This window comes from Crenobacter sp. CS_VA4, from assembly GCF_055597485.1.
In genome coordinates, this window is record NZ_JBVMAE010000006.1 from 111,632 (window position 1) to 165,669 (window position 54,038).

At 66.3% G+C, this 54,038-nt stretch carries 56 protein-coding genes and 1 pseudogene (2 of these 57 running past the window's edge); 26 read left to right on the forward strand and 31 right to left on the reverse strand.

The genetic code is table 11. The annotated features are described in order from the left end of the window. The 4 genes from bcsS to ACZ2IA_RS07695 form a co-directional block, all read right to left on the reverse strand. Positions 1–249, reverse strand: the start of a protein-coding gene (bcsS, locus tag ACZ2IA_RS07680; protein WP_470291982.1) for a cellulose biosynthesis protein BcsS. 477 nt of this gene lie to the left of the window's left edge; only the first 249 of its 726 coding nucleotides appear in the window; the start codon lies at positions 247–249; the stop codon falls past the left edge of the window. Positions 250–785: 536 nt separating this feature from the next. Further along, positions 786–1,505: a GntR family transcriptional regulator gene (locus ACZ2IA_RS07685; protein ID WP_470291983.1), complete on the reverse strand. Its 720-nt coding sequence runs from the start codon at positions 1,503–1,505 to the stop codon at positions 786–788. A gap of 81 nt (positions 1,506–1,586) precedes the next feature. Then, the gene (locus tag ACZ2IA_RS07690) at positions 1,587–1,931 is read right to left on the reverse strand and encodes an antibiotic biosynthesis monooxygenase family protein (protein ID WP_470291984.1); all 345 of its coding nucleotides are present in this window, start codon (positions 1,929–1,931) and stop codon (positions 1,587–1,589) included. After that, positions 1,928–3,079 carry a cytochrome P450 gene (locus tag ACZ2IA_RS07695; protein WP_470291985.1) on the reverse strand — a complete coding sequence of 384 codons (1,152 nt, stop codon included), beginning with the start codon at positions 3,077–3,079 and terminating at the stop codon, positions 1,928–1,930. Before ACZ2IA_RS07695 ends, ACZ2IA_RS07690 begins: the two co-directional genes overlap by 4 nt. Positions 3,080–3,166: 87 nt before the next feature. On the opposite strand from ACZ2IA_RS07695, the gene ACZ2IA_RS07700 reads away from it, so the two are divergent. Further along, a complete protein-coding gene (locus ACZ2IA_RS07700) occupies positions 3,167–3,844 on the forward strand; it encodes an ArsR/SmtB family transcription factor (RefSeq protein WP_470291986.1) in 678 nt (225 codons plus the stop codon). A gap of 63 nt (positions 3,845–3,907) precedes the next feature. On the opposite strand, the gene ACZ2IA_RS07705 is transcribed toward ACZ2IA_RS07700, so the two are convergent. Both ACZ2IA_RS07705 and ACZ2IA_RS07710 read right to left on the reverse strand, forming a co-directional pair. Continuing rightward, positions 3,908–4,474, reverse strand: coding sequence for a DUF2939 domain-containing protein (locus ACZ2IA_RS07705; RefSeq protein ID WP_470291987.1), 567 nt, complete (start codon positions 4,472–4,474; stop codon positions 3,908–3,910). 92 nt (positions 4,475–4,566) lie between these two features. After that, the gene (locus ACZ2IA_RS07710) at positions 4,567–6,945 is read right to left on the reverse strand and encodes a penicillin-binding protein 1A (RefSeq protein ID WP_470291988.1); all 2,379 of its coding nucleotides are present in this window, start codon (positions 6,943–6,945) and stop codon (positions 4,567–4,569) included. 110 nt (positions 6,946–7,055) lie between these two features. On the opposite strand from ACZ2IA_RS07710, the gene ACZ2IA_RS07715 reads away from it, so the two are divergent. The 8 genes from ACZ2IA_RS07715 (at position 7,056) to ACZ2IA_RS07750 (ending at position 14,252) form a co-directional block, all read left to right on the forward strand. After that, the gene (locus ACZ2IA_RS07715) at positions 7,056–8,171 is read left to right on the forward strand and encodes a pilus assembly protein PilM (RefSeq protein WP_470291989.1); all 1,116 of its coding nucleotides are present in this window, start codon (positions 7,056–7,058) and stop codon (positions 8,169–8,171) included. Further along, on the forward strand, positions 8,168–8,758 hold the full coding sequence (locus tag ACZ2IA_RS07720) for a PilN domain-containing protein (RefSeq protein WP_470291990.1): 591 nt from the start codon (positions 8,168–8,170) through the stop codon (positions 8,756–8,758). Before ACZ2IA_RS07715 ends, ACZ2IA_RS07720 begins: the two co-directional genes overlap by 4 nt. After that, a complete protein-coding gene (locus tag ACZ2IA_RS07725; RefSeq protein ID WP_470291991.1) occupies positions 8,755–9,381 on the forward strand; it encodes a type IV pilus inner membrane component PilO in 627 nt (208 codons plus the stop codon). The genes ACZ2IA_RS07720 and ACZ2IA_RS07725 overlap by 4 nt, the downstream gene beginning before the upstream one ends. After that, positions 9,378–9,899, forward strand: a complete 522-nt coding sequence (locus ACZ2IA_RS07730) for a pilus assembly protein PilP (RefSeq protein WP_470291992.1) — start codon at positions 9,378–9,380, stop codon at positions 9,897–9,899. The genes ACZ2IA_RS07725 and ACZ2IA_RS07730 overlap by 4 nt, the downstream gene beginning before the upstream one ends. A 3-nt stretch (positions 9,900–9,902) precedes the next feature. Further along, positions 9,903–12,089, forward strand: coding sequence for a type IV pilus secretin PilQ (locus ACZ2IA_RS07735; RefSeq protein WP_470291993.1), 2,187 nt, complete (start codon positions 9,903–9,905; stop codon positions 12,087–12,089). 38 nt (positions 12,090–12,127) lie between these two features. Beyond that, the gene (locus tag ACZ2IA_RS07740) at positions 12,128–12,685 is read left to right on the forward strand and encodes a shikimate kinase (RefSeq protein WP_470291994.1); all 558 of its coding nucleotides are present in this window, start codon (positions 12,128–12,130) and stop codon (positions 12,683–12,685) included. Then, complete coding sequence (gene aroB / locus ACZ2IA_RS07745) at positions 12,682–13,773, forward strand: 3-dehydroquinate synthase (protein WP_470291995.1); 1,092 nt, start codon at positions 12,682–12,684, stop codon at positions 13,771–13,773. Before ACZ2IA_RS07740 ends, aroB begins: the two co-directional genes overlap by 4 nt. Positions 13,774–13,868: 95 nt before the next feature. After that, complete coding sequence (locus ACZ2IA_RS07750) at positions 13,869–14,252, forward strand: type IV pilus assembly protein FimV (protein ID WP_470291996.1); 384 nt, start codon at positions 13,869–13,871, stop codon at positions 14,250–14,252. Positions 14,253–14,321: 69 nt separating this feature from the next. Here the strand turns inward: ACZ2IA_RS07750 and ACZ2IA_RS07755 are convergent, their stop codons facing one another. The 8 genes from ACZ2IA_RS07755 to cysG all read right to left on the reverse strand — a co-directional run bounded on the left by ACZ2IA_RS07755 (position 14,322) and on the right by cysG (position 23,621). Further along, positions 14,322–15,461: a glycosyltransferase gene (locus ACZ2IA_RS07755; protein ID WP_470291997.1), complete on the reverse strand. Its 1,140-nt coding sequence runs from the start codon at positions 15,459–15,461 to the stop codon at positions 14,322–14,324. After that, positions 15,445–16,746, reverse strand: coding sequence for an O-antigen ligase family protein (locus ACZ2IA_RS07760; RefSeq protein WP_470291998.1), 1,302 nt, complete (start codon positions 16,744–16,746; stop codon positions 15,445–15,447). The genes ACZ2IA_RS07755 and ACZ2IA_RS07760 overlap by 17 nt, the downstream gene beginning before the upstream one ends. Positions 16,747–16,758: 12 nt before the next feature. Continuing rightward, positions 16,759–18,519 (reverse strand): lipid A export permease/ATP-binding protein MsbA, encoded by a 1,761-nt coding sequence (gene msbA / locus ACZ2IA_RS07765; RefSeq protein WP_470291999.1) that lies wholly within the window; start codon positions 18,517–18,519, stop codon positions 16,759–16,761. A gap of 84 nt (positions 18,520–18,603) precedes the next feature. Then, the gene (gene rfaQ, locus ACZ2IA_RS07770; protein ID WP_470292000.1) at positions 18,604–19,701 is read right to left on the reverse strand and encodes a putative lipopolysaccharide heptosyltransferase III; all 1,098 of its coding nucleotides are present in this window, start codon (positions 19,699–19,701) and stop codon (positions 18,604–18,606) included. A 14-nt stretch (positions 19,702–19,715) separates the two neighbouring features. Beyond that, entirely contained in the window at positions 19,716–21,455 is a 1,740-nt protein-coding gene (gene ptsP, locus ACZ2IA_RS07775) for a phosphoenolpyruvate--protein phosphotransferase (protein ID WP_470292001.1), read from the reverse strand. Between the two features lie 70 nt (positions 21,456–21,525). After that, positions 21,526–21,795, reverse strand: coding sequence for an HPr family phosphocarrier protein (locus tag ACZ2IA_RS07780; protein ID WP_470292002.1), 270 nt, complete (start codon positions 21,793–21,795; stop codon positions 21,526–21,528). After that, positions 21,792–22,193 (reverse strand): PTS sugar transporter subunit IIA, encoded by a 402-nt coding sequence (locus ACZ2IA_RS07785; RefSeq protein WP_470292003.1) that lies wholly within the window; start codon positions 22,191–22,193, stop codon positions 21,792–21,794. Before ACZ2IA_RS07785 ends, ACZ2IA_RS07780 begins: the two co-directional genes overlap by 4 nt. Before the next feature lie 27 nt (positions 22,194–22,220). Then, the gene (cysG, locus tag ACZ2IA_RS07790; RefSeq protein WP_470292004.1) at positions 22,221–23,621 is read right to left on the reverse strand and encodes a siroheme synthase CysG; all 1,401 of its coding nucleotides are present in this window, start codon (positions 23,619–23,621) and stop codon (positions 22,221–22,223) included. Between the two features lie 156 nt (positions 23,622–23,777). On the opposite strand from cysG, the gene ACZ2IA_RS07795 reads away from it, so the two are divergent. Both ACZ2IA_RS07795 and ACZ2IA_RS07800 read left to right on the forward strand, forming a co-directional pair. Continuing rightward, the gene (locus tag ACZ2IA_RS07795; RefSeq protein WP_470292005.1) at positions 23,778–26,018 is read left to right on the forward strand and encodes a sensor domain-containing diguanylate cyclase; all 2,241 of its coding nucleotides are present in this window, start codon (positions 23,778–23,780) and stop codon (positions 26,016–26,018) included. A gap of 121 nt (positions 26,019–26,139) precedes the next feature. Next, positions 26,140–27,006 carry a DUF3025 domain-containing protein gene (locus ACZ2IA_RS07800; protein ID WP_470292006.1) on the forward strand — a complete coding sequence of 289 codons (867 nt, stop codon included), beginning with the start codon at positions 26,140–26,142 and terminating at the stop codon, positions 27,004–27,006. Here the strand turns inward: ACZ2IA_RS07800 and ACZ2IA_RS07805 are convergent. Next, on the reverse strand, positions 26,901–28,112 hold the full coding sequence (locus ACZ2IA_RS07805) for a YihY family inner membrane protein (RefSeq protein WP_470292007.1): 1,212 nt from the start codon (positions 28,110–28,112) through the stop codon (positions 26,901–26,903). The two genes, ACZ2IA_RS07800 and ACZ2IA_RS07805, sit on opposite strands and share 106 nt — an antisense overlap. A 74-nt stretch (positions 28,113–28,186) precedes the next feature. Between ACZ2IA_RS07805 and wrbA the strand changes: the two genes are divergently transcribed. Continuing rightward, complete coding sequence (gene wrbA / locus ACZ2IA_RS07810) at positions 28,187–28,792, forward strand: NAD(P)H:quinone oxidoreductase (protein WP_470292008.1); 606 nt, start codon at positions 28,187–28,189, stop codon at positions 28,790–28,792. After that, a complete protein-coding gene (locus ACZ2IA_RS07815; protein ID WP_470292009.1) occupies positions 28,789–29,277 on the forward strand; it encodes a GNAT family N-acetyltransferase in 489 nt (162 codons plus the stop codon). The genes wrbA and ACZ2IA_RS07815 overlap by 4 nt, the downstream gene beginning before the upstream one ends. A gap of 108 nt (positions 29,278–29,385) precedes the next feature. On the opposite strand, the pseudogene ACZ2IA_RS07820 reads toward ACZ2IA_RS07815, so the two are convergent. From ACZ2IA_RS07820 to ACZ2IA_RS07830, 3 genes and pseudogenes are all read right to left on the reverse strand, one after another. Next, positions 29,386–29,454: pseudogene (locus tag ACZ2IA_RS07820) on the reverse strand (hypothetical protein); the annotation flags it as partial. Next, positions 29,424–29,642, reverse strand: coding sequence for a hypothetical protein (locus ACZ2IA_RS07825; RefSeq protein WP_470292010.1), 219 nt, complete (start codon positions 29,640–29,642; stop codon positions 29,424–29,426). The pseudogene ACZ2IA_RS07820 and the gene ACZ2IA_RS07825, both read right to left, overlap by 31 nt. After that, on the reverse strand, positions 29,639–30,910 hold the full coding sequence (locus ACZ2IA_RS07830) for an AmpG family muropeptide MFS transporter (protein WP_470292097.1): 1,272 nt from the start codon (positions 30,908–30,910) through the stop codon (positions 29,639–29,641). The genes ACZ2IA_RS07825 and ACZ2IA_RS07830 overlap by 4 nt, the downstream gene beginning before the upstream one ends. A gap of 636 nt (positions 30,911–31,546) precedes the next feature. Between ACZ2IA_RS07830 and ACZ2IA_RS07835 the strand changes: the two genes are divergently transcribed. The 3 genes from ACZ2IA_RS07835 to ACZ2IA_RS07845 all read left to right on the forward strand — a co-directional run bounded on the left by ACZ2IA_RS07835 (position 31,547) and on the right by ACZ2IA_RS07845 (position 34,482). Continuing rightward, positions 31,547–32,818 carry an HAAAP family serine/threonine permease gene (locus ACZ2IA_RS07835; protein ID WP_470292011.1) on the forward strand — a complete coding sequence of 424 codons (1,272 nt, stop codon included), beginning with the start codon at positions 31,547–31,549 and terminating at the stop codon, positions 32,816–32,818. A 116-nt stretch (positions 32,819–32,934) separates the two neighbouring features. Continuing rightward, positions 32,935–33,585, forward strand: coding sequence for a DUF1345 domain-containing protein (locus ACZ2IA_RS07840; RefSeq protein WP_470292012.1), 651 nt, complete (start codon positions 32,935–32,937; stop codon positions 33,583–33,585). A 366-nt stretch (positions 33,586–33,951) separates the two neighbouring features. Beyond that, positions 33,952–34,482: an FRG domain-containing protein gene (locus ACZ2IA_RS07845; protein WP_470292098.1), complete on the forward strand. Its 531-nt coding sequence runs from the start codon at positions 33,952–33,954 to the stop codon at positions 34,480–34,482. 937 nt (positions 34,483–35,419) lie between these two features. Here ACZ2IA_RS07845 and metW read toward each other — a convergent pair. Next, positions 35,420–36,004: a methionine biosynthesis protein MetW gene (metW, locus tag ACZ2IA_RS07850; RefSeq protein WP_470292013.1), complete on the reverse strand. Its 585-nt coding sequence runs from the start codon at positions 36,002–36,004 to the stop codon at positions 35,420–35,422. After that, a complete protein-coding gene (gene metX / locus ACZ2IA_RS07855; RefSeq protein WP_470292014.1) occupies positions 36,001–37,143 on the reverse strand; it encodes a homoserine O-succinyltransferase MetX in 1,143 nt (380 codons plus the stop codon). Before metX ends, metW begins: the two co-directional genes overlap by 4 nt. 153 nt (positions 37,144–37,296) lie before the next feature. On the opposite strand from metX, the gene ACZ2IA_RS07860 reads away from it, so the two are divergent. From ACZ2IA_RS07860 to ACZ2IA_RS07895, 8 genes are all read left to right on the forward strand, one after another. Continuing rightward, on the forward strand, positions 37,297–37,476 hold the full coding sequence (locus tag ACZ2IA_RS07860) for a protein MIGRI (RefSeq protein ID WP_470292015.1): 180 nt from the start codon (positions 37,297–37,299) through the stop codon (positions 37,474–37,476). 119 nt (positions 37,477–37,595) lie between these two features. After that, positions 37,596–38,510: a protein-methionine-sulfoxide reductase catalytic subunit MsrP gene (gene msrP / locus ACZ2IA_RS07865; RefSeq protein WP_470292016.1), complete on the forward strand. Its 915-nt coding sequence runs from the start codon at positions 37,596–37,598 to the stop codon at positions 38,508–38,510. A 7-nt stretch (positions 38,511–38,517) separates the two neighbouring features. Further along, positions 38,518–39,171, forward strand: a complete 654-nt coding sequence (gene msrQ / locus ACZ2IA_RS07870) for a protein-methionine-sulfoxide reductase heme-binding subunit MsrQ (RefSeq protein WP_470292017.1) — start codon at positions 38,518–38,520, stop codon at positions 39,169–39,171. Between the two features lie 60 nt (positions 39,172–39,231). After that, entirely contained in the window at positions 39,232–39,717 is a 486-nt protein-coding gene (gene ybaK / locus ACZ2IA_RS07875) for a Cys-tRNA(Pro) deacylase (RefSeq protein WP_470292018.1), read from the forward strand. 130 nt (positions 39,718–39,847) lie between these two features. Beyond that, on the forward strand, positions 39,848–40,234 hold the full coding sequence (gene gloA2, locus ACZ2IA_RS07880; protein WP_470292019.1) for an SMU1112c/YaeR family gloxylase I-like metalloprotein: 387 nt from the start codon (positions 39,848–39,850) through the stop codon (positions 40,232–40,234). 43 nt (positions 40,235–40,277) lie between these two features. Continuing rightward, a complete protein-coding gene (locus tag ACZ2IA_RS07885) occupies positions 40,278–40,679 on the forward strand; it encodes an NUDIX domain-containing protein (protein ID WP_470292020.1) in 402 nt (133 codons plus the stop codon). A gap of 77 nt (positions 40,680–40,756) precedes the next feature. After that, entirely contained in the window at positions 40,757–41,173 is a 417-nt protein-coding gene (locus ACZ2IA_RS07890; protein WP_470292021.1) for a YybH family protein, read from the forward strand. Further along, a complete protein-coding gene (locus ACZ2IA_RS07895) occupies positions 41,170–41,577 on the forward strand; it encodes an SRPBCC family protein (RefSeq protein ID WP_470292022.1) in 408 nt (135 codons plus the stop codon). The genes ACZ2IA_RS07890 and ACZ2IA_RS07895 overlap by 4 nt, the downstream gene beginning before the upstream one ends. Positions 41,578–42,451: 874 nt before the next feature. Here ACZ2IA_RS07895 and ACZ2IA_RS07900 read toward each other — a convergent pair. From ACZ2IA_RS07900 to polA, 11 genes are all read right to left on the reverse strand, one after another. Beyond that, positions 42,452–43,816, reverse strand: a complete 1,365-nt coding sequence (locus ACZ2IA_RS07900) for a 4Fe-4S binding protein (RefSeq protein ID WP_470292023.1) — start codon at positions 43,814–43,816, stop codon at positions 42,452–42,454. Continuing rightward, the gene (locus tag ACZ2IA_RS07905) at positions 43,813–44,646 is read right to left on the reverse strand and encodes an FTR1 family iron permease (protein ID WP_470292024.1); all 834 of its coding nucleotides are present in this window, start codon (positions 44,644–44,646) and stop codon (positions 43,813–43,815) included. The genes ACZ2IA_RS07900 and ACZ2IA_RS07905 overlap by 4 nt, the downstream gene beginning before the upstream one ends. Positions 44,647–44,655: 9 nt before the next feature. Continuing rightward, complete coding sequence (locus tag ACZ2IA_RS07910; RefSeq protein WP_470292025.1) at positions 44,656–44,979, reverse strand: cupredoxin domain-containing protein; 324 nt, start codon at positions 44,977–44,979, stop codon at positions 44,656–44,658. 309 nt (positions 44,980–45,288) lie between these two features. Further along, positions 45,289–45,834 carry an iron transporter gene (locus ACZ2IA_RS07915; RefSeq protein ID WP_470292026.1) on the reverse strand — a complete coding sequence of 182 codons (546 nt, stop codon included), beginning with the start codon at positions 45,832–45,834 and terminating at the stop codon, positions 45,289–45,291. Between the two features lie 172 nt (positions 45,835–46,006). Further along, positions 46,007–47,212 (reverse strand): multidrug effflux MFS transporter, encoded by a 1,206-nt coding sequence (locus ACZ2IA_RS07920; protein WP_470292027.1) that lies wholly within the window; start codon positions 47,210–47,212, stop codon positions 46,007–46,009. Positions 47,213–47,281: 69 nt separating this feature from the next. Next, entirely contained in the window at positions 47,282–47,692 is a 411-nt protein-coding gene (locus ACZ2IA_RS07925; protein WP_470292028.1) for a type IV pilin protein, read from the reverse strand. Positions 47,693–47,706: 14 nt separating this feature from the next. Continuing rightward, positions 47,707–48,465, reverse strand: coding sequence for a pilus assembly PilX family protein (locus tag ACZ2IA_RS07930; RefSeq protein WP_470292029.1), 759 nt, complete (start codon positions 48,463–48,465; stop codon positions 47,707–47,709). Next, complete coding sequence (locus ACZ2IA_RS07935) at positions 48,453–49,322, reverse strand: prepilin-type N-terminal cleavage/methylation domain-containing protein (RefSeq protein WP_470292030.1); 870 nt, start codon at positions 49,320–49,322, stop codon at positions 48,453–48,455. The genes ACZ2IA_RS07930 and ACZ2IA_RS07935 overlap by 13 nt, the downstream gene beginning before the upstream one ends. Next, on the reverse strand, positions 49,319–49,732 hold the full coding sequence (locus ACZ2IA_RS07940; protein WP_470292031.1) for a hypothetical protein: 414 nt from the start codon (positions 49,730–49,732) through the stop codon (positions 49,319–49,321). The genes ACZ2IA_RS07935 and ACZ2IA_RS07940 overlap by 4 nt, the downstream gene beginning before the upstream one ends. Then, on the reverse strand, positions 49,722–50,276 hold the full coding sequence (locus ACZ2IA_RS07945) for a GspH/FimT family pseudopilin (protein WP_470292032.1): 555 nt from the start codon (positions 50,274–50,276) through the stop codon (positions 49,722–49,724). The genes ACZ2IA_RS07940 and ACZ2IA_RS07945 overlap by 11 nt, the downstream gene beginning before the upstream one ends. Positions 50,277–50,415: 139 nt before the next feature. Further along, entirely contained in the window at positions 50,416–53,205 is a 2,790-nt protein-coding gene (gene polA / locus ACZ2IA_RS07950; RefSeq protein WP_470292033.1) for a DNA polymerase I, read from the reverse strand. A gap of 19 nt (positions 53,206–53,224) precedes the next feature. Between polA and ACZ2IA_RS07955 the strand changes: the two genes are divergently transcribed. After that, positions 53,225–53,953: an LOG family protein gene (locus ACZ2IA_RS07955; protein ID WP_470292034.1), complete on the forward strand. Its 729-nt coding sequence runs from the start codon at positions 53,225–53,227 to the stop codon at positions 53,951–53,953. A gap of 19 nt (positions 53,954–53,972) precedes the next feature. Continuing rightward, positions 53,973–54,038, forward strand: partial view of a DUF2782 domain-containing protein gene (locus ACZ2IA_RS07960; protein WP_470292035.1) — the start only. Its footprint extends 276 nt past the window's final position; the window shows 66 of its 342 coding nt (coding positions 1–66); it begins with the start codon at positions 53,973–53,975; the stop codon falls past the right edge of the window.

Here is a 54,038-nt window from a genome sequence, read left to right on the forward strand (position 1 = left end):
ATTCAAACCGTAGCGATAGTAGTAGTCGCTGACCATGTAGCGCTGGGTCAAGTACGGACTCGCGAGCAAGGGGGTCGTCACGCCCAGATACTCGTAGCGCCCGCCCTGTCCCGTGAACGAGGCACCCGTGTACAGCCAGGTCTGTTCCGCCGTGGCAATCGGGCTGTAGCCGAGTACGCCCGACGCGAGGGCGAGGGCCAGCGCCCAGCCGCAAGCGCGCACCCGATCCGGCGCCGTGATTCTCTTCATGCTCCCCCCCTGTCTCAAGGTCGCGGTCTTGGGCGATGCGCTGCGCTCCACCGCGGTTTCCCGCTCGTTTACCTGACCCGGTAGCGGCGGACTGCCCGCATCGCTTCTTGGCTCGACACCGTGGCGGCGACGGTTTCGGCAAGCGGAGCCGATTGCCGCTCGCGCGCCGGACAAAACCGATGCCCGACGATGAATGCCAAAGTACTTGCCAATTGATTCTATAAACTTTGATTAAATCACCGCTTACACTGTGTCAAGGCGAGCGGTATCGGAGACTATCTTGACACTTACGCCGGCGCGACGCCATTACACCAGCAAGGAGCCTGTCGAACAGTACGACAACGCCTCTTCCCGCTGCGCCTGTTCCGGGGGCCGGTCTAAAGCGCCGCGGGGTTTGGCACCGGGGGGTGAACCCAGGGCACGACATCGCCGTCACGCGGCTCGCGAACGGGGTGGGCGAGCCGTCGGAATGGACACGGAGCGCCGGGGCCGAAGAGCCAGAACGCGGCTTCTGGCGTTATGGCCAGCAGGCTTACCTACCAGCTCTCGCCGCGCCGTCCCGCCACCGGCTGTTCGCCCCACGCCTGCTCGACCCCCTGCAGCGCACTCAGCACCAGCGAGCGGTTCAGCGCCGAGGCGAGCGTGGCGTCGCGGTCGCGGTAGGCCTGGCACAGCCGCTCGTGGTCGGCGCAGGAGCGCTGCAGGCGGCCCGGCAGCGAGGCGCTGAGGTGACGCAGCCGGTGGGTGCGCAGCCGCAGCGAGTCGAGCACCTGCTTGATCACCGCGTTGTCGCTGAGCTGCAGTTCCTTGTCGCGGAACGCGACGTTGGCCCAGAAGTAGCGGTCGACGTCGCCGGCATCGGCGGCCTGTGCCAGTTCGGCCTGCACCTGCCACAGTTCGTCGAGCTGCGCCTCGCTGGCCTGTTCGACGATCGCCATCGCCACCATCGAAAACAGCGTGGCGCGCAGCTGGTAGAGCTCGCGCACCTCCTTCAGCGTCAGCGCCGACACGCGCGGGCGGCGCCGCGGCGACCATTCGACCAGCCCTTCGCGGCTGAGGATCAGCAGCGCCTCGCGCACCGGGGTGCGGCTGGTATGGAAGCGCCGCGCCAGCTCGACCGAGTTGAGGTCGGCGCCGGGCGCGAGGTGGCCCTCGATGATCGCCTTGGCGACCCACTGGACGATTTCGTCGACCAGCAGGGAGCCGACGTCTTCGCTCTGCGGCTGGGGCTTGGTTTCACTGATGTCGCTGTTCATCTGTCACGCGGTACCGGCCGCGGCCGGGGTGAAGGAAAGCGTCCATTCTACCCACAGCGACGCGGTTTGGGCGCCGGCCGCTCAGCCGTGGCGGGCGCGGCTGTCCGGCGGCGCCTCGGCGCGCTCGGCGAGGCCGTAGTCGCGTAACACCGCGGCGACCCGCAGCCGGTAGTCGCGAAACACCCCGGCGCGACCCATCGTCTGCGCCTGGCGGTGCTCTTCGGTCTGGCGCCAGGCGGCCACCGCCTGCTCGTCGCGCCAGAACGACAGCGACAACAGCTTGCCCGGTTCGGAGAGGCTGGCGAAGCGTTCGATCGAGATGAAGCCGTCGATTTCGGCCAACGTTGGCCGAAGCTCGGCGGCCAGGTCGAGGTAGTTATCGCGCTGGCCGTCGGCCGGCCAGACTTCGAAAATCACGGCGATCATGCGTGGACTCCTTGGGTGGCAAACAGCGGCAGTCGGGCGTTCGGCGACGGCCGGTACGCCGTCGGGCGCGAGGGATCGAGCCCGGCGCGCCGCAGCGCGGTCAGCCCCGCCTCGGCGATCGCCAAGGCCAGCGGCTCGCCCGGACAGGCGTGCGCGCCGTGGCTGAAGCTGAAGTAGCGCGGCTCGGCGCGCAGCGGGTCGAACGCCTCCGGCCGCGGATTCAGCGCCGGGTCGCGGTTGGCGGCGGCCAGCAACAGCAGGATGGCGTCGCCGGCCTTGAGCGCCTGGCCGGCGATCAGGCCGTCGGCGGCGACGAAACGGCGGGTGTTCTGGATCGGTGCATCGAAGCGCAGCACCTCGCGCAGGAATGCCCGCCACAGCACCGGCTCGACGGCCAGCCGGGCTCGCCAGGCCGGATGCTCTGCCAACGCGCCAAGCGCATTGCCGATCAGCGCGGCGCCGGCGTCGAAGGCCTGCCAACAGCAGCCGATCGCGTTGGCGAGCGCGTGATCCCCGAGGCGCTGCTGCAAGCCGGCCAACAGCCCGCCCGGCGGAGCGCTCGCCTGCAGCGTGCGAAACTGCTGCGTAAGCGCAACGATCGCGACGTTGCCCTGCTGGCGTTCGTCGGCGCTCGCCTGCGGCGCCAGCGCGCGGGCCACGGCGGCAAGATGGCTTGCGTGCGCCGGGAGCGCCGCGTCCGGCACGCCGAGTAGGCTCGCGATGCTGTCCGCCGGCAGGCGGACGATGAAGCGGTCGAGCGCCGCCGGGTCAGCGTGCAGCGGCGCCTCGGCGAGCAGCCGCTCGGCACAGCGCGTCGCCGCGTCGGCCAGGCCGGCTACCGACGGGCCGGCGAGCGCGCCGGACACGGCCGGCTTCAGCCGCTGGTGCGTTGCCCCATCGTTCATCCGTACCAGTTGGCCGAACCAGTCGCCGAGCGGCGTGCCGGCCAGCGCCGTCGGCACCGGCTCGTGCGGTGGCCGCACCCGGCAAGCCGGGTGTTCCAGCACCGCGCCGACGCCGGCGGCGCTGCTCGCCACCCACAGGCCGAGCGCCGCGTCGTGGTACAGCGGCGTCGATCGCAGTTGGGCGTAGTAGCGATACGGATCGGGGTGGACGACCGCCTGCAGCGGGTCGCGGGGTGGGGTCATGACGGCTCTCCTCGGCGGCGTCGATGAGGCATTGTCGGCCATGCCCCCGGTCTTGTCGTGGCCAAACAGTTTGCCTACGATCTAACGATGACTGCACAACCCGAACTGCGCCGACTGGCGCAAACCATCGGCGACGCCAGCCGCATCGGCATGCTGACCTTGCTGATGGAAGGCCGCGCGCTGACCGCGAAGGAACTGGCCTACGGCGCCGCCGTCGAGCCGGCCACCGCCAGCGCCCATCTGCGCCGCCTCGAACAGGACGGCCTGGTCAGCGTCTGCCGGCAGGGCCGCCACAAGTACTTCCGGCTCGCCTCGCCGCAGGTGGCGCAGCTGGTCGAGTCGCTGATGGTGCTGGCGCCGGCCAAGTCGCAGGCCGACACCATCACCGAACCGATCCGGCGCGCGCGGTTCTGCTACGACCACCTGGCCGGCCGGCTCGGCGTGATGCTGACCGAGGCGCTGGTCGAGCGCGGCCTGCTGAGCGTCGCCGAGCGGGAATTCGTCCCGACCGCCGCCGGCGAAGCGTGGTTCACCGAGTTCGACCTGGATCTCGCCGCGCTGCGCCGCAGTCGCCGGCTGTTCGCCGCGCGCTGCATCGACTGGAGCGAACGGCGCGACCACCTGGCCGGCTCGCTCGGTGCGGCACTGGCCGAACGGCTGCAGGCCGACGGCTGGATCGCCCGCCAGAAACACAGCCGGGTGGTGACGCTGACCGAGGCGGGTCGGGCCGGCCTGGCCGAACGGCTCGACCTGCACCTGGGCTGAATCCGCCCGCTCGAAACGACAACGCCCCGCGATCGCGGGGCGTTTTAACTTGTCTGATCAAGATCAGTTTTCGCTGACCTCCAGCGCCTTCAGCTGCCAGCCGAACAGGCCCTGGCGCTGGAACACCAGTGCCAGCGGGCCGATGCGGCTGTCGGCCTGAACGCTGAACTCGCGCCAGTTGCGATAGCCGGCACCGACGTTGTGCAACGACCGGTCGCCGTCGGCGTGCGGCGTCGGCGCGTTGCCGTCGGCTGAGCCATCGTCACCGTCCGATGCTCGGTTGTCGCCCGCTTGATGCGCGGTCTGCTGCAGCAACTGGCGCATGCCGTCCGGCGTAACCAGCGCCTCGGTCAGCGGCGCACTGACCGCGCCGGCGATCGCCACGCCGAAGCGCGCGAACGGGTTGTTCTGCACCGCCGCGGCGCCGCCGAGCTTGCGCGTCATCGCCGCCTTCATCGACGCCTGCAGGCTGTCGCGCACCGCCGGGTAGTCGATGTGGGCATTCACGTAGTCGGCGTCGCCGGCACGTGCCGCATCGCGCAGTTGGGTCAGCGTGTAGTACGGCGAGTACCAGCCCCAGCCGAACACGGCCAGCAACACCAGCACTACCACAATCAACAGTTTGCGCATCGTTTCCTCCTTGATCCTATCTCCGTGCCGGTCCAGCCAGCAAAAACCCCGTCCGCGAGGACGGGGTTGGCCGAACGCGGCGGCGCTGGCGTTTAGAACAGCAGCTCCTTGACGTTCTCCACCGCATCCTTCGGCGGCGCCTTCTGGTTCTCGTCCTGGGCGTCGCTGGCGGCGGCTTCGGAACTCTCGCCCGGGCCGTGCGGTACCGCGCCGGAGTTGTCGAGCCTCAGCTCCGGATTCGGCCGCTGGAACTCCTCGTAGAAGAACTCGTCGCCGCCGCGCAGGCCGGCGCCCGGCCTCACCACGACGCCGGCCGGCATCGGCAGTTCGACCTCCGGCTGGCTCTTCAGCGCGTTGGCCATGTAGTTGATCCAGATCGGCAGCGCCGCGGTGGCACCGTAGCCGTACCGGCCCAGGCTCTTCGGCTGGTCGTAGCCGACCCAGGTGATCGCCACCAGGTTCGGGTTGAAGCCGTTGAACCAGGCGTCGCGGAACTCGTTGGTGGTACCGGTCTTGCCGCCCAGGTCCATCCGGCCGAGGCTCATCACTCGGTTGGCGGTGCCGTAGCGCACCACGTCGCGCAGCATGCTCGACATGATGAAGGCGTTACGCGGGTCGATCGCCTGCTGTGCGCCCTTGCCGGCCACCAACGGCGCGGTCTGCGCCAGCACCCGCCCGGTCTGGTCTTCGATCCGGTCGATGAAGTACGGCTTGACGTGGAAACCGCCGTTGGCGAACGTCGAATACGCCTCGGCCATCTGCAGCGGCGTCACCGAACCGGCACCGAGCGCCATCGGCAGGTAGGCCGGGTGCTGCTTGGGCGAGAAGCCGAAGCGCTGGATGTACTGCTGCGCGTAGTCGGTGCCGATCGACATCAGGATGCGGATCGACACCATGTTGCGCGACAGCGACAGCGCGCGGCGCATCGTCACCATGCCCAGGTACTTGCTGTCGTCGTTCTTCGGGTTCCACACCTGGCCGCCCGGCGGTGCCGGCACGGTGATCGGCGCGTCGTTGATCATCGTCGACGCGGTCAGGCCGCGTTCGAGCGCCGCCGAGTAGATGAACGGCTTGAAGCCGGAACCCGGCTGGCGCCACGCCTGGGTGACGTGGTTGAAGCTGCGGCGGTTGAAGTCGAAGCCGCCGACCAGCGACTTGATCGCGCCGTTGCGCGGGTCGACCGACACGAAGGCGCCCTCCACCTCCGGCATCTGCACGATCTCCCAGTAGCCCTTCGGGTTGGCGCGCACTCGCACCACCGCGCCCGGGCGCAGCTGCTTGTCTTCGGCCAAGCGGCTGCTGAGCGCGCGGCGGGCGAAGTCGAGCCCTGCGCCCTTCACTTCGGCCGACTTGCCACCGCGCAGGTAGACCTTCACCGCACTCTGGCTGGCCGACAGCACCACAGCCGGCTGCATGTCGCCGCTATCGTGGATTTCCGACAGCGCGTCGTCGAGCGCCTCGCCCTTGTCGGTATCGGCCGGCAGCGCGTTCATGTCGATGAGCGACTCCGGCCCGCGATAACCCTGCTTGCGGTCGTAGTCGACCAGGCCGGCGCGCAGCGCGTCGAACGCCCACTGCTGATGGTGGCTGTCGATGGTGGTGTAGACCTTGAAGCCCTCGGTGTACGCGCTGTCACGGTACCGCTCGTACATCGCCTGGCGCACCATCTCGGCGACGTAGTGCGCCGGCAGCGGCACATCCTCGCTGGAGCGGGCGTACTTCATCGGCTGGTCCTTGGCCGCCTCGTACTGCTCGGCGGTCAGGAAGTTCAGCTCGCGCATCCGGCGCAGCACGTAGAGCTGGCGCAGCCGCGCGCGGTCCGGGTTGACGATCGGGTTGTACGCCGACGGCGCCTTGGGCAGGCCGGCCAGCATCGCCATCTCGGCCGGGGTCAGGTCGGTGATCGGCTTGCCGAAGTACGCCTGCGCCGCCGCGGCAAAGCCGTAGGCGCGCTGGCCGAGGTAGATCTGGTTGAAGTAGAGCTCGAGGATCTGGTCCTTCGACAGCGTGTGCTCGATCTTGAACGCCAGCAACGCCTCGTTGAACTTGCGGGTGAAGGTCTTCTCGCTCGACAGGAAGAAGTTCTTCGCCACCTGCATGGTGATGGTGCTGGCACCGGAGCGGGCGTGCCCGGACACCAGATTGCCGACCGCGGCACGCATGACTCCTGCATAATCTATGCCGCTGTGCTGATAGAATCGCTCGTCCTCGGCGGCGAGCACCGCCTGCTTCATCAGCTGCGGCACGTCGTGGATGCGCACGAAGGAGCGACGCTCCTCGCCGAATTCGCCGATCAGCTGCTGGTCGGCGGTATAGACACGCAACGGGATTTTCGGTCGGTAATCGGTCAGGACGTCGAGGCTGGGCAGCCGCGGATACGTCACGATCACCGCGATCGCGGCGGCGCCGGCGCCCAGCAGGCCAAGGCCCAGGACCAGGCCGGCCAGAATCGCAAAAAATCGTTTGAGCATAATGTCTCGGTGGTTCGCTGAAGCGGCAATTATAAGCCCTGCGCCGAAGCGCCAGTACAACAACTACGGCCAACGCCGATCAACTTGTCATTTCTAGGGGCGGAAAACTCATGCTTTCCGGCAAATTTTCCCGGGTCGCCGACTGGCTGGCCCGGTTCGGCCCGTCGTCGGTGGCGGCGGGCCCGCTGCTCGGCCTCGACCTGGGCAGCAGTGCGATCAAGCTGGTCGAGCTGTCGCGCCACGACAAGACGCTGCAACTGGAGCGCTACCTGATCGAACCGTTACCGCGCGATGCGATCGTCGACGGCAACCTCGGCGACCTGGAACGGGTCGCCGGCCTGATCCGCGCCGCCTGGGACAGACTCGGCAGCCCGACCCGCGAGGTGGCGATCGCGCTGCCGACGCCGCTGGCGATCTACAAGACACTGCGCCTGCCGCTCAGTTCACACGACGAGCTCGAAGCGCTGGTCGACGGCGAAGCCGGCCAGCTGATCCCGTTCCCGCTCGACGAGGTCAACCTCGACTTCCAGGTACTCGGCCCGAGCGCCGGCCGCCCGGAAGACCTCGACGTGCTGGTCTGCGCCGCGCGCAAGGAGCGGGTCGAGGAGCGTGTCGCGGTCGCCGAGCTGGCCGGGCTGCGCCCCACCGTGGTCGACGTCGAGGCGTTCGCCGCGTTCGCCGCGCTCGAGCAGATCCGCCACCAGCTGCCCGAACAGGGCCTCAACCAGACCGTCGCGCTGTTCGACCTGAGCGGCCACAAGCTGCGCTGCCATGTGGTCCGCAACGGACTGCCGCTGTATTTTCGCGAACAGGCGCTCGGCGGCGCCCAGCTCACCCGCGAAATCCAGCAGCGTTACGAGCTCGACTGGGCCGGCGCCGAACAGGCCAAGCGCCGCGCCGCGTTGCCGGATGGCTACCGGCGCGAACTGCTGCAACCGTTCGTCGACTCGCTGGCGCAGGAAGTGGCGCGGGCGCTGCAGTTTTTCGCCAGCACCGTCAGCGGCACCCAGTACCGCCAGGTCGACTATGTGCTGCTGTCCGGCGGCACCGGCCTGCTGCCCGGCCTCGACGAGGCGGTCGCCGGCCGCACCCAATTAGGCACCCTGCTTGCCAATCCATTCACCGCGATGACGTCGGCGCCGATGCTGCCGCTCGACGAGCTGCGTAACGACGCGCCGTCGCTGCTCACCGCCTGCGGGCTGGCACTGCGGGGGGGCGAGCGATGATCCGCATCAATCTGCTGCCGCACCGCGAACAGCGCAAGCACGCCCACCGCCGCCGCTTCCAGCTGCTCTTGGCCGCCAGTATCGGCGTCGCCGCCCTGCTGATCGGCGTCGGCTCGCTGTGGCTGTCGGCGCGCATCGACCAACAGGAGGCGCGCAACGCCCACCTGCAGCAGGCGATCGCCCGGCTCGACCGCGAGATCAGCCACATCGACACGCTGAAGAAGCAGCGCACCGAGCTGCTGGCGCGCAAGCAGCTGGTGGAAAAGCTGCAGGACAGCCGCGGCGACGCGGTGCGGCTGATGGACCAGCTAGCGCGGCTGACCCCGGACGGCGTCTACCTGCGCGAGCTGAAGCAGGACGGCGAGCATATCGCGCTGTCCGGCTACGCGATCTCCGGCGCGCGCGTGTCCGGCTTCATGCGCGCGCTCGGTCAATCGGACGCGTTCGACACGCCGCAGCTGGTCGAGGTGAAGTCCGCCATCGTCAACAACCTGCGCGCCAGCGAGTTCGCACTGACCGTCAGACTGAAACCGCCGGGCGGCGCCGACCCGTCCGCTGCCACGACGCCGCCGGGAGCCCGCCGATGACGCTCGCCGAATTCCGCCAGCTCGACCCCAAGGACATGGCCAACTGGCCGCTGCCGGCGCAGCTGATCACGCTCGGCGTCGGCGTGCTGCTGATGGCGCTGCTCGGCTACCGCCTGCTGCTCGGCGACCAGCTCGCCAGGCTCGACACCGCCACCCAGCAGGAAGCCGTGCTGAAGCAGAGCTTCGTCGACAAGAAGCGCCAGGCGGTCAACCTGGCGCTGCTGGAGACGCAACTCACCTCGATCCGCCGCTCGTTCGGCACCCTGCTCAAGCAGTTACCGACCCGGTCGGAGATGGACTCGCTGCTCACCGAGATCAACCAGGCCGGCGTCGGCCGCGGCCTGCAGTTCGAGCTGTTCCGCCCCGCGAGCGAGCTTAGGTCGGCCGAAATGGCCCAGCTGCCGATCGATCTGCGGCTGAGCGGCAGTTACGCCGAACTGGCCGCCTTCGTCAGCGACGTCGGCCAGCTGTCGCGCATCGTCACACTCGGCAATCTGGCGCTCGTGCCGGCAGGCGGCAAGGACGGCCGGCTGACGCTGCAGGCGGTGGCGCACACCTACCGCGCCTTGGAGCCGGAAGAGCGCGCCGCGCAGGCGGGCACCGCCGGGGTGAAGCCGCAATGAGCCGCCTCGTCTCTTTATCCCTGCTGCTGGCCTGCGCCGTGCTGGCCGGCTGCGGCCGCCACGACGACCAGGAGTTGGACGACTGGATGCACCAGGCGAGCCGGGGCCTGCGGGGCCAGGTCGAGCCGCTGCCCACGGCGCGCGCCTACCGGCCCTACCTCTACCAGAACGACGGCCAGCTCTCCCCATTCGACCCGCAGAAACTGTTGCTGGCGCAGCGTCAGGGCAGCGTGCCGGACTTCCGGCGCCCGCGCGAACCGCTGGAAAACTACGAGCTCGACAAGCTGAAGATGGTCGGCGAGATCCGTCGCGGCGGCGCCGGCTACGGGCTGGTGCGCACCCCGGACGGCAGCGTGTACCGGGTGCAGGTCGGCAACTTTGTCGGCCCCAACTTCGGCCGGGTGCAAAAAATCGGCGAGGACGGCATCGAGTTGGCCGAAACCGTCGAAGACCTCAACGGCGACTGGATACAACGCCTCACCACGCTGGCACTCGACGAGCCACAAGGGCAGAAATAATCAATGGACCAACCCGTTTTCAAGCTGCTCGGCGTCGCGCTGGCGCTGGCGTTCGGCCAGGCCTGGGCCGGCGCGATTACCGACCTGCGCGTCGCCCAGGTCAACCGCGACGAGGCACTGCTGCAGATCACCTTCGACAGCCCGGCGCCGGCGCCGGACGGCTTCGCGCTCGGCAACCCGCCGCGGCTGGCGTTCGACTTCGCCGGCACCGACAGCCGGCTCGCCAGCCCGGAGCTCGCCTTCGACAACCCGCTCTTGCGTTCGGCCAAGCTGGTCGCCAGCGACGGCCGCACCCGGCTGCTGCTTACGCTGACGCAAAGCACCGGCTACCGCAGCGAGCGACGCGGCAACACGCTGACCATCCGCCTCACCGGCAACCAGGCGCTGCGCCCGGCCGTCGGCTTCGCCTACGGCCAGCAGGCGCGGCTGACGCCGCTGCAGAACGACGAGGCAGCACCACCCGCCGCGACCGCCCTGCCGGTGGCCGAGACCCTGCCGCTGCCAAGCCCGAAGCAGACCGATGTCAAACCGGTGGCGCCGGCGCAGGAGGCCGACCCCGCCACCCGCGTCGACTTCCGCCGCGGCGAGCGCGGCGAGGGCAAGGTGCTGGTCAGCCTGCCGGCCGGCAACGTGCCGGTCGACGTGCGCCGCGACGGCAGCAAGCTGGTGATCGAACTGGTCGGCACCCCCTTGCCGCGCAGCCAGCAGCGCAGGCTCGACGTGCGCGATTTCGGCACGCCGGTTGGCCGAATCGACGCGTTCAACCAGGGCCGCAACGGCCGGCTGCTGATCGAGCCCTCCGGCGACTGGGACTATTCGTCCTACCAGACCGAGCGCCAGCTGGTGGTCGAGGTGAAGCGGCCGGACGACGTCGGCGCGACGGCCGGCCAGCCGGGCAAGCCGGCGTTCAAGGGCGACAAGCTGTCGCTGAATTTCCAGAACATCGAGGTGCGCACCGTGCTGCAGGTGATCGCCGAGTTCACCGGCCTCAACATCATCGCCAGCGACTCGGTGACCGGCACGATCACGCTGCGGCTGAAGGACGTGCCGTGGGATCAGGCGCTCGACCTGATCCTGCAGAGCAAGGGCCTCGACCAGCGCCGCGTCGGCAACGTGATCCACATCGCGCCGCGCGAGGAGCTGGTGGCGCGCGACAAGCAGCAGCTGGAGGCGAAGCAGCAGCTGGCCGGCCTCGAACCGCTGCGCTCGGAGACCTTCGTGCTGCGCTACAAGAGCGTCGAGGACTTCCAGCGCGTGCTCGACAACCCGAAGAGCGGCGGAGACGCCGGGCGGCGCCAGAGCCTGCTGTCCGAGCGCGGCAGCCTGCTGATCGACCCGAAGTCGAACACGCTGATCGTCAACGACACGCCGGCGGTGATCGACAAGCTCCGCGGCTTGCTCGACAAGCTCGATCAGCCGGTCAAGCAGGTGCTGATCGAGGCTCGCATCGTCGAGGCCAGCGACAACTTCCAGCGCGACCTCGGCGTGAAGCTCGGCTACGCGCACCGCGGCGGCGACACCTCGGTCAACAACACGCTGGCCAACGCGGTTATCACCGGCAACCCGAACGTCGGCACGCCGGGCAACCCGATCCCGTTCGGCCCGTCGGTAAACCTGCCGGCCGGCCTCGCCAACGCCGCGAGCATCGCCACGGTGTTCCGCAGCGCCAGCTCGATCATCGGCCTGGAAATCTCGGCGCTGCAGGCCGAGGATAGGGGCAAGATCATCTCCAGCCCCAGGGTGATGACCGCCGACCGCACCGAGGCGACCATCGAGGAAGGCACCGAGATCCCCTACCAGGAAGCGACCTCGAGCGGTGCGACCAGCGTGTCGTTCAAGAAAGCGGTGCTGAGCCTGAAGGTGAAGCCGCAGATCACCCCGGACGACAACATCATCATGGACCTGCAGGTGAACAAGGACACCCCGAACAACAAGCTGATCGTCGGCGGCACGCCGGCGGTCGACACCAAGAAGATCCAGACCCAGGTGCTGGTCGAGAACGGCGGCACCATCGTGATCGGCGGCATCTACGTGCAAGAGCAGAGCGAGATCGAGAACAAGGTGCCGTATCTGGCCGACATCCCGCTGCTCGGCGCGCTGTTTCGCAACAGCTCGCGCCAGCACAACCGCCGGGAATTGCTGGTGTTCATCACCCCGCGCGTCGTCGACAACAGCGCGCTGATACGCTGATCACGGCACCGGGACAGCGCTTAGGACATTCCGCTACAATGATCGGCATGGAACTGGCAGGCAATTTCTTTCTGGTCGGCTTGATGGGGGCCGGCAAAACCACCGTGGGACGTGCACTGGCGCGGCGCGCGGGCAAGACCTTTTACGATTCGGATCACGAGATCGAGGCGCGCACCGGGGTGCGCATCGCGACCATCTTCGACATCGAGGGGGAGACCCGTTTTCGCGACCGCGAAGTGTCGGTTATCGCCGACCTGGTGCAGATGAACAATATCGTGCTCGCCACCGGCGGCGGCGCGGTGCTCCGCCCGGAGAACCGCCGCAACCTCGCCAGCCACGGCACGGTCATCTACCTGCGGGCCAATGTCGACGACCTGCTCGCCCGGACCCTGCACGACAAGAACCGCCCACTGCTGCAGACGGCCGACCCGCGCGCCAAACTCGCCGCGCTGTTTGCCGAACGCGACCCGCTCTACTGCGAGGTGGCGGACCTGATCGTCGATACCACCCAACAGAACGTCACCCATCTGGTGGCGCGGCTCGAACAGCAACTGCTCGCCCTGCAGGGGCCGCCGCGCCGGAGCCCGCTCGCATGATCACCCTAGACCTTTGCCTACCCGACACCCGCTACCCGATTCATATCGGTCACGGCCTGCTTGACCGCACCGAGCTGTTGCTCCCCCACCTGGCGCAACCGTCCGCCGCCATCGTCACCAACACTACCGTCGCCCCGCTCTACCTCGAACGGCTCGAATCGCGGCTGAACGCCGCCGGCGTGCGCACGATCGCGGTGGTGCTGCCCGATGGTGAAGAACACAAGACCTGGGAGTCGCTGAACCTGATCTTCGACGCGCTACTGGCCAACCGCGCCGAGCGCAAGACCACGCTGATCGCGCTCGGCGGCGGTGTGATCGGCGACATGACCGGCTTTGCCGCCGCCTGTTACCAGCGCGGCGCGCCGTTCATCCAGGTGCCGACCACGCTGCTCGCGCAGGTTGACTCGTCGGTCGGCGGCAAGACCGCGATCAACCACCCGCTCGGCAAGAACATGATCGGCGCGTTCTACCAGCCCAAAGCGGTGATCGCCGACATGGCGCTGCTCGACACGCTGCCCGATCGCGAACTGTCCGCCGGCCTCGCCGAGGTGATCAAGTACGGCCTGTTGGGCGACGCCGACTTCCTCGCCTGGCTGGAACAGAATATGGCGCGGCTGCGCGCCCGCGACCCCGACGCGCTCGCCTACGCGGTCAAGCGCAGCTGCGAGATGAAGGCCGAGATCGTCGGCCAGGACGAGAAGGAACAGGGCGTACGCGCGCTGCTGAACCTCGGTCACACCTTCGGCCACGCGATCGAAGCAGGCCTCGGCTACGGTGCCTGGCTGCACGGCGAAGCGGTCGCCGCCGGCATGGTGCTGGCCGCCGACCTGTCGCGCGAACTGGGCTGGCTCAGCCAGGCCGATGTGGCGCGGATGGTACAGCTGATCGAAGCCGCCGGACTGCCCGCCAAGGCGCCAAATCTGGGCATCGACGCCTGGGTGTCGCATATGAGCCACGATAAAAAGGTCGAATCGGGCCGCTTGCGCTTCGTTTTGCTACATAGTCTCGGCCAGGCAGTGATCGCCGACGACGTACCGGAAGCGAAGCTGGACGCGGTGCTACGAGGAGAGCATATCCAGACGTGCTAAGTGCGGGGAAATACTAAGGATTTCTACGGATTGTCTTTGTGGCGGCAAACCAAAATAATGGAGGCACAACAAAGCCATAAGCACGGAGAACGATCATGATCCTTGAAGCCGGGGCCGCCTTTGGAAGCAGTCTGCTGCTGATGCTGAGCTACTACGTCGCCCGCCGCGGCTGGCGCCATTTCACCTACGTGAAGCCGAGCCAGCGGGGCATCGACCCGGTAGGCGAAGCAGAAGTGTTTCTGGCCTACGGTAAGGTGGACGAAGCGATCAAGGTGTTGCGCGACACCGTCCAGGACGAGCCGGACAACCTCTCCGCCAAGGTTACGCTGCTGCGCGCCTACTCCTACCAGCGCAATCACCGCGACTACTCCACGCTAGCCCGTGACGTGAAGCACTGCCTGGAAGGCCAGCCGCTCTGGCAGACGATCCAGTGCGAAGGCAAGGTGATGGATCCGGGCAATCCGCTGTATCAAAGCTAGGCTTATCAGGATCAAAAAGAGCGACCCGCCAACGGCGGGTCGCTCTTTTTGATCCTGTTTCCTGCAAGCTCATGCATCGAAACTGTCGATCAGCGCCAGATACTGATCGATCACTCGGTCGACCGACACTCGATCGACCATGGCCTCTGGAATGACATAAGGCTTCTCAATCAACGAGCGTATGCGTTCTGGCAGAAGATCGACTCGATCGAGCGGCACCAGTGCCCGTTCATCGATTGGGCCCAGAATGTCTCTCGGACCATGCGGGCAGTCCGTGCTCAAGGCAGGGACACCGACGATCAACGCCTCATTCAATACATTCGGCAGGCCTTCGCTATCCGAAGTAAGTACCAATAACTTGGCCTTAGCCAATAAGGCATAGTGGTTCTCATGGAAGGGCACGATAGCAAATCGCCCTTCAAGTCCACGCTCCTGTGCCCGCTTCTGCAGTATGTCCGCCTGCTCACCTTGCCCGACCAGCACGAGATCACCAGTCACACCGCTCGCAGCGAAAGCATCCACAAGCCTGGTGAAATGCTTACGCTTGTTCAACACTCCCACTCCAATCACGAATGGACGGGTTCGTGCCTCGGATTGTGGGGTACCCTCGTCGGCCTTGGAACGAATTGCCACGATATCAAACGGGTTGTAAATGACATGCAGTCCAGCGGGCCGCACACCAAGGCGCTGCACCAACTCATCGGCCAGACCATGCGACACGACATGCACATGCCGGCCATTCAATAAGCGTTGCAGTCGCCGGCCACGCCGCCAACACTTGAAAGCCAACCGCCACTCACCCAGCTTCCCAGGTGCCTTTGCGGCTTGGAGCTGCGAGGAATGTGAGCTGAAGACAATGCGCGAATGCCGAATCGAAGGAATACATCGAATAGCCTGCTCACCAGCCGCAACGATCAGATCGGCAGCGCCGACTTCGGCTTCGAAGTCGGCAATCGTACGTTCTGCAAACTGGGTCACCTGCCGCCGAAACCTGGCATGCCGCCAGCGCTGTTTCGGTGGCAGGACTGGATTTGCCCGAAACCAGACATCGTCCGGCAACGGATAATCAATACGATTGCTCAGCAAGGCCAACCCCACCCGGTGGCCCCGTGCGTGCAGGGCCTGGGCCAGCATCAGCAATACTTTTGCTAGGCCTCCACTATCCAGTCCGTCAACTATCAGCAAGATGCATTTAGCGTCTTGCATCATTGGTACCCGCCGCCGCGAACAATGCCCAGCTGGAAACAAGGAAGGTAAGCATGAGGTTGGTGTGCATGACCAAATCCGTCAGGCCAAATGCCAGCCAGGCCAGCAATAGCCACAACTGCAAGGGACGACGACGCGCCCTGCCGAATAGCCAAACTAACGTTGCCAATTGGCCGGCTAATAAGATGAAGCCGCCAATCGCCAGCGCTTGCATGAAATCATTATGCAGGTGTGGCAGCTGCAAAATACCTGGATCGATATGGCCGAGCGAAGGGAAATCTCGCATCCATTGCGCGTAGCTGATGAAGCCACCACCAAACAGCGGCGACTCATGCAAGACCTGCAGCGCAATCCGCCACATCTCCAAGCGCGCTCCGACCGAAGTAAAGGTAAACACCGGTTCGGTGTAATAGCGCTTCACCTCCAACCAAGCCAGCCATAGGCGCTCGCTCAGCGGCGGATATAAGACCAACAGTAATGCCAACGCCAACACGGCCGTCAGACTGAGCACCACGGCGAGTGCACGACGTCGCTGCGGCACCTGCATCAACAGCAGAACCAGCAACGGCAGCAGGCCAACCAAGGCGCCACGGCTCCCCGACAGCCCGCACGCCAGCAAACCGGCCGTCCCAGCGGCCAGCAAGAGGCCCCTTATTCTTGCTCCTACCTCTTTCAGACAGACACAACCCAATACGCTCAGTCCGACCAGCCACATCGCCACGTCGGCGAAATGGATCGGGTTACTACCGCCGCCGCTGGCGCGCAGCTGCCCGTTCTCGGTCAAGTTAATACTACGCCCGTCCGGCAACATGGAATGCCCCAGCTTGAAACCGATCAATTCGACCAGGGCGGCCACCAGATATAAGGCGCAACCGATCGCGGCGGCCCAAACCAGATGGCGGGTGCGCACGCCCAGCAGACGGGCCGCGGCAAAGATCAGCACGCCGTACACCACCCGCGTCAGCGCACTCTCATAGTCAAACGCTCGACCGTGCCAGAGCACGACCGCCGTGTAAGCCAGCAGAAACGGCAGAAACGGCAAGGCCCAGTGCAGCGCTTCGCCGGCCAAGGCGCGCCATTGGCGCGCGCCAGCCGCCAGCAGGAACAGCAGCGACAGCGGCCCCGCCAGCACCGACATGTAGCGTCCGCTGTCGCCAAACGGCAGGTAGCGCGCGCCGATGACCGGGTAACAACAAAGGCATACCAGCAGGAAACCGTGCAGCCAGGGCGAGCCCTCGTACGGCCGAATCACGTTCGGCTCCACATCCATCGTCTTTACAAGCAACAAACTAGTACTCCGTCAAACTGGGTTCTTTTCGGCAAACTGCAGCCGGTACAGATTGGCGTAGGTGCCGTCACGCGCCAGCAGCTGGTCGTGCGTGCCGAACTCGGCGATACGGCCCTGGTGCATCACCACGATGCGGTCGGCGTTTTCGATCGTCGACAGGCGGTGCGCGATCACCAGCGTGGTGCGGTTCTGCATCAGCCGGTCGAGTGCGCCCTGCACCAGCCGCTCCGACTGGGTGTCGAGCGCGCTGGTCGCCTCGTCGAGGATCAGGATCGGTGCGTTCTTCAACAGCGCACGGGCGATCGCTATGCGCTGGCGCTGACCGCCGGACAACTTGGTGCCCTTCTCACCGATCAGCGTGTCGAAGCCGTCCGGCAGGTGCTCGATGAACTCGAGCGCGTTGGCGGCGCGCGCCGCCGCGACCACCTCGTCGCGACTGACCTCGCCGAGCCGGCCGTAGGCGATATTGGCGGCGACGGTGTCGTTGAACAGCACCACCTCCTGGCTGACCAGCGCGATATGCGCGCGCAGGCTGGACAGCTCGATCTCCGGCAAGCTGATGCCGTCGAGACAGATGCGGCCGTCGCTCGGCTCGTAGAAGCGCGGCAGCAGGCTGGCGAGCGTGCTCTTGCCGCTGCCCGAGGCGCCGACCAGCGCGACCGTTTCGCCGGCGGCTACCTCCAGCGACAACTGGTTCAGCGCTAGGCGTTCGGCGGCCGGGTAGCGGAAGCTGACATTCTGAAAAGACAAACGCCCCTGCGGTTCGGCCAACCTTTTCGTGCCCTGATTCGGTTCTTCCTCGGCATCGAGCAGTTCGAACACGCTCTCGGCCGCAGCCAGGCCACGCTGCAGCGCCTGCGAGATGCTGGTGACCCGTTTCATCGGCGGAAACAGCAGCGACATCGCGGTCAGGAAGGACATGAAGTCACCGGCGGTGAACGCGTTGTGTTGGGCGCGCAGGCCGGCGAAGTACAGGATCAGCGCGATCGCACAGGCGATGAACAGCTGGGTGACGCCGGTGTTCAGCGACGACATACTGTTCTGCTTGATGTTGTTGCGACGTAGCGAATTGGCGACCTGGGTAAACCGAGTGCCCTCGCGCTGCTCGCCACCGTAGACCTTCACTACCCGTTGGCCGTCGATGGTCTCGCCGAGCACCTGGGTGAGCTTGCCCATATGCTGCTGGTTCTCACGCGACAGGCCACGCAGCCGCTTGCTGACGATACGGATGCACAAGGTCACCAGCGGCATCACCGCGATACAGATCAGCGTCAGCTGCCAATCAGTGTAGAGCAGCAGCCCGAACAGGCCGATCACGGTGATGCCGTCCTTGACCACCACGGTGATCACACTGAAACCGGCCTCGGTGACCTGATTGACGTCGTTGGTGATGCGCGACAGAGTGCGGCCGGTCGGATGATCGTCGTAGTAGTGCACCGGCAGGCGCATCAGCTTGCTGAACATCGCCTCGCGCAGATGCATGACGAGTTTTCCGGACAGCCAGCTGGTGGTGTAGTCGTTGACGAAGCTCGCGGTACCGCGCAGCAGGAACAGCGCGACCAAGGCGAGCGGCGCGAAAAACAATGCCATTTGGCTCTTTTCGACGAAGATCGCGTCAACCAATGGCTTCATCAGCCGGGCGAACGCCGGCTCAGTCGCGGCGGCGATCGACATCGCTACCAGCGAGATACTGAAGATCTTCCAGTCGCCGCGCAGATAGCCAAGCAGGCGGCGATAGAGCGCCGTGCTGCTAAGAGGAGAAGAAGGGATCATCAGGCCAATCGCATAAAATTCAGACAAAACAATGGATTATACTCTATTTGCCGAAATGAATGACTAGTCGGCCAATAGTGCAGCTTACTGGCTCACCGCAACGGTTTCAGTCAACAAGCTGTCGATATTCCCCATGACCTGCTCCACCGTGATCCGCTCGATGCACTCGCTGTAGCGGCTGCCGCCACAGCCCTCCATGACGCAGGGGCGGCAGCTCATGTCGACGGTGACGAGCCGGTGGGGCACCTGCCATGGCCCCCATACCACCGGGGAGGTCGGACCGAACAAGGCGACCACCGGGGTCTGCATCGCCGCCGCCAAGTGCATCGGCACCGAGTCCACCCCCAGCAGCAACTTGGCCTGGTCGATGACCACCGCCAGCTGCTTCAGGCTCAACTGGCCCGCCAGATTGATCACCGGCCGCTCCAGCCGTTGGCTGATCGTCGCGATCATCGTGGCTTCCTCGGCACTGGGCGCAGCCGTCAGCACCACCTGTTCACCGCGCGCGGTCAAGCGATTGATCACCGCCGCCATCCGCTCGGGCTGCCAGCATTTGTAATCGCCGCGCGATGCCGGATGGACCACGATGTAGCGCTGCAGATGGGCCCCTTGCCGCTGCAACAGCGCGATGGTCTCGTCGCGCACTTCCGGTGCGACGTGCATCGACAGATGACGCTCGTCCTCGCCGGGATAGATGCCCAGATGGCGTAGGGCATCCAGGTGCAGCTCGACGATGTGGCGACTATTATTGGGAACCAATCGATTGAGGAAGGTAAAACTCTTCTTGAAGAATCGGCTGCTGCCGGACCACACTGGCCCCACCGACCAGCGCGGCTTCAAGAACCGCACCAACCAAGCGCAACGGTTCTGCTCGGTCAACGCGACCACCAGATCGTAGCGACGCGCCTGCAGCTGCCGCAGCAACTGCCACTCTGCCTGCCATTGACCGATAACTCCGCGCTTTTTCCACGCCTTATCGATGGCGAACAGCTGGTTGAGCGCCGGGTGGCCGCTGATCATCTCGCGGGTTTCCTGATAGACCAGCGCGTCGATCTCGGCATGCGGCAGGTGGTTCTTTAGCACACTCAGCACGGGCGAGGACAGCAGTACATCGCCGTGAAAGCGGAGTTTGACCACCAACACCCGGCGGATGGTGGCAAGGTCAACAAAGTCTTTTGGCATTGAGAAAGGCCGGCTCAGACGGCCGGCTCGGCATTCAGTTGATCGAGAAGATCGGCGATCTTATCAGGGTCTTCGGTGCGCAGCATGCGCCCGACCAATGGCACCACGTCGTCGAGGTGGCTGTTGCGCACCACCTGCTTGATCGACAACACGTGCACCGGGTCCATCGAGAAGTGCCGCAGGCCCATGCCGAGCAGCAACCGGGTCATCCGCGCGTCGCCGGCCATCTCGCCGCACACCGCCACGGTCTTGCCGGCTCGCTGCGCGGTCTTGATGGTGTGCGCGATCAATTTGAGCACCGCCGGGTGCACCGGGTCGTACAGGTGGCTGACCGCGTCGTCGTTGCGGTCGACCGCCAGCGTGTACTGGATCAGGTCGTTGGTGCCGATCGAGACGAAATCGACCTGTTTCAACAGGCTGCCGACCACCAGCGCCGCCGACGGGATCTCGATCATCGCGCCGACCTCGATCTTGTCGGCGAAGGCGATGCCTTCGTCGCGCAGCTCTTCCTTGGCGTAGGCGAGCTGCGCCAGCGCCTGCTTCAGCTCCGGCAAGGCGTTGAGCATCGGGAACATGATGCGGATCCGGCCGTGCAGCGAGGCGCGCAGCAGCGCGCGCAGCTGGGCGCGGAACATCAACGGCTCGGCCAGACACAGCCGGATGCCGGTCAGCCCCAGCGCCGGGTTGTCGGCGACGCCGTGGCTGAGCCAGCGCGGGCTCTTGTCGGCGCCCAGGTCCATCGTGCGCACCGTCACCGGCGCGCCCTTCATCGCCTCGGCGACGTGCCGGTACGCCTCGTACTGCTCGTCCTCGCTCGGCAGCGTGTCGCGGCCGAGGAACATGAATTCGCTGCGAAACAGGCCGATGCCGGCGGCGCCGGAATTCTTCGCCATCTCGACGTGTTCCGGCAGCTCGATATTGGCCAACAGCTCGATCTGCGCGCCGTCGCGGGTCTCAGCGCTGACATTGCGGATGCTGGAGAGCTTGCGGCGCGCTGCCAGCCAGGCGCGCTGGCGCTGGCGGTATTCGGCCAACACCAACTCTTCCGGGTTGACGATCAGCACGCCCTGCTGGCCGTCGACGATCACCCACTCGTCCTCGCGGATCAGCGTGCGGCCGTGGTGCAGCGCTATCACCGACGGCAGGTCGAGGCTACGGCCGAGGATCGCGGTGTGGCTGGTCGCGCCGCCGACGTCGGTGACGAAGGCGGCGATCCGGCTGTCCTTGAAGTAGACCATGTCGGCCGGCGACAGGTCGTGCGCGATCAGGATGGTGTCGTCGAACAGATCCTCGGCGATGCCCAGCTCGGTGTCGTGGCCGGCCAGGTTCTTGAAGATACGCTCGACCACCTGCAGCACGTCGTGCTTGCGCTCGCGCAGGTAGTCCTCCTCGATCGCCTCGAACTGTTCGGCCAACAGGTCGGCCTGCAGCTTCAGCGCCCACTCGGCGTTGCAGCGCTGCGTCTCGATGATGTCGATCGGATCACCGGAGATGGCGATGTCCGACAACAACATGACGTGCAAGGACAGGAAGGCGCCGAGCTCGGCCGGGGCATTCTCCGGAATGCTGCTGCGCAGCTGTTCGAGCTGCTTGCGGGTGGTGCGGATCGCGTCCTCGAAGCGTTCCACCTCGGCCGGCACGTCGGCCGCGTCGAGGCCGTAGTGGGCCACGTCCTCCATGCTCTGGCGCACCAGGTGGGCGCGCCCGATGGCGATCCCTCCCCCGATGGCGACTCCGTGCAGACTGATGCTCATGCTAGCTTGCTTCCCTCAGGGTCCCTCGTGCCGGTAGGCGCTCGTGTCGCGCTGCCGGCGCCCCGGATCGTTATTCGGCTTCGTCGAAACGGTTGTTGATCAGCGTGACCAGCGCGTCGGTGGCGGCCTGTTCGTCTTCGCCGTTGATTTCCAGTTCGATGGTCACTCCCTTGGCCGCGGCGAGCATCATCACGCCCATGATGCTCTTGCCGTTGACGCGGCGACCGTTACGCGACACCCATATCTCGCTCTTGTGACGGCTGGCGGTCTGGGTGAACTTGCTCGACGCACGTGCATGCAGGCCCAGTTTATTGATGATTTCGACCTGGGTCTTGATCATGATGGTAAATCTCCCCGTGTAATATTTTGTACCCCCTCACGTCCGCCGGTCAGCGCCTTTTCGACCACCTCGGCCAACGGCTGGCCGCAGTAACACAGCGAGCGCACCAGCATCGGCAGGCTGACGCCGGCCACCGCCTCGATCCGGCCCGGTACCACCAGCCGGCTGGCGATGTTCGACGGCGTGCCGCCGACCATGTCGGTGAGCACCAGCACCCCCTCGCCCTGGTCGAGGTGGGCGATCAGCGAGTGCGCGTAGGCGAGCAGTTGATCGGGATCGTCGTTCTTGTCGACCGCCATCACCGACAGATTGCCCGGGTCGGCGCCGAAGAAATGGCGGGCGCACTCGATAAAGCTCTGCCCAAGGCCATAATGGGTAATCAGTAAGAGGCCGACCATGGTGCGCGGTTCCCTAATGCGAATGTTTCAGATTGTAACAGTCGGATTCTCGATGCGGCGGAACCAGCCGAGCCGGCCGGCCAGCGCCACCACCTCGCCGACGATGATCAGCGCCGGCGACGCGATGCCATGTTCGCCGATCAGCGCCGGCAGCGTCGCCAGCGTGCCGACCACGGTGCGCTGGCGCTCGGTGGTCGCCCACTCGATCACCGCGGCCGGCGTGCCATCCGGCTTGCCGTGCGCGACGAAGGCGGCGCACAGCTCGGCGGCGGTCGACACGCCCATGTAGACCACCACGGTCTGGTTCGGCCTGGTCAGCGCCGGCCAGTCGAGCTGGATCGTGCCGTCCTGCTTGTGGCCGGTGACGAAGGTCACCGACTGCGCGTAGTCGCGGTGCGTCAGCGGGATGCCGGCGTAGGCGGCGGCGCCGGAGGCCGAGGTGATACCCGGCACCACCTCGAACGGGATGCCGTGTTCGGCCAGGCGTTCGATCTCCTCGCCGCCGCGACCGAAAGTGAACGGATCGCCGCCCTTCAGCCGCAGCACCCGCTTGCCCTCCTGCGCCAGGCGCAGCATCAAGTCGTTGATGTCCTCCTGCGGCAAGGTGTGGTTGGCGCGCTGCTTGCCGACGAAGATGCGTTCGGCGTCGCGCCGTACCAGCTCCAGCAGCTCCTTGGCGACCAGGTTGTCGTAGAGCACCACGTCGGCCTGCTGCATCAGCCGCAAGGCGCGGAAGGTCAACAGGTCCGGGTTGCCGGGGCCGGCACCGACCAGGTAGACCGCGCCGGACGGCGCGTCGGGCGCGGCCAGGCGCTGCTCCATCAGCTGCTCGGCGACGTCCTCGCTGCCGGCCACCACCGCATCGGCGACCGGACCCTCCAGCACCGACTCCCAGAACGCGCGACGCTGCTCGACGTCGGCGAAGCGCGCCTTGGCGCGGTCGCGAAAGCGCGCGGCAAAGCCGGCCAGCCGACCGAAACCGGCCGGGATCAGACTCTCCAGCCGGGTGCGGACCAGCCGGCCCAGCACCGGCACGCCGCCGCCGGTCGACACCGCGATCAAGAGCGGCGAGCGGTCGACGATCGCCGGGCTGATCCAGGTCGACAATTCGGCGTCGTCGACCACGTTGACCGGGATGTTGGCGACACGGGCCGCGTCGCTGACCGCTTTGTTGACCGCGCGGTCGTCGGTGGCGGCGATCACCAGCCGCTGGCCGGCAACCGCATCGGCAACGAATTCACCGAGACGGTGTTGAACCTCGCCGGCGGCGACCAGTTCGGCCAACTCACGGCACAGCGCCGGTGCCAGCACGGTCAAGCTGGCGCCGGCGGCCCGCAGCAGCCGTGCCTTGCGCAACGCCACCTCGCCGCCGCCGACGATCAGACAGGGCGCCTGCCTGATGTTCATGAATAAGGGGAAATACTCCATGCCACACTCCAAATCGATGCGCCAAGCATACTGCATTTGCCACAGCGCCGGGGCCCGGCACGCGGCTGACGGCCGGCTCTCGTCACGACAGGGCTGACAGCGGCGCCAAAGCTGCCATGATGAAAAGAATGCCGTGACTAGCCGAGAGCTTCCATCATGCCGCCGACCATGCCCGCCAGCACCGGCCCTGCGCCGCTGATCGTCCCGATGCTGTTGCTGCCCGCGCGCGGCGACGCCGCCGCGCTGCTGCCGGCCGCGCCGCTCTGGCTGTACGGCCTGGAGATCGCCACCCTGCTCGCGCTGGCGATCGCGCTGACGCTGCTGCTCTACCGCCGCCAGCCGCTGGCGCGACAGCGCGAGGCACTCGAACCGCTGCCGTTCCCGGCCGCGATCGTCCAGGACGACGGCCACGAGCTGTACTTCAACCCGGCGGCGCAGACGCTGCCGGTCACCACCCGCAACGCGCTGGTGCGCCAGACGCTGCTGTCGGACAGCCCGCTGCTACAGGACGACGGCGCGAACTGGCTGCTGCAGCGCCACCCCGCTCCGGCCGCACACGCCTGGCAGGTCAGCTATCTGACCTCGCTGACTCCATGGCAAGAACAGTTGGAACGGCTCGAGGGCGAGGTCGCTCAACTTAATAATGCGCTCTATAGCGCCAACCTGGTGTTCTTCACGCTGGAGCTGGCCAGCGGCGTGCTGCGCCTGGCGCCGCAGGCGCTGCAGCACGCCTACGGGCTGGAGTCCGACTGGGGCGAGCTGCCGCTAGAGCGCTGGTTCGGACGGCTGCACCCGGACGACCAGCGCCAGGTCACCGAGCTGTTACGCCAGTCGGCCGAACAGGCCGGCAGCGACCTGAACCTGGAGGTGCGGGTGCGCCTGGCCGACGGCCAGTGGGAATGGGTGGCGATCAACGCGCAGGTCTACCCGCGCCACGACGGCCATCACCAGATCTGCGGCGTCGGCGAACGGATCACCGCGCGCAAGGACGCCAGCGACATGCAGCGCCGCCGCGAGCAAGCGTTCCGCGGCCTGGTCGACAACAGCGTCGACCTGATCGCCCGGGTCGACCCGCTGGGCCGCTGTTTGTACCTGAACCAGACCATCACCCGCTGTGTCGCGCTGCCCGAGGCCGAGCTGCTCGGCAAGACGCTGCTGGAAAACGGCATGCCGGCGGCGCTGGCCAACCGCTTCAACAGCGAGTGCCAGGAAGTGATCCGGCTGAACCGGGCGCGGATGTTCGACGCCGACGTGGCGCTGTCGACGCTGACGATCATCTTCGAGGTGCGGCTGTTTCCGGAACTGGACCCGGCCGGCCGGCTCGAGTCTATCCTGGCGGTGGCGCGCGACGTCACCGACCTGCGCCGCCAGCAGCGGCTGACCCAGGGCGAGCACGCGGTGCTCGACATGATCGCGCACCGCGCGCCGCTGCGCGACATCCTGACCCGGCTGGCGCGCCTCTTGGAAAGCCAGTTCCCGAAGGGCCGGATCGCGTTCTGGCTGGCGCCGCAGGACGACGGGCACGGCGACTGGATCGCGCCGGCGCTGCCGCCGCTCGCGGCCGACTACGACGGCGCCACGCTGGCGCTGTTGCGCTTGCTGCAGCCGAGCCTGGTCAACCCGCTCGACAGCCACCCGCTGTGGCAGCCGTTCGCGGCGCAGCTCGACCAATTGGCGCTGAACGCCGGCTGGCTGCTGCCGCTGCAGCCGCCGCAACAGCCGGCGCTCGGCGTGCTCTGTCTGCTGTCCGGCCAGCCGCTGCCCATGGGCGGCGAGGACAAGCAGCTGTTGGCGCGGGCCTCGCACCTGGCGGCGATCGCGATCAAGCAGGACCGCCACGACGCCGAGCAGCACCACACCGCCAGCCGCGACCCGCTGACCGGCGTGCTAAATCGCTACCACTTCCTCGACGTGGCCGGCCGCGAGCTGCTGGCGGCCGAGCGCTACGGCCGGGCGCTGTCGCTGTGTCTGATCGAGCTCGATGGCCTGCAACGGCTCAACGACAGCTTCGGCCAGCACGCCGGCGACAAGGCGATTCGCCACTTCGCCGAGCTGTGCCGCCTCGAGGTGCGCAAGGTCGACCTGGTCGGCCGGCTGGACGGCAAGGTGTTCGCGATCCTGCTGCCGGGGACCCCCGCGGATCAGGCACGCCATCTGGCCGAGCGGCTGGTCGCGCGACTGGCACAGGAGCCGCTGCAACTGGCCCCGCTGCCGCCGCTCTACTACAACCTGAGCATCGGCATCGCCAGCCACCAGCCGACCGAGAACCAGTTCGAGACGCTGCTGCGGCGCGCCGAACACTACCTGAGCCTGGCGCAGCACCTCGGCGTCAACCAGATCTACAGCGACCCGCCGTCGGCCGACGCGGAGAACGACCAGCCCGCGACCCGCTCATAACGGCACCGCCCCGCGCGTCGCCGCGCTTTGCCGGCGGTGCGGTTTGCCGCGACAATGGCGGCGTTTCGGTCGGCCATGTCCGACCGTTCCGCCGATCAACCCGCTACCCCGCTGCAAACCCGTGACCGACTGGCATTCCTCCTACCTCGCCCACCCGCTGTATCGCCCGATCCGCCGCGCCGCCGGCTGGCTCGACCTCGCCCGCTGGCCCGACCAGGCCGGTTACGACCGGCTCACCGCCGCCGCGCGCGACCGGGTCGCCGGCTTCCCCGCCACGCTGCATTTCGCCGCCGAGCTGGAGCCGACCGCGTACTACGAGACGCATATCGGCGCCACCGGCGAGGTGCCGACCCGGCTCGCCAACTGGCATGACTGGTTCAACGCCTTGGCCTGGTGTGCCTGGCCGCGCGCCAAGGCAGCGCTGAACGCCCGGCACCTGCGCGCGCTCGCGCGCGGCGAGGTGAAGCGCGGACCGTTCCGCGACGCGGTGACGCTGCTCGACGAATGCGGGGTGGTGCTGGCGGTGAGCGACGAAAGAATGGCCGACGCGCTGGTCGGGATGGACTGGCCGACGCTGTTCCTGACGCGACGCGACGGCTGGGATACGACGATCGCGCCGTTCGTGCTCGGCCACGCGCTGTTCGAACAGGGGCTGACGCCGCATCTGGGCTGGTGCGGCAAGGCACTGCTGCTGGCGGTGACGCCGGGCTTCTTCGGCCGACCCTACGAGGCGCAGCTCGCCGAGCTGGACCAACGCTTGGCCGAACGGCTGGCCGACGACGGCTGGCTCGTGCGGCCGCGCGAGCTGCAGCCGCTGCCGCTGCTGGGCATCCCCGGCTGGTGGAGCGCCAACCGCAACCCGGCGTTCTACGCCAACACCGACTACTTCCGGCCGATCCGGCGGGCGAACTCGTCGAGCGTCATGTCGAGCGAGTCGAATGCCGGCGACAGCAAGGCCTCCAGCGCCGCGGCGACCTCGTCGTCCTGATCGGGCGTCGGCTTGTAGACGAACTGGCGGAACAGGTCGATCAGCTGGATGCTCTCGGCGCGCCGCTTCAGCACCCAGCCGTCGGCGCCGAGCTGCGCGTACTGCAGCTTGGCCAATTTATCCAACAACTGGCCGAGCTCATCGTAGCCGACGTGGATCTCGCGGCGCAGATCGGTCAGGCGCAGCGCGACGCCTCTCGCCTGCGCCTCGTGCAGCATCAACAGCGCCTCGACCGCGTCCTGGAAGCGCCGGCGCGGGTCGAAGCGGCGCCGCCACGCCCCGTCCTCCCAGTACGACAGCGAGGCGGTGAACATCGCGCCGGCCAGCACCACGAACCATAAACAGAACACCCATAGCAGGAAGATCGGCACGCTGGCGAACGCGCCGTACACCAGCTGGTACGACGCCATCTTGGTGATGTAGTAGCCGAAGGCGCGCTTGGTGACTTCCAGCAAGAGCGCGGTCACGAACGCGCCGAGCGCGGCGTGGTCGGCCGGCACGAAGCGGTTCGGCACCAGCCGGTACAGGAACCACAGCACCACCGTGGTCAGCGCGATCGAGCCGACGAGCTGGATGGTCAACGCCAGCACCGGGTGGCTGAACTTCAGCCCCGAGGTCTTGTACAGCCAGCTCCAGCTCGACAGGCCGACACCGAGCAGCAAGGGACCGAGCGTCAGCACCGTCCAGTACACCAGCATTTGCTGCAGGAACGGCCGCGAGCGCTCGACCCGCCAGATGCCGTTGAAGGTGCGCTCGATCGTGACCATCAGCATCAACGCCGACGCGCCGAGCATCACGATGCCGGCGGCGGTCAGCTTGCCGGCGTTCTCGGTGAACTGGCGCATGTAGACGGTGATCACCTTGCCGGCGAACTCGGGCACCAGGGTCGTCAAGAGCAGCACCTTGAAGCGCACGCTGTACTCGGAGAACACCGGGAACGCCGAGATCACGATCAGCGTCACCGTCAACAGCGGCACCAGCGCCAACAGCGTGGTGAAGGTCAGGCTGGCGGCGACCTGGTTGATGTGCAGCTCGGCCATCCGCCGGCCCAGGAAGCGTAGGAAACCGAAATGGGGGCGGTCGCGGGAAAAACTCGTCTCGGTCATCGTCTCACGGGTAAAATTTTGTGCATTGTCATCATAGAGCCAGTCGGCGACCGGCTCCTAATCCAGGGGGAAAAATGCAGGATATTCTGGTGCTGTATTACAGCCAGCACGGTGCCACCCGCGAACTGGCTCGGCTGATCGCGCGCGGCATCGACAGCGTCGACGGCTGCCGCGCACGGCTGCGCACTGTACCGAAAGTGTCGACCGTGTGCGAGGCCACCGAGCCGGCGGTGCCGGACAGCGGCGCGCCGTACGTCGAGCGGCAGGACTTGGTCGACTGCATCGGTCTCGCGCTGGGCAGCCCGACCCGCTTCGGCAATATGGCCGCGGCGGTGAAGTACTTCCTCGACGGCACCAGCAGCGAATGGATGGCAGGCGCGCTGTCCGGTAAGCCGGCCTGCGTGTTCACCTGCTCCGGCTCGATGCATGGCGGCCAGGAGTCGACCCTTCTGTCGATGATGCTGCCGCTGATCCACCACGGCATGCTGATCATCGGCCTGCCGTACACCGAGCCGGCGCTGTCGAGCACCCAGAGCGGCGGCACGCCGTACGGCGTCAGCCATGTGGCCGGGCTGCAGAACGAGAAACCGATCAGCGACGAGGAGAAGACGCTGGCGATCGTGCAGGGCAAGCGCCTGGCCGAAGCAGCGAGGAGACTCGCCCAGGCGCCGGCGCGATGAGCATACAACTGCACGACTGGCGCGAACTGGACACGGCACGCCGCGACGCGGTGAGCGCGCTGACGCTGCCGCCGGAACAGGAGCCGTTCGCCGGCTCGGTCCACGAGGCGATCGCGGTCAGCGAGGACGGCGACTCGGCCAGCCTGCGCGGCTACGCGGTGTTCGACGCCGCCACGCCGGTCGGCTTCTTCATCCTGAAGGCGGGCCCGGCCACGCCGGCCTGGGCAACGGCCGACACGGTGACGCTGCACGCGTTCCGGATCGACGCCGGCCAGCAGGGCCGCGGCTACGCCAAGTCGGCGCTGGCGGCGTTGCCGGCGCGGGTCGCGCGCGACTGGCCGGCGGCGCGGCAGCTGATGCTGGCGGTCAACGCACGCAACCTCGCGGCGCTCGGCCTATACCTCGCCTGCGGCTGGCGCGACACCGGCAGGCAGAACCCCGGCCCGATCGGCCCGCAGCACCTGCTCGACTATCCACTGGCTTGAGGGCACCTAGCCCTGCGGCTTGCTGGTCGTTTCCCGGCAGTCGCGCACCAGCATCCGCCCACCACGGGTGGCGAGGAAGCCGGTCTCGCCCTTGCTCCACCACACCAGCTGCTGGTTGGCGTAGCGCGCACCGCTGCCCGACTCGGTCAGCCGCAGCGGTACACCTTGCCGCGCCAGTTCAGACGGATCGGCTGGCTGTCGGCGTCGGCGTACGCCGGGTAAACCACGCTCAGTGCACGGTGGCCGGCGCAGCGGTAGTCGACCCGGAACGGCGTCTTACTCCGCTCCGGCGCGTCGGCCGCGTTCGCCGACGCCGCGGCGACCATCATCAACGCCAGCGGCAAGGCGGCCCGAATCGTCTTCATAGCCCCTTCTCCTTGCCGTTCCACGGCGCCACCTTCACCAGCAGCGCCATGCCCGGCAGCGCCAATACGGTGCACAGCCAGAAGAACGTCGTCCAGCCGAACGCCTCGACCAGGTAGCCGGTGCCGGCGTTCGCCACGGTGCGCGGCACCGCCGCGAGGCTGGTGAACAGCGCGAACTGGGTGGCGGTGTAGGCCGGGTGGGTGGTGCGCGCGATATAGGCGACGAACGCCGCCGAGCCTAGCCCGACGCCGAGCGCCTCGAAGCCGATCACCAACGCCAGCCGGGTCAGCTCGGGCGCGCCGATCTGGGCGAACGGCCCCTGTTCGGCCAACCAGGCGAAGCCGACGATCGACACCACCTGCACCACGCCGAACGCCCACAGCGCGCGGTTGATGCCGAGCTTCAGCATCCACACCCCGCCGAGCAGGCCGCCGAACACCGCCGGCCACAGCCCGGCGTGCTTGGCGACCAGGCCGATCTGCGACTTGGAGAAGCCCATGTCGAGGTAGAACGGCGTCGCCAAGGCGGTCGCCATGCTGTCGCCGAGCTTGTAGAGGAAGATGAAGCCGAGCACCAGCGCCGCGCCGCGCCAGCCGTTGCGGGTGAGGAATTCGTGGAACGGCTCGACCACCGCCTCGCGCAGCGTCTTCGGTGCGGCGGCGGCAAGCCTCGGCTCGGACACCGCCAACGTCATCGCCACGCCCGGCAGCATGAACAGCGCGGTGATCCAGAACACCGTGGCCCACGGCAGGTGGTCGGCCAGGATCAGCGACAGCGAGCCGGGGATCAGGCTGGCGAGCCGGTAGGCGTTGATGTGGATGGTGTTGCCGAGGCCGAGCTCGCGCTCGACGAGGATCTCGCGGCGGAACGCGTCGAGCACGATGTCCTGGCTGGCCGAAAAGAACGCCACGCCGAACGCCAGCGCGGCGATCGCCCAGATCTCGGTGGCCGGGGTGAACAGGCCGAAGCAGCCCATGCTGACGATCAGCGCCAGCTGCGTCGCCAGCATCCAGCCGCGGCGACGGCCGAGCCACGGCGGCACGAAGCGGTCCATCAGCGGCGCCCAGACAAACTTCCAGGTGAACGGCAGCTGGATCAGCGCGAACAGGCCGATCGCCTTCAGGTCCACCCCTTCGCTGCGCAACCAGGCCGGCAGCAGGTTGATCAGCGCATAGAGCGGCAGGCCCGAGGCGAAGCCGGTGAACACGCAGGTGAGCATGGTGCGGGAAAAGATCGCCTGGCGCAGCGTCGGGGCGGTGTCGGTCATCAGCATGGGCGGGCCGGGGAGGGAATCAAGCTGGCATTGTGCCACCGTGGCCCGGCGCCGACCAAGCGCCGCCGCCCCGCGCCGCTCGCCGTCGTTCCGCAAGCGAAAAACAACATTGCTTGTGCGAAACCGCGCCACCGTTTCGGCCGCAAGTTTTCACGGCAATCGGCCGACCGTGCGGGATTTCCCATATGGCGGCCATAGTACGGTTTTGCCACGATGCAACCGTTCGTCGGGCCCGGCCGAGCCAGATCAATACCGCGCCCCCTTTTGCTCACTACAAGTTCGTTTAAGGTCGGTAGAATCACCACAACATAACATTAGCACGCGATTCTATTTTAATGCGCAGATAGAGATAGCGGCTGGTTCGAGAAAACGCCGGCACCCAGGCACGCGCGCGCTGCGCATGCAGCTCGAGCGATCGGACGATAACGACACCCCGCCGTCCACACGACGGCAGGCGGCGCAGGCAGCCGGCCCAAGCGCCGCAACAAAATCCAGCATCGCGATCCCGGCTAGGCGCTCTGCCGCAGACAGTACAGCTAGTACGGCAAGGCAGAGCAACAACGCCGGGAGGGTTTTGTTAGCGGCGCGAAGCCGGCGCCACAGGACTCTCATCCCCCACAGGTACCCCCCATGTCGCAAACCACCTACGCGGCGGCGTCCCACACCGCCCACCGCTCCGGCTGGAGCAGCCAGGACACCGTCTGGATGCTTGGCCTCTACGGCACCGCGGTCGGTGCCGGCACGCTGTTCCTGCCGATCAACGCCGGCATCGGCGGCTTCTGGCCGCTGGTCGTGATGGCGCTGCTGGCGTTCCCGATGACCTTCTTCGCGCACCGCGGCCTGACCCGCTTCGTGCTATCCGGTTCGGCCAAGGGCGGCGACATCACCGAGGTGGTCGAGGAGCACTTCGGCACCACCGCCGGCAAGCTGATCACGCTGCTGTACTTCCTGGCGATCTACCCGATCCTGCTGGTGTACAGCGTGGCGGTGACCAACACCGTGGCCTCGTTCATCGAGCACCAGCTGCAGATGAGCCCGCCGCCGCGCGCGCTGCTGGCGGCGCTACTGATCCTCGGCCTGATGCTGGTGGTGCGCTGCGGCAAGGAGATGATCGTCAAGGCGATGAGCGTGCTGGTGTTCCCGTTCGTGGCGGTGCTGATGGCGCTGGCGCTGTACCTGATCCCGAACTGGCACGGCGCGATCCTCGATACCGCCGGCGGCGGCGACGGCATGCTCAAGACGCTGTGGCTGGCGATCCCGGTGATGGTGTTCTCGTTCAACCATTCGCCGATCATCTCCTCGTTCGCGGTGGCGCAGAAGAAAGCGTACGGCGACGGCGCCGAGCCGCACAGTTCGCGCATCCTGATGTTCAGCCATAGCATGATGGTGCTGACCGTGCTGTTCTTCGTGTTCAGCTGCGTGCTCAGCCTGACCTCGGCCGACCTGATGGCCGCGAAGCAGCAGAACATCTCGATCCTGTCCTATCTGGCCAACCACTTCAGCAACCCGGTGATCGCGTACGCCGCGCCGCTGATCGCCTTCGTCGCGATCACCAAGTCCTTCCTCGGCCACTACCTCGGCGCGAGCGAAGGCTTCAACGGTCTGGTGGTGAAGCAGCTGCGTGGCCAGGGCAGGACCATCGCTCCGCAGCAGCTCGACCGGATCACCGCGGTGATCATGGGCGTGACCGCCTGGGTCGTCGCGACGCTGAACCCGAGCATCCTCGGCATGATCGAGACGCTCGGCGGCCCGATCATCGCGCTGTTGCTGTTCCTGATGCCGATGTACGCGGTCCGCAAGGTGCCGGCGATGAGGAAGTACGCCGACAAGGCTAGCAATGCGTTCGTCACCGCCCTCGGCGGCGTGGCGATCTCGGCGATCTTCTATACGTTGTTCGCCTGAGCCGTTCGGCCCAGCCTGAATGCGAAAACCCCGGCGCTGCCCACGCCGGGGTTTTTGCATCGGGCCTGCGCAGGTGGGCTATCCTTTCGGCATCATTGCTCGCCGGAGTCTTACCCATGCGCCGTGTCGGCCACCTGTTTCATACCCGCCCCCGCCTCGTCATCGCCTTCGCCGCCGGCATCGCCGGTTTCTGGCTGCTCCCGGCTGCCCCTTGGCTGCAGCGGCTGCTGCTCGGCTGGAACGTCACCGCCTGGCTGTACCTGTTCGCGCTGTGGCTATTGATGGTGCGCGCCACACCGGAGCGGATCCGCCACATCGCCCGCCGGCAGGACGAGAGCGCCGCGATGGCGCTGACGCTGGTGTCGCTCGCCGCGGTGATGAGCCTGGTCGCGATCCTGCTCGAGCTGACCAGCGTGAAGGGCCTGGCCGGCGAGGCGAAGTTCGGGCACCTGGTGCTCAGCGTGGTGACGCTGATCGGTGCCTGGCTGCTGCTGCCGACGATCTTCGCGCTGCACTACGCGCACCTGTTCTACGGCAGCAGGTCTGGCGAGCCGCCGCTGCTGTTCCCCGACAAGCCGACCACGCCGAGCTATTGGGACTTCCTGTACTTCTCGTTCACGATCGGCGTCGCCTCGCAGACCGCTGACGTCGCGCTCGGCAGCCCGGCGGCGCGGCGGGTAGTGTTGGTGCAGTCGGTGCTGTCGTTCGTGTTCAACACCAGCATCCTGGCGATGTCGATCAATGTGGCGGCGAGTTTGGTGAGTTGAGCACCGCCAAATAATGCTTTTGTTATTAATGGATAACTCTGACAAGCTGGCCACATTCACTCGCCGCTCACACGACCCATGCACCAATACCTGCTGGTTAAATAGAGAATTACTGGATCAATTTTTACGTTCGGCTTGGATAGCACTTCAGTGCATTTGTGATAAAACATTCATTTCGAATACAAGAATTACAACGATAGCCACAAACTGGAATTACATAATGAAGACAACGATAATTAACTCGTTTGAAGAGTTACATCAAGCAATACAAAGCTATGGTGATAAGGCGATGATATATCGCGGAGTGAAAGATGCGGAATTTCAATTAATTCCAAGCATTGGTCGTTACAAAAACCTTAATTAATTATCACCCGACGACTTCTTAAAAAAAGAAAAACCATACTCCGTCTATTCAGAGAGCAGGCTTGGCCTAGACTTACAGACACAAAGCTAACTGATTGGGAACTTCTTGCACTGGCTCAACACCATGGCTTACCAACTAGACTGCTTGACTGGAGTAGAAATCCTTTGGTTGAGACTTATTTCGCGGTAGAGAAAGAACATTCTGGTGATAGTGCTATATATACATACAATCACAAAACTTATATTGAAACCAATAAACACCCAGATCCTTTATCAAGAAAAACTATAGGGAAATTTATCCCAAACCACATAACACCCAGAATTACAGCACAAGCGGGGATATTCACCATTCACCCAGAGCCAACCAAACATCTGGAAGACTTAGAAAAGATTGAAAAAATCCTCATTCCATCAAAAATAAGACAATCCCTTAAAAAGACTCTTTATCGTTATGGTATTCACCGTGCCTCTCTATTTCCTGATCTCGATGGGTTAGCGCATCATATAAAGTGGTTAAGAACGGACGAATATTAAAAATGCATATTAATTTCAATGGGAAAGGGAGCCGTTGGCTCCTTTTTTCTTGGCGGTGGTGGAGGGGCGGCTCATCAGCTTGTTCGGCCAACGTTGGTGATTGCTGGGGCCTTGTCGGTCTCGCCCGACTGGCGAGGTACTTTCTTTTGTCTCGCCAAAAGAAAGTCCCCAAAGAAAATGCGACCCCGATGCGCTGGCCTTCGGCTTCCCTCGCGCCTGCCAAGCGGCCAGGCGCCGCCGAACTCGCCCCGCGCTAACGTCGCGGTGCTCGAACAAGCGGCGGCTTAAAACCTGGCCGCTTGACGATCACTCGGCAGCGCAAAGGGGATGGGCAGGACGATTGCAGTGGATTTAGATGCGTGAAGATTAAAAAGCCGACAGGTTTGTGGACTTACTCGTCAACGTTGGCCGAACCAACCTTATCGAGCGGGATCAAGCATCAATTGCTTCGGCCAACCTTGCACTTACCCACAGAACCCGCCAGCCGACAACTTTATCCACGGCCACTGGTAAGTCAAGCAACACGCTGATTTTCCAACCCATTTCACGGCCGCAGCCAACGACCACCCCTCCCCCTTCGACGCCGCCGAGGACGACGCGGCCAACGGGGGGTAGTCGGCGAGCACTGTCCGAGTGCCGGCGTAGCCGGCGCGAGTTGCGCAGCCGCCCGTTGGCCGTGGCGCCCGCAGGGCAGCCCGCAAAGCGGGCCGGCGTCGTGGGGTCGCCTTTTCTTTGGATACTTTCTTTTGGCGAGGCAAAAGAAAGTATCCCGCCCCGCCGGGCGGGACCGGCGCTGTCACAGCCCCCCTTGTAACGTTGGCCGAACGAGACGGCCAGCGACCTTCCCCGTCCCCCAGCAAGGGCAACTGACGATGAAAAAGGGAGCCAACGGCTCCCTTCGCTATGCCACGCTTCGGCCAACCTCGGCCGAATCCACCTACCCCCGCGTCACCCGGTAAAACGCCAGGCTCCCCAGCAGGTTCGGCAGGAAGCGCACCCGGCGCTCACCGTCCATCACCACCCGCTCGACCACGCGGATGCGGTTCTTCGCGCACAGTTGCTCGAAGTCGCCCAACATGCACCAGTGGATGTTCGGCGTGTCATACCACTGGTACGGGATCGTGTCCGACACCGGCATATGGCCCTGCAGGATCTGCCAGCGGTTCTGCCAGTAGCCGAAGTTCGGGAAGGTGACGATCGCCTCGCGGCCGACGCGCAGGATCTCGTTGAGGATGGCCTCGGTGTGGTGCATCGCCTGGATGGTCTGCGACAGCACCACATGGTCGAACACCTGGTCGTCGAACTCGGCGAGCCCGGCCTCCAGGTCGGCCTGCACCACGTTGACGCCGGCCTCGATGCAGCGCACCACGTTGTCGACGTCGATCTCGACGCCGTAGCCCTGCACGCGCTTCTCGGCGCCGAGGTAAGCCAACAGCGTGCCGTCGCCGCAGCCGAGGTCGAGCACCCGGCTGTCCGGCTCGATCCAGTCGGCGATCAGTTGCAAATCCGCGCGCAAGCTCATGCTCCCACCTCTTTCGCGACGTTATTCAGATAGGCGCGCATCGCCGCGACGTACGGCGCATCGGTCATCAGGAAAGCGTCGTGGCCGTGCTCGGAGACGATCTCGGCGTAGCAGACCGGCTTCTTCGCCGCCAACAGCGCCTTGACGATCTCGCGCGAGCGCTCCGGCGAGAAGCGCCAGTCGGAGGTGAAGCTGGCGACGAAGTACTTGGCAGTGGCCTGCCCGAGCGCCTTCACCAGGCTGCCGTCGAAGCGCTGGCCCGGGTCGAAGTAGTCGAGCGCCTTGGTCATCAACAGATAGGTGTTGGCGTCGAAACGGTCGGAGAACTTGTCGCCCTGATAGCGCAGATAGCTCTCGATCTCGAACTCGACGTCGAAGCCGTACTTGTACTCGCCCGAGCGCAGCATCCGGCCGAATTTCTCGCCCATGCCGTCGTCGGACAGGTAGGTGATGTGGCCGAGCATCCGTGCCAGGCGCAGGCCGCGGCGCGGTATCGTGCCTTCCTGGTAGAAGTTGCCGTTGTGGAACTGCGGGTCGGTCAGAATCGCCTGGCGCGCCACGTCGTTGAACGCGATGTTCTGCGCGGTCAGCTTCGGCGCCGAGGCGATCACCATCGCGTGGCGGATCCGGCTCGGGAAGTCGACGCTCCACTGCAGCGCCTGCATGCCGCCGAGGCTGCCGCCGATCACCGCCGCCCAGGTGTCGATGCCGAGCCGGTCGGCGAGGCGCGCCTGCGCGCGCACCCAGTCGCACACTGTCACCACCGGGAACGCCGAGCCGTACGGCTGGCCGGTGGCCGGGTTGACGCTCGACGGGCCGGTGCTGCCGTGGCAGCCGCCGAGGTTGTTGACGCCGACCACGAAGAAGCGCTCGGTGTCGATCGGCTTGCCCGGACCGACCATGCTGTCCCACCAGCCTGGCGCCTTCTCGTCCGGGTGGTGGCGGCCGGCGATGTGGTGGTGGCCGGACAGCGCGTGGCAGATCAGGATGGCGTTGCTCTTGGCGGCGTTGAGCGTGCCGTAGGTCTCGAAGCGCAGCGTGTAGTGCTCGAGCACCGCGCCGCTGGTGAGCGTCAGCGGGGTGTCGAAAAACGCGTCTTCCGGCGTGACGATGCCGACGGAGTGTTCGGATTGGGACATGGTTGCGGGTGAGGCCTGTTGTTTTGCTTTGGCGACGGCCGACGAGGCCGGCGCAGCCGTTTCTCTTCGCGTCGATTATATCGTCATCACCTTGCGGCGGGGCAAACCGGCCCGGATAATCGCGCCACCTGCCCTTCACCCGCGAAACCCGTCATGTTCGGCCGCCTGTTCAAGTTTTTCGTCCTCTGCTTCGTGCTGTACGCGTTGGCACGCTGGGTGTTCGATCGCCACCAGCGCCGCAGCCTGCGCGACTGGGCGCACACGCTGGCGATCTCGCTCTTGGTCAGCTCCTTGCTGATCGTGCTGTTGTTCCTGATCGGCATCCACGTCTGAGCCGGCTAGCATGGCCGAACGCGCCCGGCGCATCCGGGAAACTGTTTTTTCCGTCCTGGTGTCAGATCGCCATAAAAAGGCCGACTCACGGTCAGACACCCGTACCGGAGAAACCCACCATGTTGATCAAGCGCCCGGATGAGATCCGCTCCTCCGAGATCACCCCGCAGGATCTCTATATCGACCGCCGCCGCTTCCTGATGCTCGGCGCCGCCGGCCTCGTGCTGTCGAGCGACGTGTTCGCCGCGCTCGCCGCCAAGAAGAGCCCGCTGTCGACCGGCGAGAAGCCGAACAGCCTGAAAGAGATCACCGGCTACAACAACTTCTACGAGTTCGGCACCGACAAGGGCGACCCGGCCGAGTATTCCGGGCAGTTCAAGCCGCGGCCGTGGGCGGTCACCGTCGACGGCGAGGTGCAAAAGTCGCGCACCTTCGCGCTCGACCAGCTGATCAAGCTCGCGCCGCTCGAGGAGCACCTCTACCGGCTGCGCTGCGTCGAGGGCTGGAGCATGGTGATCCCGTGGATCGGCTTCCCGCTGTCGGCGCTGCTGAAACAGGTCGAGCCGACCGGCAAGGCCAAGTACGTCGCGTTCCAGAGCGTGCTGCGCCCGGGCGAGATGCCCGGCCAGAAGGACAATACGCTCGCCTGGCCGTACCGCGAGGGGCTGCGGCTCGACGAGGCGATGCATCCGCTGGCGATCCTGGCGGTCGGCCTGTACGGCGACGTGCTGCCCAAGCAGAACGGCGCGCCGATCCGCCTGGTCGTCCCGTGGAAGTACGGCTTCAAGAGCATCAAATCCATCGTGCGCATCACGCTGACCGACAAGCCGCCGGCGACCAGCTGGAACCTGGCCAACCCGCACGAGTACGGCTTCTACTCGAACGTGAACCCCGAGGTCGACCACCCGCGCTGGAGCCAGGCGAGCGAGCGGCGCATCGGCGAATTCTTCAAGCGCAAGACGCTGCCGTTCAACGGCTATGCCGATCAGGTCGCCGGGCTGTACCGCGGCATGGACCTGAAGAAGAACTTCTGAGGACGCCATGGCCACCGTCACCCGCACCAAACCTGCCGGGCCGCGTTTTCTTGCGCCGCTGAAGGGGCTGCTGTTCGTCGCCGCGCTGCTGCCGCTGGCGCGCGCCGCCTGGATCGTATTGTCCGGCCAGGCGGTCAACCCGATCGAGTTCATCACCCACTCGACCGGCACCTGGACGCTGAGCTTCCTCATGATCACGCTGGCGGTGTCGCCGCTCAAGCGCCTGACCGGCGCCGGCTGGCTGCTGAAGCTGCGCCGGATGACCGGCCTGTTCGCCTACTTCTACGGCGTGCTGCACTTGGCTACCTATCTATGGCTCGACAAATTCTTCGACCTCTCCGACATCGCCCGCGACATCGTCAAGCGGCCGTTCATCACCGTCGGCGTCGCCGCTATCGTGCTGATGACGCCGCTGGCAGTCACCTCCACTAACGGCTGGATGAAGCGGCTCAAACGCAACTGGGGCAAGCTGCACCGGCTGGTCCACGCGATCGCGATCCTCGGCGTGCTGCACTACTGGTGGCTGGTGAAGAAGGACGTCAGCCAGCCGATGCTCTACGCGACCATACTGGCGATCCTGCTCGCCGAGCGGCTGATCCGCCGATGGGCCGAACAGGCGAAGCAGCGTCGGATCACGACACCGGCGAGCAAGCCCGCCTGAGGCTACCGAGTGGAGCGGCCAACGCGTAAACTGGCCGTTTTGCTTTCTGCCGTTTCGATCATGAGCAAGGACAAATTCCCGGTCACCCAAGCGATCCGTGCGCTGCGCGCCGCCAAGGTGCCGTTTACCGAACACCTGTACGTCTACGAGGAAAAAGGCGGCACCCGCGCCTCGGCACGCGAGCTGGGCGTCGACGAGCATTGCGTGATCAAGACGCTGATCATGCAGGACGAGAACAAGAAGCCGCTGGTGGTGCTGATGCACGGCGACCGCGAGGTGGGCACCGGCATGCTCGCCAAGCAAATCGGCGCGAAGAAGATCGAGCCGTGCGCGCCCGAGGTCGCCAACAAGCATTCCGGGTATCTCGTCGGCGGCACCAGCCCGTTCGGCACCAAGCAGGTGATGCCGGTGTATATGGAGGCGAGCATCCTCGAGCTCGAACGGATCTTCCTGAACGGCGGCAAGCGCGGCTTCCAGGTCGGCGTCGCGCCGCTTGACGCGCAGCGGCTGCTCAACGCCACGCTGGTACACGCGGCGGCGAGCTGAACACTGTGGATAAAATCCGGGGTTGGCCGAAGCCTGTGGGTATATAGCTTCGACCGTTGCCGACCGAGACTGGCCGCGCCGGCTTGTCCGCTGCTTACCATCGCCCCCTCATCTCCAACGCCCCGACACCATGAACCTGACTGCCGTCCACCACGTCGCGCTGATCGCCGCCGACTACGCCCGCTCCAAACGCTTCTATACAGAAATATTGGGTCTCACCGTGCTCGCCGAGGCGTACCGCGCCGAGCGTGACTCGTACAAGCTCGACCTCTTGGTGCCGGGCGGGGTGCGGCTCGAGCTGTTCTCGTTCCCGTCGCCGCCGGCCCGGCCGAGCCGGCCGGAGGCGTGCGGACTGCGCCACCTGGCGTTCCAGGTCGACAACCTCGACGCCGCGCTCGCCCACCTCAGCGGCCACGGCGTCGACTGCGAGCCGGTTCGCGTCGACGAGTTCACCGGCAAGCGCTTCACCTTCTTCGCCGACCCGGATGGGCTGCCGCTGGAACTCTACGAGGCCTGACGCGACTCAACCGGATGGACCGACTCACCGACAAGGAGTCCCGATGTACCCCGTTTCCGTAAAAGGCGTGCTGATCACCGCCGACGAGCAGGTGGTGCTGCTGATGAACGAGCGCGACGAATGGGAGCTGCCCGGCGGCCGGATCGAGATCGGCGAGACGTCGGCCGAATGCCTAACGCGCGAGTTTTTCGAGGAGCTGGCCGTCGAGGTCGAGGTGGTCGCGCCGCTCGACAGCTACCTGCTCGAGGTCGGGCCGGGCAAGCGGGTGTTCATCGTCAGCTACGGCTGCCGGCTCGTCGGCGAGTTCGTGCCGCGGCTAAGCCACGAGCGCACCCAGCTCGGGCTGTTCCCGGTCGACGCGCTGCCGGCCAACCTGCCCGACGGCTACCGCGCCTCAATCGAGGCCTGGCGCGCCCGCCTGACCGGCCCATTCAGCCTGAGCTGAGCCCGGCAAACCGGCCGGCATCGCCGATAATGAAACCTCGGCGCGGCCGCTAGCCCGCGCAGCGGAGGTTTCCATCCATGAACGACGACGAACGCGCGATCCACGGCCTGCTCGCCGCCTGGCACCGCGCCACCGTGGCCGGCGACAGCGCGGCGTTGCTCGAGCTGGTCTGCGACGACGTGCGCTTCTACGCGCCGGGCGGCCCGCCGCTGTTCGGCAAGCCGGCGTTCGCCGCGGCGCTGCAGGGCAACGCCGCGTTCGACATCGACTACGACTGGCAGGTCGACGACCTGGCGGTCAGCGGCACGCTGGCGTACTGCTGCTGCCACTTGCGGGTGCACATGCGCGACCGCGCCAGCGGCGTCAGCCACACGCGCCGCGGCCATACGCTGACCGTGCTGCGCCGCGAAGCGGACGGCGCCTGGCGGATCGCCCGCGACGCCAACCTGCTGGTCGCCGAACCGGAACCGGCAGACGAGGAGCCCTGCCCATGAACGACACCGTCGAGTCGCGCACCCTGTCGGTGCGCATCACCCGGCCGATGGCCGAGGTCTACGCCTTCCTCGCCGATCCCCGGCACTTCCCGCAGTGGGCGTCCGGGCTGTGCTCGGCGATCCACGAGACCGACGAGGAGTGGTTGGCCGAAACGCCGCACGGGCCGATGCGGGTGCGCTTCACCCCGCCCAACGACTACGGCGTGCTCGACCATTATGTACAGACGCCGCACGGCGACGAGCTGTACGTGCCGATGCGGCTGATCCCCAACGGCGACGGCTGCGAACTGGTGTTCACGCTGTTCCGCGGCAACGGCATGAGCGCGGAAGAGTTCGCCCGTGACGCCGAGTGGGTCGAGCGCGATTTGGCCGCGTTGAAGCAGTTGCTGGAGAGTGCCGCCTGAATCGTCGTGCTGATGCGTCGGGCGGCAAAAAAAGCCTTTCCCGGAATCGGGAAAATTCAAGGCTCATGCCATAGGGAGCGTTCGTTTGGGCTGCGGCTTTGTCGGTCTCGCCCGACAGGCGAGGTACTTTCTTTGCTTCGCCAAAGAAAGTACCCAAAGAAAGGCGACCCCAGTGCGCTGGCCTTCGGCTTCCCTCGCGCCTGCCAAGCGGCCAGGCGCCGCCGAACTCGCGCCGCGCTAACGTCGCGGCACTCGAACATGCGGCGGCTTAAAACCTGGCCGCTTGACGATCACTCGGCAGCGCAAAGGGGGATGGGCAGGATGATTGCGACGGGGATGAATTCAGAAGGGAAAAAATCGGCAGCCACTTCTTGAGGTCATTACGCCAACGTTGGCCGAACCCAATCCAGACAGGCCAGATCCGGTCTAAGCCCTTTCGGCCAACCTTTACGCTTATCCACAACAAAGTGCCGACCTGCAGCTTTATCGACAGTCAGCGATTGACCTAACAATCCGCTGGTTTTCAAAACCCATTCACGACTGCCACCTACCATCACTCATCCCCCTTCGACGCCGCCGAGGACGGCACGGTCAACGGGGGAAGTCGGCGAGCACTGTCCGAGTGCCGGCTTTAGCCGGCGCGAGTTGCGCAGCCGCCCGTTGGCCGTGGCGCCCGCAGGGCAGCCCGCGTAGCGGGCCGGCGTCGTGGGGTCGCCTTTTCTTTGGGTACTTTCTTTTGGCGAAACAAAAGAAAGTACCCCGCCCCGCCGGGCGGGACCGGCGCTGCCACAGCCTCCACTACGTTGGCCGAATCAAGTTACAAAAAAAAACCGTGGATCGTATCCGCGGTTCTCTCCCTGCCTTTTGGCCAACCCTACCACCACCAGAACATAAAACCCCAGGCGGCGCCGACGGTCGCCAGCGTGCCGAGGAACGGCACGAGCGCCAGCCAGGCGCGGCCGCCGCCCCAGCGCGCGGCGATCTTGGCCGCCAGCCACAGCGACCACAGCGTCGCACCGGCCAGCAGCGCCAGGCGCAGGTTGTTGGCCCAGTAGGCCTGCACGCCCTCGTGCTTGAGCAGCGACAGCGTGGTCGCCGACAGGCCGAGGAACACCCCGCAGCCGGCGAGCGGAATCAGCGCCTGCGCCAGATGGTGGAAACGCCGGGTGCTCCAGCGCCCGGCTGCCGCCACCGCCAGCGCGAGACAGGCGCTGATCGCGGAGCCCATCACCGCCGCGGTCGCGAAGATGTAGCCGATCAGCAGGCCGCCGTCGAGCCAGGTGAAGCTGTCGTTCAGCTCCGGGTAGTGGGTGAACAGCCACCACGGCGCGTTGTCGTCGAGCGGCCAGAAGATCTCGCGGTTGACCAGCCATTCGGCCGCCCACTGCTTGGCGGTGACGAACCACGGGCTGACCGTCCAGTGAAACGCCCCGATCGCCACACCCAACAGGCCGAACACGATCAGCAGCGTCTGCCAGTGGGTCGCCTCCTTCTCGGCCACCTCGACCACTTCCTCGCCGAACGGCCGCGCCGCCAACTCGACCGCGCCGCGGTGGTCGCTGCAGCGCCCGCACATGTGGCAGCCGCTGCCGCCCTTCATGTGGCGGATCGGCTGCAAGGGCGCGCAATCCACCGCCTGGATGCGGATGCCGATATCGAGCGAGTGCTTCCACTTCTGCTCGTCGACCTTGTAGTGCATAGGCGCGAGCTTGGTGAGCAGCTCGAACACGCCGTTCACCGGGCACAGGTAGCGGCACCAGGCGCGCTTGCCGCGGGTGTAATAGTAACCGACCACCATTGCCGCCACGGTCGAGCCGCCCAGCACCAAGAGCACCGCCTTCGGGTACTGGTAGACGCTGACCATCTGGCCGTACACGGTGGTCAGCACGAAGGCGACGAACGGCCAGCCGCCCCAGCGCATCCAGCGCGGGATCGGCCGGCCGCGGCCATGCCGCGCCGCCCATTCGGACAGCGCGCCCTCAGGGCACAGCACGCCGCACCACAGTCGGCCGAACAGCACCATCGACACCAGCACGAACGGCCACCAGATGCCCCAGAACACGAACTGGGCGAACACGGTCAGATTGTCGACCATCCGTGCCGAGTCGTCAGGCAGCGGCATGAACACCGGCACCAGGATCAGCACCGCGTACAGCAGCACCACCACCCACTGGATGGTACGCAGCCACGACTGGTGCTCGCGCAGCCAGTTGCCGTAGGCCGCCAGTGCCGGCTTCATGCCTGGGCCGCCTTCTTCTGCGGCGCCGGCGCGGCGCTCCTGAGCAGCCACCACACGCCGACCCAGAAACCGAGCCAGGCGAGCAGCGTCGTCAGCGCCGGGTGGGCACGGTAGCCGGTCAGCGTGGCGATCAGGCCGCCGAACATGGTGCTGTCATCGAGCAAGGCCGAGCTGTCCCAGATCGGGTCGACCAGCGCCGGCAGCGCATCCATCGAGATCAAGCGGTCGACGCCGTTGACCAGCATCGCCGAGGCGAGCAGCAACAGCAGCACTTCAGATACCTTGAAGAACAGCCGCCAGCCCATCGCCGAGCCGCCGACCTGCAGCAGCCAGTAGGTGCCGATCGCCAGCGCGAGGCCCAGCACCGCGCCGCCGCCCATCGACAGCAGGGTCGAGCCGTCGGCACCGGCGATCAGGCCGTACAGGAACACCACCGCCTCGCTGCCCTCGCGCGCCACCGCCAGCGCGGCGAGCACGAACACGCCCCACCAGTTCTGGTGGCGGGCGTTCTCGGTCAGCCCGGTCTCCAGTTCCTTCTTCAGGGTGCGGCCGTGCTTGCGCATCCAGTACACCATCTGCACGATCAGCGCGGCGGCGATCAGCACCATCGCGGTCTGGAAGTAGTCCTGCGCATCGCCGAGGAACTCGCTGGCCTCGAAGAAGCCCACCGCCAACAGGCCGGCGATCGCGAGGCCGGCCAGCACGCCGCCCCACAGGTAGCGCTTGCCGCCCTGCGCCTCGGCGTTGTTCGACAGCCAGGCGTGCAGGATGCCGATCACCAACAGCGCCTCGACGCTCTCGCGCCACATCACGAAAATGACCTGTCCCATCGCGCGCTCCTACTTGGCGACGATCACGCCCTGCGTGGTCGCCTGGTGGAAGTCATCGAAGAACTTGTATTCGCCCTTCTGCAACGGTGCGATCACCACGAACGAGGAGGCGCCCGGCGCCAGCACCTTTTCCTTGCGCAGCTGCAGACTTTCGAACTCGACCGGGATCTTGCCGGTGTTGTGGATTTCGAGCACGAATTTCTGACCCGTCGGCACTTCGATGCGCATCGGGATCAGCTTGCCGTCCTTCATCTCGAGTTTGAAAGTCGGCAGGTCGGCGGCCTGCGCGACCAAGGGGGCCGCAAGCAACAGGGCGATCAACCAGTTCCGCATGACGTTTTCCTTATGTCCAATGCAAAACAGCGCCGGCAGTGGCCAACGCTGTCGTCTTATCACAAATATGATAACGCCTCGCATTATCATAAGCGATACGATTGTTTGTAACTTTTGGTAAACAGCTCAGCGGCTGCCCTCCTCGCTCCGGAGCACTGACGAGCGAAGCGAGGTTTCCCCGCCGACGGGCGGGGACGGAAGGGGTGGGGGTGAATCAGACAGGCGGCGCCCAGAACCAGGGCACAGCCAGTCGAACTGGTTCGACGCCCATCCCACTCAGGCACTCTGACCCGGCCAGCCGCCTGGCGCTTAGTAACCGCCCTTCTTGCCGATGCCGGCGTAGACGAATTCGTAGTTCAGGTCGAACGGCTTGAACCACGGGCCCACGCCGGTTTCCTTGTCGACGTGACGGCCGAAGTGGCCGTGCTGGTTGGCGCTCGGCGGCAGCACCGAGAACTTCACCTTGTACTTGCCCGGGCCGGCCAGCTTCACGTTGTCGCCGTAGTGAGGGCCGTCGGACGCCACCATCGGCATCATCTCGCCCTTGATCACCTGGTTGCTGCCGACCTTAGCCACTTCGTACTTCACCACCAGGTACGGCAGCCAGTCGCCCTGGGCGTAGCCGTTCGGGTTCTTGGCCACGGCGTGGATGTCGGCTTCCAGGTGGATGTCCGACTCTTCAGCCTTGCGCATCATGCCTTCCGGTTCCATCTTGGTCGGCTGCAGGTAGACGGCGCCGACTTCCATGCCGTTCTTGATCTGCGGCTTGCCGATCGGGTATTCGGTGGCCATGGCGGCGGTGCTGACACCCAGCGCCAGCGTCAGCAGGGAGAGGCGTGCGACAACGCGATTCATATCGATATCCTTGGGAAATATTTTTTACTGAGTGCCGTCGCAAGGCGGCAGGGTTCTTATCGACCGGTCGGACTCAGATCGAACTGAGAACGGGAAGAATAATAACTCGCATTTGCATGCCGATACAAACGGGCGTTATTAATATTCATTCCGGATTTCGCCGCCGGCCGCGTCAGCCGCGCAGTGTGGCCATGTGCCGGCGGTAGCCGAACAGCGCCACGCTACCGAGCAGCAGGAAGCTCGCCATCGTCAGCGCCAAGGTCAGTGGGCTGTCCCACACCAACGGCGAGATCACCCCGGCGACCAGGCTGCCGAGCATGGTCTGGCCGAAGCCCTGCAGCGATGACACGGTGCCGCGCAGCTCGGGGAACTGGTCCATCAGATTGAGGGTGATCGTCGGCGCCACCAGCGACATCCCGGTAGTGTAGAGCGCCAGGGGCAGCACGCAGGGCAGCAGGCTCGCCGGGAAGAACAGGTTGTAGCCGACGTTGGCGAGCGTCGCCGCCAGCATCAGTGCGTAGCCTATCGTCACCGTCTCTCGCGCGCCGCGTCGGCCGGCCATCCGCCCGGACAGCCAGGCGCCGAACATGATGCCGGACACGGCCGGGCCGAACATGTAGAGGAATTGTTCCGGCCCGAGATGCAGGTGCTGCATCAGGAAGACCGGCGCCGACGGGATATAGACGAAGAAGCCGGCGAAGTTGAGTGCCACCGCCGCGGCCAGCAGGAAGAACGCCGGGGTTCGGCCGACCTTCAGGTAGTTGGCCAGCAGCTGCCGCCAGGCGAGCGGCTGGCGCCGGCTGTGCGGGTGCGTCTCCGGCAAGCCGAACCAGGACAGCGCAAACAGCCCAAAACCGACCAGCGCCATGAACAGGAAGATCGCGTGCCAGCCGAACGCGCCGAACAGCCAGCCGCCGACCACCGGCGCGATCGCCGGCGCCAAGGAGAACAGCATCGTCACCTGCGACATCATCCGCTGCGCCGCCGCGCCGTCGAAACAGTCGCGGATTACCGCCCGGCCGACGATCAGCCCGGCGCCGCCGCACAGCCCCTGCACCGCGCGCAGCACCAGCAGCGTCTCCAGATTGGGCGCCAGTGCGCAGCCGATCGAGGTCAAGCCGAACAGCAGCGTCGTCACCAGCACCACCGGCCGGCGCCCGACCGCGTCGGAAATCGAACCGTGCCACAGCATCATCAGCGCGTAGAAGAACAGGTAGACGGTCAGCGCCTGCTGGATCGCCACCGGGCTGGCGCCGAGGCTAGACCCGATCGCGCGCATCGCCGGCAGGAAGGTATCGATCGAAAACGGGCCGATCGCCGACAGCGCGGCGAGCAACAGGGCGAGGCCGAGCTGGCGTCGGGGGGTGAATGCGGGCATGGCCTGAAAATCAGCAAGGAGACAATCGCGCAGGTTACCGTCGATCGAGGGGTGCTGGCTATAGCGGGCTCAATGCCGGCAGCGCCGCCCACTCGCCAGATCCTCACACAGCCGCAGATTGCCGTCCTGGTCGAGCTCAAGGTACTCGACGCCGAGCCATTCCTGGCCGGGACGCGGCGTGGCGCGCAGCCGGTACTCACCGTCGTCCGCGTTCTTGGCGGTGGCGTTGAAGGCTATCGCGTAGAACTCGGTGCCGTCGCCGGGCAAGGCCGGCCAGCTGGTCGAGCTTAGCTTGTAGCCGCCCTTTTCCGCGTACCAGCGCTCGAGGAACAAGCCGGCCTCGAGCAGGGCACCGCGCGCCTCGGCCTGGCGATTGCGCCGCAGATGATCCTGATACGACGGATAGGCCAGCGTCGCCAGACTGGCGATGATCGCCAGTGCGATCAACAACTCGATCAGACTGAAGCCGCGATGAGCCATGGGGTTCCCCTTCACTAGAACAATTCGCGCCAGCCGAGCCGCAGCGGCGAGCCGGCCACGGACAGGGCAGCGATCGGCCCGTTGGCCGAAGGCCCGCTACCGAGCCGGGCGGCTCGTTCAGCCGCGCTTTCCGGGATCAGCAGATAGCTTTGCAGCGTCGCCTGGCTGTAGCGGTTGCGCCCCCAGCCGCGCGCACTGACGCGATACAGCCGCCCGGCGCGGCCGCTGCCGTCGCGGTAGTCGCGCTGCAGCAGCTCGACCAGGTAACGCGGGTTGGCCCATAACGCCCCGCCGGACAGCACGTCGCCGGTGTTGCAGCGCGTGCCGGCGACACCGTCGAGCACCAGTTCGCGGGCATGGCCGCACGGATGCAACAGCGGCCAGCGCCGACCGCCTAGCGTCACCACGCGCTGCCACGGCGGCTCGCGGTCCGGCTGACCGGACTGGGCCGGCCGGCACAAGCCGCTCTGCCAGCCCGCCGGGTTGGCCGGGTTACGGCAGTCGTCGCTGAACAGGCCGGTGGCGCCGAACAGCGCGGCGTCCGAGCGCAGGGCGATGCCGAGCTCGTGATCGAGTCGGGCCGCCTGCTGTTCGGCATGCTGCAGCGCCAGCTCGGCCGCCTGAAAGGCATACTGACGGTCGGCCTGGTTGGCCGCGATGCGCCGCTCGGTGGCGAGCCGCTGGCTGCTGGCCCCCACCATCAAGCCCATCACCATCAACAGCGGCGAAATCGCCAGCAGCGTCGAGCCGCGCTGTCCGCTCAGGCCGAGCATCCCGTCCCTCCCCGGCCGGCCACCCGGGTGCGGTAGCGGCGCTGCAGCACGCTGCCGTCGCCGGGCGGCGGACCATCCTGGCCGCCGATTTCCAGCGTCACCTGCCAGAGCCGGGCGGCGGCGCAGTCGCCCGATCGGATCGTCTCCACCGTCAGCGCTGTCACGCCCGGCGCCAGTTCGATCGGTCCCTGCCAGTTGCCGTTGTCGCCCAGTTCGAACAGGAAGAGGCCCTGCCGCCCACCGTAGCGCCCCACCACGTAGGCCCGCGACACCAGTCGCAGCAGTTCCAGCTGCTCGATTGGATGGCCCGGCGTGCTGTCGCTGGCCAAGGGGATCGCCGCCCCGGACAGGCTCAGACTGTAGCCATCGTCGCCGACCCGGTGTCCCGCGGCCGCCGCATCGAGCAGGTCTACCCGCTGGCAGCTCGCCAGCGCCAGAAACCGCGCCTCGCCAAGCCGAGCGCTGCCGTCGGTGAGCCGGGCGCCGAGACGGCGCAGCTGCAGGCCGCTGGCGTCGCGCTCCAGCGTGGTCAGCACCGCACCCGCCTGGCCGTATTGCAGCCGCAGCACATCACCGTCGGCGCTGAAGCCGGCCGGACCGGCCCACGGCATGCTGCCGGCGAGCGTGGTGCCTGCGCCGAGGCTGGCGCAGCCGAAGTGGCCGGCCATGCGCAGGTCGCGCGCCAGTGCGGCCAGCGCCAGCCGGGCGTCCTGCTGCACCGCCTGCTGCTGTTCCTGCGCCAGAGCGAGCCGGAGGGCTCCGAGAAACACCGGCAGCACCGCCGCGAGCAGCGCCATGGCCAGCGCGAGCGCCAGCATCAGTTCGAGCAGCGACATCCCCCGCTGCGGCCTATTCATGGCGCGACCCTGAGCTGGTAGGCGCCGTGGCGCTGCGTGCCACCGGCGCGGCCGGCCAGCCGCCACACCACCTTCAGCGTCAGTGCGCCACTGGCGTCGCAGCCGAGCGCCTGCCAGCTGGGCGGCGCGGCGAAGTCCTGTTCCGGGCACAGTTCGGCGCGCACGGCGCCGTCGCCGAAGGCCGGCTGCAGCTCCTGGCGGAACGTCGCCAGTGCCTCCCCGGTCGCGACTCCCGAATGCAACGCTTCCAGCAGCGCCTCGGCGTGCAGCGCCACCAATGCCTGCTGCTCCGCCTCGCGCAGCTGGGCATGGGTGCGCAGCTGCGTCGCAGCCAGCGCATAGAGGCCGCCGGTCACCAGCGCGCAGGCGACCAGATAGTCGATCAGCGAAAAGCCGCGCTCAGCAGACATCGCAGCCCGCCTCGCCGCCGGTGCAGACCCGCGCCCGGCCGGCGCTCGATACCCGCACGCTGCGGCACAGCCCGGTCGCCAGGTCACGCAGCCGGAACACGGCCGGCTCGGCCAGGCGGCCGTCGGCACCGAACACCAGCTGGCGCACCGGTGTCGCCACCGCGATGCCGTCGCCGAACTGCACCGCGCGCAGCCGCTCACCCGAGTCGTATCGAGCGAGATGGTTGCCGGCGGCGAGCGGGTTGTCCGCGTAGGCGAGCGCCCCCTCGTCCCAGACGTACCCGCCCTGGCGGCGCGTGGCGAGGCAGCCTTGCAGGTCGAGATTGCTCTTGGCGTTGAGCGCGCAGAGGTAGACCGGACGGTTGGTGCGCAAGGCGTCGCTGCGAGCGTGATGCAGCTGGCCCACCAGCTGTTGGCCGAGCAAGGCCAGCCGGTGGCGAGCACGCAAGGGGGCCTGGCCATCCACCGCCAGCGTGGCGAGTATCGCCGTCAAGGCGATCACCAGCAGCAGCTCGATCAGGGTGAAACCATCGGGGAAAGACAAGCCGAGCCGCATCGCCATCAATGCCAAATGGATAAACCTTGACGATACGAGGCACTAGCGGGGTCTGTGAATACGTGAAATTACTAGGCGTAAAGAGAAAACGCCGGGAGAACCCCGGCGTCGTTACGGCAAATACGGCTCAGTGCGCCGCCTCCCAGCTGTCGCCGGCACCGACTTCGGCGAGCAGCGGCACCGCCAGTTCGGCGGCGGCGGCCATCAGCCGCGGCAGTTCTCGCTTGATCAGTTCCAGCTCGGCATCCGGCACCTCGAGCACCAGTTCGTCGTGCACCTGCATGATCAGCTTGGAGTTGAGTCCCTGTTCGGCCAGCCACGCGTGCACCTTGATCATCGCCAGTTTGATCAGGTCGGCGGCGGTGCCCTGCATCGGCGCGTTGATCGCCGCGCGCTCGGCGCCGGCGCGACGCGCGCCGTTGCTGGAGCGGATCTCCGGCAGATACAGGCGGCGGCCGAACACCGTCTCGACATAGCCCTGTTCGCGCGCCGCATCGCGGGTGCGCTGCATATACTCGGCGACGCCCGGGTAGCGCATGAAGTAGCGGTCGATGAATTGCTTGGCCTGGGCGTTGTCGATCTCCAACTGCGCGGCGAGCCCATATTGGCTCATGCCGTAGATCAGCCCGAAGTTGATCGCCTTGGCGGCGCGGCGCTGGTCGGCAGACACCGCGTCGAGCGCCACGCCGAACACCTCGGCGGCGGTCGCCCGGTGGATGTCCTCGCCGCTCTGGAACGCCGCGAGCAGGCCGGCATCGCCGGACAGGTGCGCCATGATGCGCAGCTCGATCTGCGAGTAGTCGGCCGACACGATCTTGTGGCCGGGCGAGGCGATGAACGCCTCGCGCACCCGACGGCCCTCGCCGGTGCGCACTGGGATGTTCTGCAGGTTCGGGTCGGTGCTGGCGAGCCGGCCGGTCACCGCCACCGCCTGCGAATAGGTGGTGTGCACCCGGCCGGTGTCGGGGTTGATCTGCTGCGGCAGCTTGTCGGTATAGGTCGACTTGAGCTTGGCGAGGCCGCGGTTCTGCAGAATCAATTTGGGCAGCGGGTGGTCGAGCGCCAGCTTCTCCAGCACGCCCTCGTCGGTCGAGTAGCCGCCGGACGGGGTCTTCTTGACGCCCTTGGTGTCGATGCCGAGCTTGCCGAACAGGATTTCCTGCAGCTGCTTGGGCGAATTCAGGTTGAACGGCTGGCCAGCCAGCTCGTACGCCTGCTGCTCCAGCTCGACCAGTTGCAGACCGAGCTCGTGGCTCTGCGCCGCCAGCTGCTGGCGATCGATCAGCACGCCGGTGCGCTCCATCGCGTACAGCACGTCGGACGCCGGCAGCTCGATGTCGCGGTAGACGTTCATCAGCCGATCGACCAGCTGCGGCTTCAAAGCATGATCGAGGCGCAAGGTGATGTCGGCATCCTCGGCAGAGTAGCGGGTGGCGGTGTCGAGATCGACCTCGGCGAAGCCGATCTGCTTGGCGCCCTTGCCGCAGATCTCCTCGTAGCTGATGGTGGTCTCGCCCAGGTGGCGTTCGGCCAGGTCGTCCATATTGTGGGTGAGATGGCTCTCGATCACGTACGACTGCAACAGCGTGTCGTCGACCACGCCGGCGAAGGCGATGCCGTGGTTGGCGAGCACGTGGCGGTCGTATTTGAGATTCTGGCCGAGCTTGGGCCGGCCGGCGTCTTCCAGCCATGGTTTCAGCGCCGCCAGCGTCGCGTCGAAGTCGAGCTGCTCGGGCACGCCGGCGTAGTGGTGGGCCAGCGGCAGGTAGTAGGCGAGGCCTTCCTGCCACGCGAAGCTCATGCCGACCAGCCGCGCCGCGAACGGGTCGAGGCTGGTGGTCTCGGTGTCGAACGAGACGACCGGTGCACTGGCGAGGCCGGTCAAGAGCTCGTCGAGCTGCGCCGGCGTCAGCACGCAGCGGTAATCGCGCTCGAGCTCCGCCTTGACCGCGCGGACTTCCGGAGCCGGGTCCGGAACAGCCTCGGTCGCCTCGCCGAACAGGTCGGTCTGCGGCTCGTCGACGTTGGCCGAAACCGGCGCGGCGCCGCTCTCGGCCAACCATTGCTCGGCCTCCTTCAGCCAGCTGCGGAAGCCGTGGGTACGGAACGCGTCGGCCAGGGTCGCCGCGTCGCGCGGCCGGTGCGCCAGGTCGTCGAGACCGTGCGGCAGTTCCTCGGACAGGTCGACGTCGCGCTTGATCGTGACCAGTTCGCGCGACAGGTCCAGCCGTGGCAGCGCCTCGCGCAGCTTGTCACCGACCACGCCCTTCACCTCGGCGGCGTGCGCGATCACGCCGTCGAGCGAGCCGTACGCTTCCAGCCACTTCACCGCGGTCTTCGGGCCGCACTTGTCGACGCCCGGCACGTTGTCGACCTTGTCGCCGATCAGCGTCAGGTAGTCGATGATCTGCGCCGGCTTCACGCCGAACTTCTCGACCACGCCGGCCTCGTCGAGCGTCTCGCTGGTCATGGTGTTGACCAGCGTCACGTTCGGCGTCACCAGCTGCGCGATGTCCTTGTCGCCGGTGGACACCACCACGCGGAAGCCCTGCTGTTCGGCCAAGGTCGCCAAGGTGCCGATCACGTCGTCGGCCTCGACCCCCTCCACCGCCAACAGCGGCCAGCCGAGCGCCTCGACCAGCTGGTGCACCGGCGCGATCTGCTCGCGCAGGTCGTCGGGCATCGACGGCCGGTTCGCCTTGTATTCCGGATAGAGGTCGTCGCGGAAGGTCCTGCCTTTTGCGTCGAATATGCAGGCGCTATAATCGAACTGCACGTCCTTCTCCAGCCGCCGCAGCATGTTGACCACGCCGTAGATCGCCCCGGTCGGCTGCCCCTCGGGAGAGCGCAGGTCGGGCATCGCATGGAACGCCCGATACAGATAAGAAGAGCCGTCGATCAATAACAATGTTTTCATAATAAAAAGGGCAAACGCTATGAGCTTGTTCGAGAAACTGCCGCAAGCAAGCGACCGCTACGAGGCCATGCAACGGTTCCGCTCACGCGAGGCGTGGCATGTACTGAAGGTTGTGTCGGAACTCGTCGAGTCGGGTGAAGAACTGCAGGGCATCCATCCCGCCGTCAGCATCTTCGGCAGCGCCCGCACCCCCCGCGACCATCCGCATTATAAACTCACCGAAGAGATCGCCCGCCGTCTGTCCGACGCCGGCTTCTCGGTGATTTCCGGCGGCGGCCCCGGCGTGATGGAAGCCGCCAACAAGGGCGCTTACTACGGCAAGAGCCCGTCGGTGGGCCTCAATATCGTGCTGCCGCACGAACAAAAGCCCAACGAGTATCAGGACTTGAGTGTAAAGTTCAACCACTTTTTCCCGCGCAAGGTCATGTTCGTCAAGCACGCGATCGCCTACGTGGTGATGCCCGGCGGCTTCGGAACGCTGGACGAGATGTTCGAGGCGCTGACGCTGATCCAGACCGGCAAGAGCCGTAAGATCCCGATCATCCTGGTGCACAAGCCGTTCTGGGAAGGCCTGATCAACTGGTTCCGCGAGCGGCTGGTCGGCGAAAAGCTGGTCAACCCGGACGATTTGAACCTGATCCTGCTGATCGACGACCCGCTCGAAATCGTCGAGGCGATTTTCCGCCACTATGAGAAACGCGGCTTCGACGCGCTGCCGGAAGAACGCGAGCAACTGCTCAACTTGTAACCCCCATCAAGGATTCACCATGCGTCGCCTGCTGTTTGCCGCCCTGCTCGCCTCGGTCGCGATTCCCGCCCTCGCCGCCACCCCG

What these genes read in the sequence shown, in the direction of transcription:
- ACZ2IA_RS07685 (WP_470291983.1), bottom strand. Translation starts at nt 1,505, where the DNA reads ATGAACAGCGACATCAGTGAAACCAAGCCCCAGCCGCAGAGCGAAGAC.
- ACZ2IA_RS07690 (WP_470291984.1), bottom strand. Translation starts at nt 1,931, where the DNA reads ATGATCGCCGTGATTTTCGAAGTCTGGCCGGCCGACGGCCAGCGCGAT.
- ACZ2IA_RS07695 (WP_470291985.1), bottom strand. Translation starts at nt 3,079, where the DNA reads ATGACCCCACCCCGCGACCCGCTGCAGGCGGTCGTCCACCCCGATCCG.
- ACZ2IA_RS07700 (WP_470291986.1), top strand. Translation starts at nt 3,167, where the DNA reads ATGACTGCACAACCCGAACTGCGCCGACTGGCGCAAACCATCGGCGAC.
- ACZ2IA_RS07705 (WP_470291987.1), bottom strand. Translation starts at nt 4,474, where the DNA reads ATGCGCAAACTGTTGATTGTGGTAGTGCTGGTGTTGCTGGCCGTGTTC.
- ACZ2IA_RS07710 (WP_470291988.1), bottom strand. Translation starts at nt 6,945, where the DNA reads ATGCTCAAACGATTTTTTGCGATTCTGGCCGGCCTGGTCCTGGGCCTT.
- ACZ2IA_RS07715 (WP_470291989.1), top strand. Translation starts at nt 7,056, where the DNA reads ATGCTTTCCGGCAAATTTTCCCGGGTCGCCGACTGGCTGGCCCGGTTC.
- ACZ2IA_RS07720 (WP_470291990.1), top strand. Translation starts at nt 8,168, where the DNA reads ATGATCCGCATCAATCTGCTGCCGCACCGCGAACAGCGCAAGCACGCC.
- ACZ2IA_RS07725 (WP_470291991.1), top strand. Translation starts at nt 8,755, where the DNA reads ATGACGCTCGCCGAATTCCGCCAGCTCGACCCCAAGGACATGGCCAAC.
- ACZ2IA_RS07730 (WP_470291992.1), top strand. Translation starts at nt 9,378, where the DNA reads ATGAGCCGCCTCGTCTCTTTATCCCTGCTGCTGGCCTGCGCCGTGCTG.
- ACZ2IA_RS07735 (WP_470291993.1), top strand. Translation starts at nt 9,903, where the DNA reads ATGGACCAACCCGTTTTCAAGCTGCTCGGCGTCGCGCTGGCGCTGGCG.
- ACZ2IA_RS07740 (WP_470291994.1), top strand. Translation starts at nt 12,128, where the DNA reads ATGATCGGCATGGAACTGGCAGGCAATTTCTTTCTGGTCGGCTTGATG.
- aroB (WP_470291995.1), top strand. Translation starts at nt 12,682, where the DNA reads ATGATCACCCTAGACCTTTGCCTACCCGACACCCGCTACCCGATTCAT.
- ACZ2IA_RS07750 (WP_470291996.1), top strand. Translation starts at nt 13,869, where the DNA reads ATGATCCTTGAAGCCGGGGCCGCCTTTGGAAGCAGTCTGCTGCTGATG.
- ACZ2IA_RS07755 (WP_470291997.1), bottom strand. Translation starts at nt 15,461, where the DNA reads ATGATGCAAGACGCTAAATGCATCTTGCTGATAGTTGACGGACTGGAT.
- msbA (WP_470291999.1), bottom strand. Translation starts at nt 18,519, where the DNA reads ATGATCCCTTCTTCTCCTCTTAGCAGCACGGCGCTCTATCGCCGCCTG.
- rfaQ (WP_470292000.1), bottom strand. Translation starts at nt 19,701, where the DNA reads ATGCCAAAAGACTTTGTTGACCTTGCCACCATCCGCCGGGTGTTGGTG.
- ptsP (WP_470292001.1), bottom strand. Translation starts at nt 21,455, where the DNA reads ATGAGCATCAGTCTGCACGGAGTCGCCATCGGGGGAGGGATCGCCATC.
- ACZ2IA_RS07780 (WP_470292002.1), bottom strand. Translation starts at nt 21,795, where the DNA reads ATGATCAAGACCCAGGTCGAAATCATCAATAAACTGGGCCTGCATGCA.
- ACZ2IA_RS07785 (WP_470292003.1), bottom strand. Translation starts at nt 22,193, where the DNA reads ATGGTCGGCCTCTTACTGATTACCCATTATGGCCTTGGGCAGAGCTTT.
- cysG (WP_470292004.1), bottom strand. Translation starts at nt 23,621, where the DNA reads ATGGAGTATTTCCCCTTATTCATGAACATCAGGCAGGCGCCCTGTCTG.
- ACZ2IA_RS07795 (WP_470292005.1), top strand. Translation starts at nt 23,778, where the DNA reads ATGCCGCCGACCATGCCCGCCAGCACCGGCCCTGCGCCGCTGATCGTC.
- ACZ2IA_RS07805 (WP_470292007.1), bottom strand. Translation starts at nt 28,112, where the DNA reads ATGACCGAGACGAGTTTTTCCCGCGACCGCCCCCATTTCGGTTTCCTA.
- wrbA (WP_470292008.1), top strand. Translation starts at nt 28,187, where the DNA reads ATGCAGGATATTCTGGTGCTGTATTACAGCCAGCACGGTGCCACCCGC.
- ACZ2IA_RS07815 (WP_470292009.1), top strand. Translation starts at nt 28,789, where the DNA reads ATGAGCATACAACTGCACGACTGGCGCGAACTGGACACGGCACGCCGC.
- ACZ2IA_RS07825 (WP_470292010.1), bottom strand. Translation starts at nt 29,642, where the DNA reads ATGAAGACGATTCGGGCCGCCTTGCCGCTGGCGTTGATGATGGTCGCC.
- ACZ2IA_RS07830 (WP_470292097.1), bottom strand. Translation starts at nt 30,910, where the DNA reads ATGACCGACACCGCCCCGACGCTGCGCCAGGCGATCTTTTCCCGCACC.
- ACZ2IA_RS07835 (WP_470292011.1), top strand. Translation starts at nt 31,547, where the DNA reads ATGTCGCAAACCACCTACGCGGCGGCGTCCCACACCGCCCACCGCTCC.
- ACZ2IA_RS07840 (WP_470292012.1), top strand. Translation starts at nt 32,935, where the DNA reads ATGCGCCGTGTCGGCCACCTGTTTCATACCCGCCCCCGCCTCGTCATC.
- metW (WP_470292013.1), bottom strand. Translation starts at nt 36,004, where the DNA reads ATGAGCTTGCGCGCGGATTTGCAACTGATCGCCGACTGGATCGAGCCG.
- metX (WP_470292014.1), bottom strand. Translation starts at nt 37,143, where the DNA reads ATGTCCCAATCCGAACACTCCGTCGGCATCGTCACGCCGGAAGACGCG.
- ACZ2IA_RS07860 (WP_470292015.1), top strand. Translation starts at nt 37,297, where the DNA reads ATGTTCGGCCGCCTGTTCAAGTTTTTCGTCCTCTGCTTCGTGCTGTAC.
- msrP (WP_470292016.1), top strand. Translation starts at nt 37,596, where the DNA reads ATGTTGATCAAGCGCCCGGATGAGATCCGCTCCTCCGAGATCACCCCG.
- msrQ (WP_470292017.1), top strand. Translation starts at nt 38,518, where the DNA reads ATGGCCACCGTCACCCGCACCAAACCTGCCGGGCCGCGTTTTCTTGCG.
- ybaK (WP_470292018.1), top strand. Translation starts at nt 39,232, where the DNA reads ATGAGCAAGGACAAATTCCCGGTCACCCAAGCGATCCGTGCGCTGCGC.
- gloA2 (WP_470292019.1), top strand. Translation starts at nt 39,848, where the DNA reads ATGAACCTGACTGCCGTCCACCACGTCGCGCTGATCGCCGCCGACTAC.
- ACZ2IA_RS07885 (WP_470292020.1), top strand. Translation starts at nt 40,278, where the DNA reads ATGTACCCCGTTTCCGTAAAAGGCGTGCTGATCACCGCCGACGAGCAG.
- ACZ2IA_RS07890 (WP_470292021.1), top strand. Translation starts at nt 40,757, where the DNA reads ATGAACGACGACGAACGCGCGATCCACGGCCTGCTCGCCGCCTGGCAC.
- ACZ2IA_RS07895 (WP_470292022.1), top strand. Translation starts at nt 41,170, where the DNA reads ATGAACGACACCGTCGAGTCGCGCACCCTGTCGGTGCGCATCACCCGG.
- ACZ2IA_RS07900 (WP_470292023.1), bottom strand. Translation starts at nt 43,816, where the DNA reads ATGAAGCCGGCACTGGCGGCCTACGGCAACTGGCTGCGCGAGCACCAG.
- ACZ2IA_RS07905 (WP_470292024.1), bottom strand. Translation starts at nt 44,646, where the DNA reads ATGGGACAGGTCATTTTCGTGATGTGGCGCGAGAGCGTCGAGGCGCTG.
- ACZ2IA_RS07910 (WP_470292025.1), bottom strand. Translation starts at nt 44,979, where the DNA reads ATGCGGAACTGGTTGATCGCCCTGTTGCTTGCGGCCCCCTTGGTCGCG.
- ACZ2IA_RS07915 (WP_470292026.1), bottom strand. Translation starts at nt 45,834, where the DNA reads ATGAATCGCGTTGTCGCACGCCTCTCCCTGCTGACGCTGGCGCTGGGT.
- ACZ2IA_RS07920 (WP_470292027.1), bottom strand. Translation starts at nt 47,212, where the DNA reads ATGCCCGCATTCACCCCCCGACGCCAGCTCGGCCTCGCCCTGTTGCTC.
- ACZ2IA_RS07925 (WP_470292028.1), bottom strand. Translation starts at nt 47,692, where the DNA reads ATGGCTCATCGCGGCTTCAGTCTGATCGAGTTGTTGATCGCACTGGCG.
- ACZ2IA_RS07930 (WP_470292029.1), bottom strand. Translation starts at nt 48,465, where the DNA reads ATGCTCGGCCTGAGCGGACAGCGCGGCTCGACGCTGCTGGCGATTTCG.
- ACZ2IA_RS07935 (WP_470292030.1), bottom strand. Translation starts at nt 49,322, where the DNA reads ATGAATAGGCCGCAGCGGGGGATGTCGCTGCTCGAACTGATGCTGGCG.
- ACZ2IA_RS07940 (WP_470292031.1), bottom strand. Translation starts at nt 49,732, where the DNA reads ATGTCTGCTGAGCGCGGCTTTTCGCTGATCGACTATCTGGTCGCCTGC.
- polA (WP_470292033.1), bottom strand. Translation starts at nt 53,205, where the DNA reads ATGAAAACATTGTTATTGATCGACGGCTCTTCTTATCTGTATCGGGCG.
- ACZ2IA_RS07955 (WP_470292034.1), top strand. Translation starts at nt 53,225, where the DNA reads ATGAGCTTGTTCGAGAAACTGCCGCAAGCAAGCGACCGCTACGAGGCC.